This window comes from Azotobacter chroococcum, assembly GCF_004339665.1.
Classification (GTDB): domain Bacteria; phylum Pseudomonadota; class Gammaproteobacteria; order Pseudomonadales; family Pseudomonadaceae; genus Azotobacter; species Azotobacter chroococcum.
The window spans coordinates 1-42,896 of the sequence record NZ_SMMU01000028.1; the positions used below are offsets into that span (position 1 = coordinate 1).

Sequence of the window (42,896 nt, forward strand, 5' to 3'; positions counted from 1 at the left end):
ACCCGGGAGTGGGTCGATAGCGCCGCAGCCCGCGCTCATGTCTCTACGGCCCGTGTAATCGAGGCCTCGAAAGGTAAGAGACCTTGAAAGGGCTGGCTTTCATAACAACTCCTTGTTACCCAATGAGAATTGCTCGCAATTTGATCCGTTCGACTTCTCGCGGTCAAGTGCCTTGCACGATGCCTGAGAACTGTTCTGCGCCTGTCGAGGGCCGGTTTTCCCCGCCGTGGCGAGGCGGGAGGGTGGCGACGATCGCCATGCTTTCGCTGACTCGGGCATTCGCTCGGGAGGGCGGTCGAGCACAATGGTCTGGCCAGTGGCCTTCCAAACATAGTCGAAGCGATGCCGGTCTGGATGGCCGGATGCGTGGCAGGCAGGCGCTGGTGCCGGATGGCGTGCGGCAGGTGGCGGGCTTCGCCGCGCCTCTCGCAGGCGCGCGGCGAGCCCCGGCGGAGGCCGGTCAGAGGAAGGTGAAGATGTCTTCGGCAGGCAGGCGCGACTTCGGCAGTTTGGCGTTGAAGTCGTCGTCGCTGCGATAGCCAAGGCTGACGATCACCACGCTGGTGAAGCCGCGTTCGCGCAGGCCCAGTTCTTCGTCGAGCCTGGCGAAGTCGAAGCCCTCCATGGGCGTGGCGTCCACGCCGAGGGCAGCGGCGCCGAGCAGCAGGGTGCCGAGGGCCAGGTAGACCTGCTTCTCCATCCAGTGCTGCAGGTCCTTGCGGTCGTAGCGGTGCAGGTTGACGTAGGAGCTGCGCACGTTGCCCTGGCCGGTCTTGCCCTCCGGATTGGCGAAGCGGCCGTCGAGATCCTCCCGGTTGAGCACGGCCTTGAGGTGGGCCGCGTCCAGGTCGGTGCGGGCGCAGAGCACCACGACGTGGGAAGCATTGAGGATCTTCGCCTCGTTGTAGGCGTAGCCGTCTTGGGTCGCCCTGGCGATGCGGGCCTTGCCTTCCTCGCTGGCGGCGATGACGTGGTGCCAGGGCTGCGAGTTCACCGAGGACGGGCTGTAGCGCAGCAGGGTCTGCAACTCCTCCATGGTGCTTTCGGGCACCTTGTGGCTGGGGTCGTAGGCCTTGGTGGTGTAGCGGGTCCTGGCGGCGATGGTGATGGTCAAGGTTCGTTCTCCTGTCGAGATTTTCCAAAGGTGCTCGGCGGTCTCCGCTCCCGCCTCGGGCGCGGTGAGCGTCTGGCTGGATGTTCGACCGTGCAGCTTTCCATGAAAAGCCGCAAAATCAGCCAACACTTTCTCTCAAGGAGTGAAAATGATCCGCCTGGAGGATCTGGCCCTGTTCGTCCGTTCCGCCGCCCTCGGCAGCTTTTCCGCCGCCGCACGGGAGGTCGACCTGCTGCCCGGGCAGGTCAGCGCGGCGATCAAGCGCCTGGAACGGGATCTGGACATCCGCCTGTTCGCCCGCTCGACACGCAGCCTGCGGCTGACCGCCGAGGGCGAGCAGTACCTGCCCTATGCCGAGCGGGTGCTGGAAACCCTGCGCGAAGGCCACGAGCGCCTGCACCGGGAACGGGCCGGGCTGCAGGGGCTGCTGCAGGTCAGCGCGCCCTCCGACCTGGGGCGCAACCTGCTGCTACCCTGGCTCTCGGAGTTCTGCCGCGATCATCCGCGGCTAACCCTGCGCCTGCTGCTGTCTGACCAGGTCGCCGACATCTTCCGCGATCCCATCGACGTGGCGATCCGCTACGGACCCATGGAGAACGCCAGCTTCGTCGCCCTGCCGCTGGCGCCGGACAATCGCCGGGTGCTGGTGGCCGCGCCGGATTACCTGGCGCGCAGCGGGCGGCCGCACACGCTCGACGAACTGTCCGGGCACGCCTGCCTGGTCTATCTGCTGGGCGGGCGGGCCCACGACAAGTGGGGATTCGAGGAGGAGGGGCGCCGGCGGGTGATCGCGGTGCGCGGGGTGCTGCTCAGCGACGACGCCGACGTGGTGCGCCGCTGGGCCATCGCCGGGCACGGCATCGCCTACAAGTCCTGGCTGGATGTGGGCGAGGACGTGGCTGCCGGGCGTTTGCAGGTGCTGCTCGGCGATTGCCCGGGCGAGCTGGCGCCGCTGCATCTGGTCTGTCCGCACCGCAAGCAGTTCTCGCCGGCGGTCCAGCAGTTCCACGCTCTGCTCAAGAGTCGTTTCGCGGAATTGGGCGAGCGCCTGCGGCGGCTGGCCGAGGCGCCCTGAGCGTTCAGCGGTTCACATCCACCACGAGCCGTCCGCGCACCTTCCCGGCGAGCAGCTCGCCGGCCATGGGGATGGCCTCGTCCAGACCGATCTCGCGGGTGATCTCGTCCAGCAGCGCCAGGTCGAGGTCGCGGGCCAGGCGTTCCCAGGCGGCGATGCGCTCCGCGCGGGGACACATCACGCTGTCGATGCCGGCCAGGGTGACGCCGCGCAGGATGAAGGGCGCCACCGTGGCCGGAAAGTCCATGCCCTGGGCCAGGCCGCAGGTGGCGACGGTGCCGCCGTAGCGGGTCGCGGCGCAGGCGTTGGCCAGGGTATGGCTGCCCAGCGAGTCGATCACCCCGGCCCAGCGCTCCCTGGCCAGCGGCCGGCCGGGCTCGGAGAGCGTGGCGCGGTCGATGATCTCGCCGGCGCCGAGTTTCTTCAGGTAGTCGGCCTGTTCCGGCCGGCCGGTGGAGGCCACCACCTGGTAGCCGAGGCGGGCGAGCAGGGCGACGGCGAAGCTGCCGACTCCGCCGTTGGCGCCAGTGACCAGGATCTCGCCCTGTTCGGGCGTCACGCCGTGGCGCTCCAGGGCCAGCACCGAGAGCATCGCGGTGTAGCCGGCGGTGCCGACGGCCATCGCCTGGCGAGCCGTGAAGCCCCGGGGCAGAGGGATCAGCCAGCGGCCGTCCAGCCGCGCCTTCTGCGCCAGCCCGCCCCAGTGCTGCTCGCCGACGCCCCAGCCGTTGAGCAGCACCTGATCGCCGGCCTTGAAGTCCGGGCTGGCACTGGCTTCGACCGTTCCTGCAAGGTCAATCCCCGGCACCATCGGGAATTTGCGCACCACCGGCCCCTTGCCGGTGATCGCCAGCGCGTCCTTGTAGTTGAGCGTGCTGCAGTCCACCCGCAGGGTCACATCGCCCTCGGGCAACTGCGCCTCGTCCAGCGTAGTGCTCCGCGCCCGGTAACCCACCACGTCGTCCTTCTCGATCAGGATCGCCTTGAACATGCCGCCCTCCAATTGGACCGTCTGTCTATAAATGGGTGAAAAAACCGGCCGGAGCGCCATTGCGCACTTTCCGGCCGCCTAAGAGTCCCGGCGTGACGCAGGACACCCGGCGGCAGAATATAGACTGATCGTCTTTTATTGCAATCGGCAATGGCTGCGTGGCTGGCGAATGCGGATTCATCCTTTCCCATGACGAGGATGCATGGTGCCGTCTTGCAGGTCTTTTTTCCATAAATCGGAAATCATGGAAGGGGAACGGCTTCACCCAGGAAATGTCCCGCGTCCAGAAGAAATCAATCGCCAATCAGACAAAAGGGGCAGGCCGGCGCGGGCCGCTGTCGCCGGCTCCGGCGGCGAACTAGGCTTTGCCCTGTCACCCAGGCCGCTGCCGGAGGCGCTGGCAGGCGGCGAAATTTCGCACCCGGAGTGGAGAACATGCAGCAGGAAACCTACGAAATCGCCACCATGCTCCGCAGCGAGCTCGAGCTCGCCATCGACTGGGCGGCGCGGGAGGGCTGGAATCCGGGCCTTCATGATGCGGAGTGCTTTCATGCGGCCGACCCGCACGGCTTCCTGATCGGACTGTTGAACGACGAGCCGGTCGCGACGATTTCGGCGGTCAGGTATGGCGACTCGTTCAGCTTCATCGGTCTCTACATCGTCAGGCCGGAATACCGTGGCAAGGGCTACGGCAAGCAGGTCTGGCTGGCGGCGATGAAGTATCTCGAAGGGCGCAACATCGGCCTCGACGGCGTCGTCGAGCAGCAGGACAACTACAGGAGGTCCGGCTTCCGGCTGGCCTATCGCAACGTGCGCTACGAGGGGCAGGGCGCCACCGCCGCGGCCGGGTACTCCGGCGAGTTCGTGGGGCTGGCCGAGCTGCCGTTCGAGGTGGTCGAGGCCTACGATAAGGGCTTCTTTCCCGAGCCCAGGCCGGAATTTCTGCGCAGCTGGATCAACCAGCCCGGCTGCACGGCACTGGGCATCCTGCGCGATGGCCGCCTGGCCGGCTGTGGCGTGCTGCGCCGCTGCCGCTCCGGATACAAGATCGGCCCCCTGTACGCCGACAGCCCGGCGCTGGCGGAGTCGCTGTTGCAGAGGTTGCGCGCCGCCGTCGGCAGCGGGGAGTCCTTCTATCTGGATGTGCCAGAGGTCAACCGGGCGGCGGTCGCGCTGGCCGAGCGGCACGGCATGAAGGTCGTGTTCGAGACGGCGCGGATGTATACGGGAGCCGATCCGGCGCTGTCGCTGGACCGGCTGTACGGGGTGACGACCTTCGAGCTTGGCTGAGGGCGCTGGCGCCTCGCGCTACGCCGGCTTGCCGGCCTCCTTCTGGCGCATCCGTTTCGCCCGCGCCTCGAGGCCGAGATAGACCAGGCTGGCGATCAGCAGCGGCAGCAGGTAGTAGATCGCCCGGTAGCCGAGCAGCGCGGCCAGCAGGCTGTCACGCCCGACCTGCTGGTGGAGCAGGGCGACGAATACCGTCTCCAGCACGCCGAGGCCGGCGGGGATGTGGGTGAGCACGCCGGCGATGCTGGCGATCAGCAGGGTGCCGAGCACGCTGCCATAGCCGACCTGCTGCAACAGCAGAGTGTAGATGACCAGCGCCATCAGCAGCCAGTTGCCGGCGCCCAGGGCGAGCTGGCACAGCGCCAGACGCAGGCTCGGCAGGCCGAGCGAATGGCCGCGCACGGTCAGCACGCGGCGCCGGGAGATGGCGCAGAGCAGCAGGTAGAGCCCGGCCAGGAGCAGCAGCACCAGGCCCAGGACCTGCAGGCTGCCCTGGCCGATCGCCCAGTGCGCGGGCGGGCGCACGCTGCCGCTGGCGAAGACCAGGCCGGCGAGCAGCAGGTAGGCGATCCAGTTGGTCGTCAGGCTCAGGCTGTAGATCCGGGTGATCTGCAGGGAGGACAGGCCGAGGCGCGAGTAGAGCCGGTAGCGCAGGGCCAGGCCGCCGATCCAGGCGCCGAGGTTGAGGTTGAAGGCATAGCAGACGAAGGTCACCGCCAGCACCTGGCGCCGGGGCAGGTGATGGCGGGCGTAGCGGCGTCCGAGCAGGTCGAAGCAGCTGTAGAGCAGGTGGCTGGCGGTGGCGAAGGCCAGGGCCGTCAGCAGGGTGCCCGGGCGATAGCCGGCCAGCGTGGCGAGGACGTTGCTCCATTCGATGGTGCGCGCCAGGCTGAACAGCAGCCAGGCCATCAGCAGGAAGAAGGCCCAGAGCAGCAGGCGCCGGGCGAACGGCCAGTGGCGGCGCAGCCGCGCGGCGAGGGCCTTCATGGGCTGGGCCGGCGCAGGTCGTTGCCGCCATTCGGCGGAGGGTAGCCCTGCAGGACTTCCACCTTCGGGCTGTGCGCCGGCAGCCAGCCGACCCAGGCAGGAAAGTGGCTGAGCGCGTGGTAGGCGAGGAAGGCCAGCGGCATGCGCCACCAGGTGTCGCGGGCGATCTTCTCCCTGGTCATGAGGCGGCAATGATTGAGCCGCAGCCGCTCGAGCCGCTCGCTCAGCTCCTGGTTGAAGGCCCGGTCGCGAATGATCACGTTGGCCTCCAGGTTGAGCGACAGGCTCAGCGGATCGAGGTTGCTCGAGCCGACCGTGGCCCACTCGTCGTCGGCCAGCGCGACCTTGCCGTGCAGTGGGCGCTCGCAGTATTCGTGGATGTCCACGCCGTCCTTGAGCAGGTACTCGTAGAACAGGCGCGCCCCGAATTTGGCGATCGGCATGTCCGGCTGGCCCTGCAGGATCAGCTCCACCCTGACGCCGCGCCGCGCCGCCCGGCGGATCTCCCGCAGCAGGCGGTAGCCGGGAAAGAAATAGGCGTTGGCGATCACCAGCCGGTGCCGCGCCTGGCGGATGGCCTCCAGGTACTGCTCCTCGATGTCGTTGGTGTGGCGGCGGTTGTCGCGGGTGACGAACAGGACCCGGGCCGTTCCCTCGGCCGCCATCGTCTGCTGCTCGTCGGCGCCGTTCCGGGCGCGGTGGCGGCGCCACCAGAGCCGCGACGGCTCGGTGGCCGCGATGCTGGCGAGGGCGAAGCGGTGGATGTCGCGGGTCACCGGGCCGATCACCTCGACGGAGTAGTCCTGCTTGGCGGTCGGGCCGAAGTCGCCCAGGTGGTCGGCGGAGAAGTTGATGCCGCCGATGAAGGCGCGGGCGCCGTCGATCACCACGATCTTGCGGTGCAGGCGGCGAAACAGGTTGAGGCGCATGCCGAACCGTCTCGGCCGCGGGTCGAACATGCGGATGCGGATGCCCACCTCGGTCATCGCCGCGACGAATTCCGCGGTCAGGTCCGCCGAGCCGAAGCCGTCCACGGTGATCTCGATGCGCACGCCGCGCCGCGCCGCGGCGATCAGTTCGCGGTGCAGCTCGTTGCCGACCTTGTCCTCGAAGAGGATGAAGGTCTCGATGAGGATTTCCTGGCGGGCCTGGCGAATGGCCTCGAACACCCGGGGAAAGAATTCCTCGCCGTTTTCCAGCAGCCACAGGCGGTTGCCGCTTCGCCAGGGATGGCTCATAGGCGCACCTCCGCCGCGAGGGGCAGGTGGTCGGAGAGGTGGGGCCAGGGGGTGTGGGACAGAACCCTGGCAACTTGGGGAGTGGCGTTGCGCAGGTAGATGCGGTCCAGGCGCAGCAGCGGCAGGCGCGCCGGGAAGCTGCGCGCGCAGCGGCCATGGCTGTGCTCGAAGACCTCGACCAGGCCGCAGCGGCGCAGGCAGGCGCTGGCGCGCAGGCGCCAGTCGTTGAAGTCCCCGGCGACCAGGATGCGCGCCTCGGCCGGCAGCGAGTCGATCAGTTCGCAGAGCAGGCCGAGCTGTTTCTGCCGGTGGCTTTCGAGCAGCCCCAGGTGTACGCAGATGGCGTGCACCTGGGGCTGGCCCGGCACCTCCAGTTCGCAGTGCAGCAGGCCGCGGCGCTCCGGCCCGGGGAGGGAGATGTCGAGGTTGTCGTAGCGCTGGATGGGATACTTGGAGAGCACGGCGTTGCCATGGTCGCCGTCCGGGTAGACGGCGTTGCGGCCGTAGGCGAAGTCGCCCCACATGCTGTCGGCGAGGAACTCGTACTGCGGGGTTTCCGGCCAGTTGCGATGGCGCCGGGCATGGCGCTCGTGGGTGCCGAGCACCTCCTGGAGGAATACCAGGTCGGCCGAGACGTCGCGCACCGCCTCGCGCAGCTCGTGCAGGATGAAGCGCCGGTTGAGCGCGGTGAAGCCCTTGTGGGTGTTCACCGTGAGGAGGTGCAGCGACTCGACGCGCTGCCCTCCGTTCAGGGGTTGGCTCATGGGCCTGGCGCCCCGCTCAGCGCCGTTCCGGCCGTGGGCTGATGGAGACCGGATCGCTGGCGGGGAAGGTTTCCTCGATACCTTCGTCGAGCAGGTCGTCCATGCCCATCACTTCCTCCTCGCTGCCCGTGCCGCTGGGCTGCATCTGCTGCGGATGCAGCTCGACCTTGATCCAGCCGGGCTCGCGCCGGTCGAAGGCCTTGATGGCGGCGATGGCATCGCTCATCGGCTTGATCTGGGTGAGGATCTTCGCCGGGTCGATGCGCTTGGCCAGGATCAGCTCGATCAGCTTGGGAATATATTTGCGGTGATGGCAGTTGCCCATGTTGATGGTCAGGTTCTTCTCCATCGCCAGGCCGATCGGGAAGCTGTGCGCCTGCGGCGGATAGACCCCGATGATCGACAGGGTGCCGGCCTTGGCCAGGGCCTCGACCGCCCATTCGAGCGCCTGGCTGGGCGCATCGCCCGGATGCCAGTTGCGCCCCTCGGGGTGCGTTCGCGGCGCCACGGCCTCGACTTCCCGGGCGAAGCGTTCTTCCTGTTCGGGGTCCTGGGCCGGGTGGGCGTGCTGGTGTTCGGCATCCACGCCAACCGCATCGATGGCCCGGTCGACGCCGATGCCGTCGGTCAGCCGGCGCAGGGTCTCGACCGGGTCCTCGCGGTTGAAGTCGATGGTTTCCGCGCCCTGCTGGCGCGCCATCTGCAGGCGGTCCGGGCACTGGTCGATGGCGAATACCCGGGCGGCGCCGAGCAGCCTGGCGCTGGCGATGGCGAACTGGCCGACCGGGCCGCAGCCGAACACGGCGACGGTGTCGCCGTCGCCGATCTCGGCCATTTCCGCGCCGAAGTAGCCGGTGGGAAAGATGTCCGAGAGCAGGATGGCCTGATCGTCGCTGATCTCGCTGGGCAGCTTGACCAAGCCGATGTTGGCGAAGGGAATCCGCGCCTTCTCCGCCTGCAGTCCCTGGAAGGGCCCGCTCTGCGCCGGGCCGCCATAGAAGGCGGTGCCGGCTTCCTTGCCGTTGGGGTTGGCCATGTCGCACTGGGCGTAGTAGCCGGCGCGGCAGTAGGAGCAGTTGCCGCAGGCGATGGTGGAGGGGATCACCACGCGATCGCCGATCTGCAGGTTGCGCACCTCCGCGCCCAGTTGCTCGACGATGCCGACGCCCTCGTGGCCGAGGATGGTGCCCGGGCGCATGCCGCCGACGGTGCCGCGAATGAAGTGCAGGTCGGTCCCGCAGATGGCCGAGGCGGTCAGGCGGACGATCGCATCGGTCGGTACTTCGATGTGGGGTTCCGGTACATCATCCAGGCGAATGTCGCCGATGTCGTGGAAAACTACTGCTTTCATGGGCACCTCCCCGGAGGGTAGTCGGTTGGCTGCGCCGTCAGTGCGCCTGTGTCACGCCCTGCAGCACGGTATCGCTGACCGAGGGGTTGTGGCATTCGGCGATATTGCCCAGCGAGACCACGCCGACCAGGCGCTTCTCGCGGCTCATCACCGGCAGGCGGCGCATATGGATGTCGGCCATGTTCTCGGCGACATGCTGCACGTCCTCGTCCTCGAAGCAGTAACAGACGTTGGGGGTCATCACCTCGCGTACCAGGGTGTCGCACTCCTTGCCCTTGGCCACGGCACGGATGGCGATGTCGCGGTCGGTCAGCATACCCACCAGACGATCGCCTTCGTTGACCAGCAGGGCGCCGCAATCGATCTTCTCCATCAGCGCGGCCGCCTCGCGCATGCTCTGGTCGGCGCGAATGGTCCGTACGTCGCGGGTCATGATGTCTTGAATTTTCATGGTAATGCCTTCCTCTCTGGTTGATGAAAGCAGGCCAGGTCACCACTCGGCCAGGCCAGTCGAGGTACTGTGGTACCTATGAAGTCAAGACTGAATCCAGGGGTGGGGGTTCCCGTTTTTTCGCGAGCGGTGCGGGGAACACCTGGCTTCAGGAGGGCCGGTGGCTGTTGCGGATCAGCTCGAACAGCAGGAGCGAGCGGCCGGTGACGCCGTACTGGCTGCCGAAGGCGAAGCGCTCTTCGTCCGCGGTCGGCTGGTGGGTGTCCACTAGGCGTTTCCAGCGGCTGCCCTGGGGCACTGCGGGGAGGTGGAAGTTGACCAGGTCGTAGTGGGCATTCACCACCAGCAGCAGGGTGGCGTCGGCGCCGGCGCGGCGGATACCGGTCGGCTGGGCGCGGCCGTCGAGCAGCATGCCGAGGCAGCGGTTGTGCTCTTCCTCCCACTGTACGATGGTCATTTCCGTTCCGGCGGGATTCAGCCAGGTGACGTCCTTGACCCCCAGTGCCTCGTTGAAGGCGCCGACCAGGAAGCGCCCGCGGCGCAGGATGGGAAAGCGCAGGCGCAGGCGGATCAGGCGGCGCACGAAGTCCTGCAGGGACTTGGCCTCCTCGCCGAGTTCCCAGTCGATCCAGCCGATCTCGCTGTCCTGGCAGTAGGCGTTGTTGTTGCCGTGCTGGGTGCGGGCGAACTCATCGCCGGCGACGATCATCGGCGTGCCCTGGGAGAACAGCAGGGTGGCGAAGAAGTTACGCATCTGGCGGAAGCGCAGGGCGCGGATCTCCGGGTCGTCGCTGCGGCCTTCGACGCCATGGTTCCAGGACAGGTTGTAGTCGGTGCCGTCCTGGTTGTCCTCGTCGTTGGCCTCGTTGTGCTTGTCGTTGTAGGAAACCAGGTCGTTGAGGGTGAAGCCGTCGTGGGCGGTGACGAAGTTGACCGAGGCGAACGGCCGACGGCCGCGCTGGTTGTAGAGGTTGCCGGAGGCGGTGAGGCGTCCGGCCATGTCGGCCAACTGGTTCTCGTCGCCCTTCCAGAAGGCCCGCACGGTGTCGCGGAACTGGTCGTTCCATTCCGCCCAGCCGGGCGGGAAGCCGCCGACCCGGTAGCCGCCCGGACCGCAGTCCCAGGGTTCGGCGATCAGCTTGGTCTGGCGCAGCACCGGGTCCTGGCGGCAGGCGACCAGGAAGCTGTGGCGCTCGTCGAAGCCTTCCGGCCGGCGGCCGAGGATGGTCGCCAGGTCGAAGCGGAAGCCGTCCACGTGCATCTCCGTGGCCCAGTAGCGCAGCGAGTCGGTGACCATCTGCAGCACGCAGGGGTGGGAGAGGTCGAGGGTGTTGCCGGTGCCCGAGTCGTTGATGTAGTAGCGCCTGTCGTCGGGTATCAGGCGGTAGTAGGTGGCGTTGTCGATGCCGCGCATGGAGAGGGTCGGGCCCTGCTCGTTGCCCTCGGCGGTGTGGTTGTAGACCACGTCGAGGATCACCTCCAGGCCGGCATGGTGCAGGTGGGCGACCATTTCCTTGAACTCCTGGATCTTGCCGCTGGCCAGGTAGCGCGGGTGCGGGGCGAAGAAGCCGATGGTGTTGTAGCCCCAGTAGTTCTTCATGCCCTTTTCCAGCAGGTGCTGGTCCTGGACGAAGGCATGCATCGGCAGCAGCTCGATCGCCGAGACGCCAAGCTGGCACAGGTAGTCCAGCACTGCGGGCTCCATCAGCCCGGCGCAGGTGCCGCGCAGCCCTTCGGACACGCCGGGGTGGCGCATGGTGAAGCCGCGCAGGTGGGTTTCATAGAGGATGGTGCGGTCCCAGGGGGTCTGCACCGGGCAGTCGCGGCCCCAGGTGAAGGCCGGGTCGATGACCTTGCTCTTGGGCACGTAGAGGGCGCTGTCGCGCTGGTCGAAACTGAGGTCGGCGTCCGGGTGGCCGATGGTGTAGCCGAACAGGGATTCCGACCAGCGCAGCTCGCCGACCAGCTGCTTGGCGTAGGGATCGATCAGCAGCTTGTTGGGGTTGAAGCGGTGCCCGGCATCCGGTGCGTAGGGGCCGTACACCCGGTAGCCGTAGACCTGGCCCGGATGGGCGTCCGGCAGGTAGCCGTGCCAGATCTCGTCGGTGTATTCGGGCAGCTCGATGCGCTCCAGTTCGGTCTGCCCGGACTCGTCGAACAGGCAGAGCTCCACCTTGGTGGCGTGGGCGGAGAACAGGGCGAAGTTGACGCCCAGGCCGTCCCAGGTCGCGCCCAGGGGAAAGGGCAGGCCCTCGTGGATGCGCGAGGGGATTTTCACCTGAGGGGCGGCGCTCTTCTGAGGGGCAGGGGTCTTCCTGTGCCGATCCATGCTTTATTCTCCGACGGCTGAGAGGGAGTTCTGCGCTCCGTTTCAACGCTACGCTGCCGTGCGAGCCGCGGACGATCCGCCGCTTGAAGCCTGCCGTTCAGGGGCTGGTCGGTCGCGGGCGGGTGGCGCGCGGCTTTTTCACCGCCGGCTTGGCCGGGATCTCGCCGTTGGCCGCGGAGGCGACCGGCACCGGCTTGGCGACCGGGCCGGCCTTGCGCGTGGCCGCCGGCTTGCGGGACCGGGACTGCGGAGCGCTGGCCTGCAATTCGGACTCGGCCAGTTTGCAGGCCATGTGCCAGTGGCGTTCCTCCTGGCCCTCGGGACAGCCTTCGGATTGCCAGATCTGATAGGCCAGTTCGCGGATACGGTGTTCGTTGCTCGTCATTCCATCTCACCCCTTTGGGTTCGTCTTCATGCGCCATGGAAGAGGCCGACGGGGAAGGTCGCCAGGGCCTCGCTCACCAACAGCTCCCCCTGCCCGGACGGGACGGCAGCGCCCGGGAAAAGCCCTCGCAGCGCAGGCGTTTCGGCGGGGAGCGACACGCGGGTGTCCGCCCAGTGCGCCGGTTCGATCAGCGGCAGCGCCGCCTCGCCGAGCAGGCCGCTGGCCAGGCGCGGCACCAGCACCATCGCCCATTGCCCGGCATGCCGGCGGGCGAAGGCCAGCAGCCGTCCGGCGTGCTCGCCGACGACCTCCAGCGGCAGGTAGTCGCCGGCGGCGAACAGCGCTGGACAGCGCTCGCGCAGGGCCAGGGTGCGGGCGATCAGCGCCTGCTTGATGCGCCCGTCGCTCCAGTGTTCGAGCAGCGCGGCGGGTTCGCCGCCCCGGGCCAGGGCCTGGCGGCGGACGGCGAAGTCGACTGGCCGGCGGTTGTCCGGATCGACCAGGCTGAAATCCCAGAATTCGTTGCCCTGGTAGAGGTCGGGCACGCCGGGAACGGTCAGCCGCAGCAGGGTCTGCGCCAGGCTGTTGAGCGCACCGGCCGGGGCGATGCGGGCGACGGCGGCGGCGATCTCCTCGCGCAGGCGGGCGCCCTCGGGCTGTTCCAGCAGGTCGTCGAGAAAGCTGCGGCAGGCCTCCTCGTAGGGGCCGTTGGGTGCGCTCCAGCTGCTGTGCAGCTTGGCTTCGCGCAGGGCCTTCTCCTGCCACTGGCGCAGGCGTCCGGCATAGGCATGCAGGCCTTCGGCATCGTCCGCGGCCAGCTCCAGGGGCCAGCTGCCGAGCAGGCTCTGGTAGAGCATCAGCTCGTCGACGGGAGCCGGTGCCAGGCTGTCGCCGAGGTTTCGGCGCAGCGGCTGGGCCAGCAGCAGCCAGTGCTGCACCCGCTCCGCGTACCAGCCGGCGCGCTCGCTGAGCACGGCCAGCCGCGCGCGGCTGTCCTCGCCGCGCTTGTGGTCGTGGGTGGCGCTGGCCAGCAGGTTGCCGGGAAGGCGCTCGCGCCGCCGCAGGCAGGCGGCGTGGAAGTCTTCCGGCGGAGCGCTGAAGCGCTGGCTGTCGAAGCCGACGTCGTTGCGCGAGAGCAGCACGCCTGAACGGTAGAAGGCGGTGTCCTCCACCGCCTTGGCGGCCGCTGGCGCAGTGACCTGCTGGAGGCGCACACAGGCATGGCGGCGTGCCTTGCGCAGCGGTCCCGGCGGCAGGCTGCGCCAGGGCTCGCCGCCGAGCCAGCGCTCCAGATGGGCGAGCAGCGGCCAGTCGGCTTCGTTGAGGGTGCTGCGCGCGCCTTCCAGGGCCTGGCGGAAGAAGGGGTCGTCCTGGGCCGGACGGCCGCAGGGACCGATGTAGGTGCGGTACACGGGGAAGTGGACGATCAGCTCGAGCAGCGCCCGGCGGATCTGGCCGAAGGTGAGGTCGCGGGTCATCAGGTCGCCGCGCGCCACCTGCAGCAGGGCCTGGGCGGCGCTCTCGAAGTCGCCGGCCAGGGTTCCGGTGAGCACCAGCTGACGGGCCTGGCGCACTTCCTCGAGGAATTCGGCGGGGCGCCCGCTGAGACTGTGCCAGAGCGCGCGCAGCGGCCCTTCGCCGGCCGGGTCGTGCTGCAGCAGGGACAGCTGGTTCATGAATTCGTAGCCGGTGGTGCCATCCACCTGCCAGTCGTCATGCAGTTCCTCGCCCTGGCCGAGGATCTTCTCCACGTAGACCGGCCGCTGCTTCTGCCGGCTGTCGTCGAGGCGGTCCAGGCGCCGGCGCAGGCGCCGGCAGTAGCCGCGCGGATCGGCCAGGCCGTCGATGTGGTCGATGCGCAGGCCGTCGATCAGGTCTTCCTCGAGCAGTTGGAAGATCTTCGCGTGGGTGGCTTCGAAAACCCGCGGGCGCTCCACGCGCAGGCCGCCCAGCTCGTTGATGTCGAAGAAGCGCCGCCAGTTGATGTCGTCCGCCGCGGTGCGCCAGCTGGCCAGCCGGTAGAACTGGCGCTCGAGCAGGGCGTGCAGGCGCTCGAAACCCTCCGGCTGGCGCGCGTCGTAGGCGCCGAGCATGGTCTCGATGGCGGCCCGCACCTCGGGCTGGCCGGCCAACTGCGCCAGCCCGGCCTTCAGGCCGGCGGCACGGACGTAGCCCGCGTCGCCGGCGAGTCCGCCGAACTGCACGGCCAGCTCCTGCAGGGCCGGATGGCCGGTGGCGCGCAGCAGTTCGCCATAACTCGGCGGGCTGATGGGAAAGCGGTGTTCGTGGTGGCTGGCATGGAAGGCGCCGGCTGGCGCGTCGAACTGCAGGGGGATTTCACCGGCCTGCAGCACCTCGCCGTAGTCGCTGCGCAGGAAGGGCACCAGCAGCTGGCCTTCCAGCAGCGGGTCGGGGGAGTTCCACTGGATGTCGAAGAAGCCGGCATAGGGGCTGCGCCGGCCCCATTCCAGCACGTCCAGCCACCAGGGATTGCCGGCGCCGCCGACCGCCATGTGGTTGGAGACGATGTCCAGGATCAGCCCCATGCCGCGGTCGCGCAGGGCGTCGACCAGGCGCCGCAGGGCCGGCTCGCCGCCCAGTTCGGGATTGATCCGGGTCGGGTCGATGACGTCGTAGCCGTGCATCGAGCCGGGGCGCGCGGTGAGCAGGGGCGAGGCGTACAGGTGGCTGATGCCGAGGTCGGCGAAGTAGCCGACCAGCGGCACGGCGTCGTCGAGGGTGAAGCCCCGGTGGAATTGCAGGCGCAGGGTGGCGCGCAGCTCGCTCATTCAGCCGCTCCTGCGCGATGCCTCGCGGGCTTCGGCCAGCAGGCGCAGGCGCCGCGCCGGGGCCGCGTCGTCGAGCAGTGTGTCGCTGTCGCCGGGCAGGCGGCGCCGCCAGTTGGGATGGCCGTCGACGGTGCCGGGCAGGTTGGCCTGCTCGTCGAGGCCCAGGGCGTCCTCCATGGGCAGCAGGACCAGGGGCGCCGGCGTCTCGCCGAGAAAGCGCACGCAGGCGTCGATCAGGCCGTCGCTGTCCAGGGGCGCGTCGAGGGCCGGCCCGCCGGCGCCGGCGAGGGCCTCGCGCAGGGCATGGCGTTCGCGCCGGCGGATTTCCCGGGCGGCCGCGGTGGCTTCGGCGTCGGTCAGTCGCAGGCGTTCGCGCCAGTCGATGTCGCGTCCCTGCCACCAGCCGGCCAGCGGCGGCAGGTCGTGGGTGGTGCTGGTCGCCAGGGCGTTGTCCGGCCAGTCCTGCGGCGGCAGAAAACGTCCGCCGGTGTCCTGTTCGAAGAGCAGCACGCGCATGCCGAGGATGCCGCGCTCGGCCAGCAGCGGGCGGAAGCCTTCCGGAACGGTGCCGAGGTCCTCGCCGAGGACTATTGCCCGGTGCCGCCAGGATTCCAGCGCCAGCAGGCGCATCAGGTCTTCCTGCGGGTAGTTCAGGTAGGCGCCGTCGCGCTGCTCGCCGCCCGGCGGGATCACCCACAGGCGGCGGAGTCCCATCACGTGGTCGATGCGGATGCCGCCGGCGTGGGCCAGGTTGGCGCGGAGCATCTCGATGTAGGCGTGGAAGCCGTGCTGGCGCAGGCCCCAGGGCGAGAAGGCCGACACGCCCCAGCTCTGGCCGGAGCGGTTGAGAGCGTCCGGTGGCGCGCCGACGGTCAGCGTCGACAGCAGTTCGGCCTGGCGGCTCCAGGCCTGGCTGCCGCCGCCGTCGGCGCCCACCGCCAGGTCGGCGATCAGGCCGATCGGCATGCCGGCGCTGCGCGCGGCGTTCTGGGTGCGCTCCAGGCCGCGGGCGATCAGCCACTGGGCGAAGGCGTGGAAGGCGATCTCGTCGGCGTATTCGCGGGCGAAGCCGGCCACCGCGGCGCTGCCCGGGCAGCGCAGGGCAGCGTCCCAGTGCCGCCAGTCATAGAGGCCATGGTGGCGGACGTGGTAGGCATGCAGCGCCTCGAAGCGGCAGTGGTTCTCCAGGGCCTCGCCGCCGTTGCGCCGGAAGCTGGCGAAGTCCTGCTCCAGCGGGTTGCCGCCGCGGCGGAATTCGGCATGCAGCGCCCGCAGCAGGCGCAGCTTGGCCTCGGCCGCCGCCGGCCAGTCGATCAGGTCGAGCCGCTCCAGGCGCTGCCATTCGTCGTCCAGCCCGGCGGCCTTGATCGCGGTGCGCACTTCGCGTTCGCCGAGGATGCTGCCGGGCGCGCTGTGCAGCACGTTGTGGAACAGCCGGCTGGACGGCGAGTAGGGGCTGAAGCGCTGGGTGTCGGCGCTGAACATGGCATGCAGCGGACTGATGGCGATGCCTGCGGCGCCCTGCCGGGCGGCCTGGTGCACCAGGCTTTCCAGGGCCTGGGTGTCGCCGATGCCGCCGTCGCCCTGGCGGCGCAGGGCGTAGAGCTGCACCGCGAGCCCCCACAGGCGTGGCGGCAGGCGGGTATCCAGTTCGTCCACGCCGGTACAGCGCGGTGGGGCGACGGCCAGGGTGATCGTCCGCTCGCCGATCGACAGCCGATGGTAGCCGGGCTGCGCGAGCGGCGGCAGGCGGCCTCGCTCGTCGAGCCGTCCGGCTTGGCGCTGACCATCCTCCAGGGTCAGCTCGAAGACGTTGCCAGGGACGAAATGGCTGGACAGGTCGAGAGACTGGTGGCGCTCCAGGGTAAGCAACGGCGGCAGTTCCTTGCCCGCCTGTCGCAGGTGGACAAGGCTGTCCTCGATCTGGCTGTCGTTGTCGGCCGGCAGGTCCAGCCCGGCCAGTAACTGCCGCAGGACCTCCGGCGGAACTTTCCGTGGCTGCCCGTCGGCGTCGACCCAGTCGGTCGCCACCCCGGCGGCAGCGGCCAGGGTGTTGAGTCGTTCATCGTTGCTCATCCGGAGCTACCAGGTAGACACGGGCCATCCGGGGGGGAAGCTTGCCCTGATGCTCGTGGAACTCTTCCATGTCCTGGCTGGCGAACAGCAGCCGGCCGTGCTTGTGGTGTTCCTGCAGCGCTACGGCCTGGTCGCCGAGGTTCAGCTCGATGCGCAGGAGACTGCTGTCGCCCAGCCGCCAGTACGCCACCACGGCCGCCTTGCCCAGCACGTCGGCGCCCAGCGCCCGGGTGCCGGGCAGGCGCGGGATGATCTCGCGGCGGCGCAGGCCCAGCAGATGGTGATAGAGGGCGCGCCACTCGCCGTGCTTGGGGTCGAGGCAGCACTGGAAGTCCGGCTGCGAGGCGGTGAAGGTCTTCTCGTCGTTGGGGTCGGGAATCCGCTCGCAGAGGGACATGTCGTGGAACGGCTCGAACCTGCAGAACTCCCGGCGCCGGCCTTCCCGCACCGCCTCGGCCAGTTCGGGGCTCTGGTGGCAGGTAAAGTACAGGAAGGGGCGGTGCGTGCCCCATTCCTCGCCCATGAACAGCAGGGGCACCATCGGCGAGAGCAGCAGCAGGCTGGTGGCCGCGCGCAGGGCGTCGGCGTCGGCGAGGCTGACCAGGCGCTCGCCGAAGGCGCGGTTGCCGACCTGGTCGTGGTTCTGCAGAAAGAGGATGAAGGCGCTGGGCGGCAGGTGCGCACTGGGCTCGCCGCAGGGCTCGCTCTGCCCCTGGCGGGCGATCTGCCCCTGGAAGACCAAGCCTTCGCTCAGGCAGAGGGCGAGCTTTTCCGCGGCGCCCTGGTGGAAGTCGGCGTAGTAGCCCTGCTGCTCGCCGGTGAGCAGGGTGTGCAGGACGTTGTGGCCGTCGTCGTTCCACTGCGCCACGTAGCCTTCCTCGAGCAGGCTGGTCTGGTTCTTCTCGTTCTCCAGCATCAGGTGCACGTGGCGGCCGGGTTCGACCGCAGCATGCACCCGCTGCGCCAGTTCGGTGAGGAAGCCGCGCTCGCCGATGGCGTGCACGGCATCCAGGCGCAGGCCGTCGAAGCGGTATTCCTGCAGCCACATCAGCGCGTTCTCGATGAAGAAGTCACGGACTTCCTGGTGGCGAAAATCGATGGCGTCGCCCCAGAGCGTCTGTTCGTCGTGGCGGAAGAAGGCCTTGGCGTAACGGCCGAGATGGTTGCCGTCCGGCCCGAAGTGGTTGTAGACGACGTCCAGAAAGACCATCAGGCCATGGCCATGGGCGGTGTCGATCAGGTGCTTGAGGTCGTCGGGCGAGCCGTAGACGGATTCCGGAGCGAAGGGCAGCGCGCCGTCGTAGCCCCAGTTGCGGGTGCCGGGGAACTCGCCGATGGGCATCAGTTCGATCGCGGTGACGCCCAGTTCGGCCAGTTCGGCCAGTTGCGCCTCGATCCCGTGGAAGCCGCCGAGCAGGCCGGCATGCAGTTCGTAGATCACCGTCTCGTGCCAGGGCCGGCCGCGCCAGTGGGGGTGCTGCCACTGGTAGGTCTTGGGGTCGACCACCATGCTGGGGCCGTGCAGTCCGACGACCTGGGAGCGTGATGCCGGGTCCGCTACGCTGATTTCATCGTCGATCCGGTAGCGGTACTGGGTTCCGGCGCCGCAGGGGGCTTCGAGTACGAACCAGCCGCCCTGTTCCTTGTTCATGGGCAGCCGGCCGTCGGAGAGGATTTCCAGATCGACGCGTTCGGCGTCGGGAGCCCAGAGGGTGAAGCGGGTGTTTTTCCCACCGAGCAGATGGGCACCGAAACGTTTGTTGTAGCTTGGAATTGACATGGGTAGGTCTCCGTTCATGCCTCGCCATGCCGGCTTTCCAGTACTTGCCGGTAGAGATGCAGGTAAGGGTCTATGGTTTGCCGCCAGAAGCAGGGCACGGCCATGGCGCGGCAACGCATGGCATGGAAGAGGGACGGTGTGGCGAACACCCGGAAGGCGCGCAACAGTGCTTCGCGGTAGCTGTCCAGGCTGGGCTCCTCGAAGAGGAAGCCGGTCACGCCGTCCTCGATGGTGTCGGCGAGTCCGCCGGTCTTGCGGGCGACGGGCAGCGAGCCGAAGCGCTGGGCATACAGTTGGCTGAGGCCGCAGGGCTCGTAGCGCGAGGGCATCAGCAGGAAATCGGCCCCGGCGAACATGCGCCGCGCGACAGTTTCCTCGAAGCCGATGTTCACCCCCACCCGGCCGGGAAAGCGCTCGGCCAGCTGCCGCATGCTGTCCTCCACTGCCGGCTCGCCGCGTCCCAGCACGGCCAGTTGCCCGCCGTGTGCGACCAGGGTTTCGGCGAGCGCATGGGTCAGGTCCAGGCCCTTCTGCTGGACCAGCCGGGAAACCACCACGAACAGCGGGCCGCTGGAGCTGGAGGGTTCGAGGGCGAACTGGCGACGCACGTGCTCGGCGTGCACGGCCTTGCCTTCCCAGTCGTTGACGCCGAAGTTGCGCAGCAGGTGCGCATCGGTTTCCGGCTCCCAGCTTTCGTCGATGCCATTGGGAATGCCGCAGAGGAGACCGTGCTCGGCCTTTTCGCGGAGGAAGCCTTCCAGCCCGCAGCCGAAGTCCGGAGTGGTGATTTCCCGGGCATAGGTGGCGCTCACCGTGGTGATGCGGTCGGCGTAGGCGATGCCGGCCTTGAGGAAGGACAGCTGGCCGTGGAATTCCATGCGCTCCATCCGGCAGGCTTCCGCCGGGATGGCCAGTTCCGCGCGGCATTCCGACCGCCACAGGCCCTGGTAGGCGAGGTTGTGGATGGTGAACACGCTGGGAGTGCGCTGTCCGCGCCAGCGCAGGTAGGCTGGCGCGAGTCCCGCTGGCCAGTCGTGGGCGTGGATCAGGTCGGGGCGCCAGCTGATCCCGGCCTCGCCGGCGGCGAAGTCGGCCGCGGCGAGGCCCAGGCGGGCGAAGCGGATGTGGTTGTCCGGCCAGTCCTGGTTGCGGTTGTCGCCGTAGGGGCCGCCGTCGCGCTCGTAGAGTTCGGGGCTGATGAGGACATAGACGATCAGGCCGTCGTCCAGGTCGATCCGGCCGATCCGGCCGCCCGGCAGGGCGGCATGGCCGGCGAGTCTGCCGACCAGACGGATGGGGTGGCCGCTCTGCATGACCTGACGATAGCCGGGCAGCAGCACGCGGACATCGTGGTGAGGGCGCAGCGCCCGGGGCAGGGCGGCGGAGACGTCGCCCAGCCCGCCGGTCTTGATCAGCTCGGAGAGTTCGGAGGTGACGAAGAGGATTTTCTTCTTGCTTTCGTTTTCCTGGACGGTGCGGATCTGCGGGGCGGGCCGGCTCGCTCCGACCCGCATGGTCTGATCCTGACGTTCGATACGCTGAGCCTGCACAGCGGCGTTACTCATGGTCATCCTCCAATCAAATCTTCCTTGCCGGATCTTCCGGTCCTCCGTCGGGTAAAGAGGTGTCCGCAAGGCCCGTTGAGGTCCGCAGTCATCGATGAGTTATTAGAACCGTGCGGCCGGTGCAGCCCTCCTGGCGCAATGGCGTTCCTTCAGTGGTTTCCGAGAGGAGGCATGGAGGCGTTCGCCAAAGCCATCCCGGAGCCATGACTGCCGGCGAGCATCGGCGAACTCGCCATTCATGAAGTGTGGACGCCAATCGGCGAATAGACCTTGACCGTTGATCGAATGATTTCGCCCCCCGGAGCCTCCATGGCCGCGAGGATAGGACGATGTTGTACTGCAACGAGAAAAGTGTGGTTCAGAAATGGATTTCCGCCAGCTTGATGCCGAGCCTCTGCAAGACTTCGATGAGCCTGTCCAACTGGCGGAAGGATTCGACTTCGTCATGCTCGTCGATCAGGAAGAAGCTGCGCCCGGTGTTCAGCTGGAAAAACGCGATCCATTCCCCGCTGCGGGCCGGATTGCGGATCAGGTGGGTGACGAAGGCGGTGCCTTCGGTCTGCAGGGTTTCGACATCCTGGCGTTTCATGGTTTCTCCGGGCGAACCGAGGGAGGGCGGCGGAGGACTTTATCATTATCATGAAATGTTAATATCACACACATGTTCCGGTTCCGGGAGGACCACTGATGATCGCGATTCGTGAGGCGTGGCAGGCCGGTCTGCTGCGGCGGGAACACTGGCTGCGCAACCTGGTGGCCGGCATCATCGTCGGCGTCGTGGCACTGCCCTTGGCCATGGCCTTCAGCATCGCCTCCGGGGTGAAACCGGAGCAGGGGATCTACACCGCCATCGTCGGCGGCCTGCTGGTTTCCCTGTTCGGCGGCAGCCGGCTGCAGATCGCCGGTCCGACCGGCGCCTTCATCGTCATTCTCGCCGGGGTGACCGCCGAACACGGGATCGATGGCCTGCAGATCGCGACCCTGATGGCCGGCGGCATTCTCCTGCTGCTTGGCATCAGCCGTCTGGGGACGGTCATCAAGTACATTCCCGATCCGGTCATCGTCGGTTTCACCGCCGGTATCGGGGTGATCATCTGGGTCAGCCAGTGGAAGGACTTCTTCGGCCTGCCGGCAGCGACGGGCACGCATTTCCACGAGAAGCTCTGGCATCTGCTGCAGTCGCTGCCGCAGTTGCACCTGCCGACCACGCTACTGGCCCTGCTCAGTCTGGCGCTGGTCATCTTCGCGCCGCGTCTGCGGGCGCTGCGGCGCATTCCCGGTCCGCTGATCGCGATGGTCGTCGCCACTCTCATCCAGTCGGTCTTCCACTTCGAGGGCGTGGCCACCATCGGCAGCGCCTTCGGCGGCATTCCCCGGGGGCTGCCGCAGCTGGGGCTGCCGGAGATCACCGTGGCGCGGCTCATCGAGCTGATCGGGCCGGCCTTCGCCATCGCCATGCTCGGCGCCATCGAGTCGCTGCTTTCCGCGGTGGTCGCCGACGGTATGGGCGGAACCAAGCACGACTCCAACCAGGAGCTGATCGGCCAGGGCATCGCCAACCTGGCCGCACCGCTGTTCGGCGGCTTCGCCGCGACCGGGGCAATCGCCCGCACTGCGACCAATATCCGCAACGGTGGCAACAGCCCGCTGGCCGGCATCGTCCATGCGCTCACCCTGGTGCTGATCCTGCTGTTCCTGGCGCCGCTGGCGGCGAACATTCCGCTGGCCGCGCTGGCCGCGATCCTCTTCGTGGTGGCCTGGAACATGAGCGAGCTGAAGCACTTCAGGCGCATGCTGCAGCGGGCGCCGAAGGCGGATGTGGGCATTCTGCTGATCACCTTCGGGCTCACGGTGTTCAGCGACCTGGTGATCGCGGTGAACATCGGCATGATCCTGGCCATGCTGCATTTCATGCGCCGCATGGCGTCCTCGGTGGCGGTGCAGCAACAGCTCGAGCAGGAGCTGGAGCCGGAGCTGCTCAGCAACGGCCAGACCCGGCTGCCCGACGGGGTACTGGTCTACACCGTGGAGGGGCCGCTGTTCTTTGGCGCGGCGGAAACCTTCGAACGGGCCCTGGCCAGCACCCACACCGATCCGCGCCTGCTGATCATTCGTCTGAAGCGGGTGCCCTTCATGGATATCACCGGTCTGCAGACGCTGGAGGAGGTCATCCAGCAGCTGGGCAGGCGCAGGATCCGGGTCAAGCTCTGCGAGGCGAGCGCGCGGGTGCAGGGCAAGCTGGAGCGGGCGGGAATACTGGAGCTGATCGGCGCCCCGAACTACCACGCGAGCTTTGCCGAGGCCCTGTCCGCCAGTGCGGAGAAAACGGAAGTCACGGCTTCCTGACGGTGGGAATGCGGCTCTGCGTGGCGTAGCTGACGCCATGGGCTTCCAGGTAGTCGCGGATCAACTGGCGGACGACCTGGGAGGGCGTCTGGTCCTGGGCGGCACAGAGTTCTTCAAAGGCTTTCTTCTTGACCGGGTCGATGAGTACGGTGAGACGTGCTGTCTTGCTTTCCATGGGGGAAACCCGTCGTGATCGTTGCAAAATGTCGGCATATTTTAATCAAATCCTGCATGCACCAGCTACCGGCCCTGCCGGGCCTGCGAACCCCTGCCGGTTCGTATGGTCTTGATTCATATGGTGTCTGTCATGCGCATGTGGGCACCACTCCGTTAGGATAGTGGCGTGGCGCCGGGCTACTCCGGACGCCCGATCAGATTTGCCGCCATTTGGTTTTTTAAGGATTCCCATGATCAAGAAATGCCTGTTTCCTGCTGCCGGTTACGGCACCCGCTTCCTGCCGGCCACCAAGGCCATGCCCAAGGAAATGCTGCCGATCGTGAACAAGCCGCTGATCCAGTACGGCGTCGAGGAGGCGCTGGACGCCGGTCTGACGCAGATTGCGATGGTTACCGGCCGCGGCAAACGTGCACTGGAAGACCACTTCGACATCAGCTATGAGCTCGAACACCAGATCCGCGATACCGACAAGGAAAAATACCTGATCGGCATCCGCCGGCTGATCGACGAGTGCACCTTCTCCTATACCCGCCAGGTCGAGATGAAGGGCCTCGGCCATGCGATTCTCTGCGGCCGTCCGCTGATCGGCGACGAGCCCTTCGCCGTGGTGCTGGCCGACGACCTCTGCATCAACCTTGACGGCGACGGCGTGCTGACCCAGATGGTCAAGCTGTACAACCAGTTCCGCTGCTCGATCGTGGCGATCCAGGAAGTGCCGCCGGAGGAAACCTCCAAGTACGGCGTCATCGCCGGCGAGATGATTCGCGACGACATCTACCGGGTCAGCGCCATGGTGGAAAAGCCCAAGCCGGAAGATGCCCCCTCGAACCTGGCGATCATCGGCCGCTATATCCTGACGCCGGACATCTTCGAGCTGATCGAGCAGACCGAGCCGGGCAAGGGCGGCGAGATCCAGATCACCGATGCGCTGATGAAGCAGGCCAAGGACGGCTGTGTGATGGCCTACAAGTTCAAGGGCAAGCGTTTCGACTGCGGCGGCGCCGAGGGTTACATCGACGCCACCAACTTCTGCTTCGAGAACCTCTACAAGCTCGGCAAGGCCTACTGAGTCCCGGCCGCTGCGACGGGGAAGCCACCTGCGGGTGGCTTCCCCGTTCAAGGCAGCGGCATATGTTCCGATCCTGGCCCCAGCGGCTGGCCGTGGCTGAATTCGACATAATTGCCGGCGGGGTCGCGTAGGCCACAGTAGTAGCCGACCGGATAGGGCTCGTCGCGCGGCGGCCAGATCAGGCAGCCGGCAGCCTGGGCGTCGGCCGCGATGGCATCGACCTGCTCTCGGCTCTCCAGGGCGAAGCCGAAATGGCTGTAGTCGTCGTCCGCCAAGTTGCGCAGGCGGCCGCCCGGCATCAGCACGAAGACGAATTCGCGTTCTCGGCCGGGTTCGGCCATCCAGACGATGCGTGCACCCTTGCCGAGGCGCTCGTGAAATACCTGCATGCCGCAGAAGCGCCGGTAGAATTCCACGCAGGCGTCGAGATCCGGGACGTGCAGGGCGAGATGGGTGAGCGTGGGGCGCATGCCGGTTTCCTCATGATCCGGGGCGATGGGGTCAGCCGTCCGGCCGCATGGGTTATTCTGGCAGTTCGTTGAAGGGAGAACGATGCATGGCCTACGACTTCGATCTGTTTGTCATCGGTGCCGGTTCCGGCGGGGTGCGGGCGGCGCGTTTCGCCGCCGGTTTCGGCGCCCGCGTGGCGGTGGCCGAGAGCCGCTATCTGGGCGGCACCTGCGTGAACGTCGGTTGCGTGCCGAAGAAGCTCCTGGTCTATGGTGCGCACTATGCCGAGGATTTCGAGCAGGCGCGCGGCTATGGCTGGACGCCGGGCGAGGCGCAATTCGACTGGGCCGCCCTGGTCGCCAACAAGGACCGCGAGATTCAGCGCCTGAACGGCATCTATCGCAAGTTGCTGGTGGACAGCGGCGTCACTCTGCTGGAGGGGCATGCGCGGCTGACCGATGCGCACGGCGTGGAGGTGGACGGGCAGCGCTACAGCGCCGAGCATATCCTCGTCGCCACCGGTGGCTGGCCCGTGGTGCCGGACATTCCGGGGCGAGAGTATGCCATCACCTCCAATGAGGCCTTCCATCTGCCGGCCCTGCCGGAGCGGGTGCTGGTGGTGGGGGGGGGCTATATCGCGGTGGAGTTCGCCTCGATCTTCCACGGGGTGGGGGCGAAAACCACCCTGCTGTACCGCCGCGAGCTGTTCCTGCGCGGTTTCGACGGGGCGGTCCGCGAGCACCTGCGCGACGAGATGACCAAGAGGGGTATCGATCTGCAGTTCAATGCCGATATCACCCGCATCGACCGCCAGGCCGATGGCAGCCTGCTCGCCACTTTGAAGGACGGGCGCAGCCTGGAGGCCGACTGCGTCTTCTATGCCACCGGCCGTCGGCCGATGCTGGACGATCTGGGGTTGGAAGATGTCTGGATCGAGCTGGACGAGCGGGGCAGCATCCGGGTCGACGAGTTGTACCGCAGCAGCGTGCCTTCCATCCTCGCCATCGGCGATGTCACCGGCAAGGTTCAGCTCACGCCGGTGGCCCTGGCCGAAGGCATGGCGGTTGCCCGCCGGCTGTTCAAGCCGGAGCAGTATCGCCCGGTGGACTATCGCCTGATCCCCACGGCGGTGTTCAGTCTGCCGAACATCGGCATCGTGGGCATGACCGAGGAGCAGGCGCGCGAGGCCGGACATCAGGTGAGCATCTTCGAGAGCCGCTTCCGCCCGATGAAGCTGACCATGACCGACAGCCAGGAGCGCAGCCTGATGAAGCTGGTGGTGGATGCCGACTCCGACCGGGTGCTCGGCTGCCACATGGTCGGTCCGGAGGCCGGCGAAATCCTTCAGGGGCTGGCCGTGGCGCTCAAGGCGGGAGCCACCAAGCAGATGTTCGACGAGACGCTGGGCATTCACCCGACGGCAGCGGAGGAGTTCGTCACCATGCGCACTCCCGTGCAACGCTGACGGCGAAGTGCCGGATATCGACGGCTGGAGTCAGTGATGCGCTTGTCCCTCGCTGGCAGGGGCATCGCTGCGGACCTCGACTTCGACCTCCACCTTGCCGGCCTTCTCGAACTCCAGGGTCAGTGGGAAGCGGCTACCGACCGGCAGTGGACTCTTCAGGCCGAAGTACATGACGTGATGTCCGCCTGGTGCAAGTTTCACTTCCGTGCCGGCAGAAATGGCGAGCGAGTCGATGCGCTGCATGCGCATGACTTCACCCACCTTGGCGTGGGTGTGCAACTCGGTTTTGGCCGCGCTCGGAGTGGCGGCGCCGATCAGGCGATCCTCCGTCCGGCTGTTGTTCTTTACGTTGAAATAGACGGCGCCGGCCGGTGCGTTGGGCGGCAATGCCCGGGACCAGGGGGTGCCAATCTGCAGTTCGCCAACCTGGTAGTCGGTGGCGAAGACAGGGCTGCAGGAGAGGGCGAGAAGGGAGGAAAACAGGATGCGAGCGAACATTCAGGCGACTCTCCGGCAGGATGAGGTTCGGAAACTTAGCATGAGCACTCAGCGAAATTCATCCCTCACGTGGGTTTTCCATCGCCATGCTTCTTGGCCGAGGATAGCCTTGGCTCATGAGGGGACGTTTGCCGGCCACAAAATCAAAATCCCTGCTATTTCATATTCATTGTCCAGTTATCTCGGAGTCGTTTCAAAACAACCGTTTGACACTAGGGGGCGATCCGGTAAAAATTGCCGTCCGCATTCATGCGGAGGTGTGGCCGAGTGGTTTAAGGCAGCGGTCTTGAAAACCGCCGAAGGGGAGACTCTTCCGTGAGTTCGAATCTCACCGCCTCCGCCACCTTCTGGCCGAATCGATTGGCCTGTCCTACTGGCAAGTGGCTGGCTGATCCTTCTGAGAGTTTGGTTCAGGCCAGATTTTCTCCAGGCAGGTCGCTCGCAGTCTGCGCTGACGCGAAACGAGGTGTCCGTTGATTAGGGTGCTTGTGGTCGATGATCACGATCTGGTTCGAGCTGGCATCACCCGGATGTTGGCCGATATCGACGGCCTGCAGGTGGTCGGACAAGGAAGTTCTGGCGAAGAGGCCCTGAAGAAGGCCCGCGATATCAAGCCCGATGTGATCCTGATGGACGTCAAGATGCCAGGCATCGGTGGCCTCGAGGCGACCCGCAAGCTGCAGCGCAGCAATCCTGACATCAAGGTGATCGCGGTAACCGTCTGTGAGGAAGATCCCTTTCCCACGCGTCTCATGCAGGCCGGAGCGGCCGGCTATCTGACCAAGGGGGCGGCCCTCGACGAAATGGTTCAGGCCATTCGCCAGGTCTTTGCTGGACAGCGCTACATCAGCCCGCAGATTGCCCAGCAGTTGGCCTTGAAGTCCTTCCAGCCGCAGCAGGGCGGCTCTCCCTTCGATCTGCTCTCCGAGCGGGAGATCCAGATCGCCCTGATGATCGCCAATTGCGAAAAGGTGCAGAGCATTTCGGACAAGCTCTGCCTCTCGCCGAAGACCGTGAACACCTATCGCTATCGCATCTTCGAGAAGCTCTCCATCACCAGTGACGTGGAGCTGGCGCTGTTGGCCGTGCGCCACGGTATGGTCGACGCATCCAGTTGATGGGGCAGCAAGCCTTCGATAGCGCAGCCTTTCTGGCCCACTGCAGCAGTCATCCTGGCGTCTATCGGATGCTGGATGCGGAGGGGAAGCTGCTCTATGTCGGCAAGGCCAGGAATCTCAAGAAGCGGCTGTCCAGCTATTTCCGCACGACTGGGCTGGCGCCGAAGACGGCCGCTCTGGTCGCGCGGATAGTTCAGATCGAAACCACCATCACCGCCAACGAAACCGAGGCGCTGTTGCTGGAGCAGACCCTGATCAAGGAGTGGCGGCCACCGTACAACATCCTGCTGCGTGACGATAAGTCCTATCCCTATGTATTCCTGTCCGATGGGGTATTTCCACGGCTCGGCATTCACCGGGGAGCGAAGCAGCAGAAGGGGCGTTATTTCGGCCCTTATCCCAGCGCCGGCGCCATACGCGAAAGCCTGGGGCTCCTGCAAAAGGCCTTTCTGGTTCGCCAGTGCGAGGATAGTTATTTCAAGAACCGGACTCGCCCCTGTCTGCAGTATCAGATCAAGCGCTGCAAGGGCCCCTGTGTCGGTCTGGTCGATCCGGCCGAGTATGCCGAGGATGTTCGTCATTCGATAATGTTTCTCGAGGGGCGCAGCAATGCTCTGGCCGAGGAGCTTTCGGCGGCGATGGAGCAGGCGGCTGCTCGTCTGGATTTCGAGCGTGCTGCCGAGTTGCGCGACCAGATCGCCCTGCTGCGTCGGGTGCAGGATCAGCAGAGCATGGAGGGTGGCAGTGGCGATGTGGACGTGCTGGCCGCAGTGGTCAAGCCCGGCGGCGCCTGCGTGCACCTGATCAGCGTGCGTGGGGGGCGTGTGCTGGGCAGCAAGAACTTCTTCCCGCAAGTGGGCATCGAGGAGGAGGTGGGAGAGGTTCTGGCTGCCTTTCTCGGCCAGTATTACCTGGCCAGTCCGGAGCGCGATCTGCCTGGCGAGATCATCGTCAATGCCGTGCACGAAGATTTCTCCGCGCTCGCCTCAGCCTTGGGCGAGCAGCATGGCCGCGAACTGCACATCAGGCACCGGGTGCGCGCCACCCGGGCACGCTGGCAGCAGTTGGCGCTTGCCAACGCGGAGCAGGCGCTGTCTGCGCGTCTGGTTCATCGCCAGCATCTGGCGGCCCGCTTCGAAGCCTTGGCTGAGGCGCTCGACCTGGACGCGCCACCCCAGCGCATGGAGTGCTTCGACATCAGTCACTCGAGCGGTGAGGCGACTGTCGCGTCCTGCGTGGTATTCGGGCCTGAGGGGGCCCTGAAAGGAGAATATCGTCGTTACAACATCGAGGGCATCACTGCCGGTGACGATTACGCTGCCATGCAGCAGGCGCTGACCCGGCGCTTCGGCAAGTTGCGGGAGGGTGAAGGAAAGCTCCCCGACATCCTCCTGGTGGATGGCGGCAAGGGCCAACTGGCAATAGCGCAAGAGGTTCTGCAGGAATTGGCTGTGCCGGATCTGATCCTGCTCGGGGTGGCCAAGGGCGTCACCCGCAAGCCAGGGTTGGAAACCCTTTATTTGAACGATGCTGCCCATGAGTTCACATTGCCGGCCGATTCGCCGGCTCTGCATCTGATTCAGCAGATCCGCGACGAGGCCCACCGCTTCGCTATTACCGGACACCGGGCACGGCGCGGCAAGGCGCGGCGCACCTCCAGTCTGGAGGAGGTCGTCGGGGTTGGGCCGAAGCGTCGGCGCGAGCTACTCAGGTATTTCGGCGGGCTTCAGGAGCTTTCCCGAGCCAGCATCGACGAAATCGCCAAGGCGCCGGGAATCAGCAAAAAGCTCGCCGAGTCGATTTATGCAGCCTTGCACAGCGAGTAGAATGCCGGCTTACTCCGTAGCCCAGTCGTGCCGATGAACATCCCCAACATTCTCACAATTCTGCGCGTTCTGCTGATCCCGGTTTTCATCCTCTTGTTCTATCTGCCGTTCACCTGGAGCTACCTGGCAGCCAGTGCCGTATTCACCTTTGCGGCCATTACTGACTGGTTCGATGGTTATCTTGCCCGGCGTTTGCAACAGAGTACCCCGTTTGGCGCCTTTCTCGATCCGGTAGCAGACAAGCTGATAGTCGCCGTGGCGCTGGTGCTGTTGGTGGGGGAGCATGCCAATCTTTGGCTGACCCTTCCGGCCATCATTATCATTGGCCGCGAAATTATGGTGTCGGCCTTGCGCGAATGGATGGCTGAGCTGGGGGCGCGAGCGCAAGTTGCGGTTTCGAGTCTGGGCAAATGGAAAACTACGGCGCAAATGGTGGCTTTGGTTTTGCTTCTCGCCAATCCGCCGCTGCCGACCTTCTGGGTCATGCTTGGCTACGCGTTGCTAATCGTCGCAGCTGCACTCACGCTATGGTCCATGACACAGTATTTATTGGCAGCCTGGCCTCACCTCATGAGTACAGTTGAAAAAAAATAAGTTTTTGAATCAAAGGCTTGACTGGGCGCTGCGAATCTATAGAATGGCGCCCGTCACCAAGACGCGGGAATAGCTCAGTTGGTAGAGCACGACCTTGCCAAGGTCGGGGTCGCGAGTTCGAGTCTCGTTTCCCGCTCCAGTTTTCTCTGTGTGAAGATTCCGCTTGGGCGGTTTCTTGATTTAAGGCCGGGTGGCAGAGTGGTCATGCAGCGGATTGCAAATCCGTGTACGCCGGTTCGATTCCGACCTCGGCCTCCATTTTTGAAAAGCCCCTGCAAGTTTTTCTTTGCAGGGGCTTTTGCTTATGTGCTCAGTTAAGTGCTGTCAAGGCGCTGTATATTACCTTGTCTTATGAGGTAGGGTTGTATATATTCCTGCGCGCTTTGCGCAGGGGTATTTTCTGCAGGCGTTCTGCCCGGATGGCGAAATTGGTAGACGCAAGGGACTTAAAATCCCTCGCTGGCAACAGCGTGCCGGTTCGATCCCGGCTCCGGGCACCAGTAAGATCAAGGGCTTCAGCGATTCGAGTTGATCCTCATCTGATCTGAAATTTCTAGCTTGGCCCTCAATTCTCCCTATTGGTCCGTATACAAAGCCTGCTGAATGCCACGAAAGGCATTCGACGATCAGCTCCCAACTGTCGTTGGTTCGTCGAGGCGGTGCTCTGGATGCTGCGCAGCGGCGCCCGATAGCGGATGTTTCCCCGCCGCCTTGGTTCATGGAACAGTGTCTTCAAGCGCTTTGCACCGTTGGTGCCGGCTCGGCGTTTGGGATGGCTCCGCTCGGTATTAACCTAGGGCGCCGATCTCCAGCATGTCTGTATCGATAGTTTCATCGTTCGTGCCATTACCGTGCGGCCGTGGGGATTGATTCGCTCCAGGGTTCGTAACATGCGAATTTCGTGATTGCTCAATGAGTTCCGTATCTTGGCTGGTGGCAGAATGCTTTTGCTGAGATCGAACTTGACTGATGAGTAGGAGCGGGAAGAAACGAGATGGGCGAGCTTGCCGAGAAGGTTCAGCGGGAATTGATCGAGGCCATCGATAACGATGAGCTGATATTGCCTACATTGCCCGAGGCGGCGCTGGAGGTGCGTGAGGCCGCGCGTGATCCGGAGATCAGCATCGGCGCCCTGGCGAGAGTGATCGGACACGATGCGGCGTTGAGCGCACGGCTCATCAAGGTGGCGAACAGTCCGCTGATGCGTGCCAACAGGGAAATCACCGACCTGCAGACAGCCATCAGTCGCCTGGGCATCAACTATACCTGTACCCTGGCCACGGGCCTGGCCATGGAGCAGATGTTCCAGGCGACTTCACCTGTGGTAGACCGCAAGATGCGTGAGGTCTGGCGGAAAAGCAGCGAAGTTGCCGGCATCTGTTACATGCTCTGCCGTCATTACACCCGCCTGGTGCCCGACCAGGCGACCCTGGCCGGCCTGGTGAGCCGGATCGGCGTTCTGCCCATTCTCACCTATGCGGAAACCCACGACGAACTGCTGGCCGATCCAGCCGTCCTCGACCAGATCATCGAGCAGACCCACCCGAGCCTTGGCGACAGGATTCTGCGCAGCTGGGAATTTCCCGTCCCTATCGCCGGCGTTCCCGGCGAATACCTGAACTTTGCCCGGGATTCTGCCCAGGTGGATTACGTGGATATCGTCCAGGTAGCGGAGCTGTTGAGCCATGTCGGTACCGAGCATCCCTTCACGCGGCTCGACTGGAGGGGAATTGCGGCGTTCGCCAAGCTTGGCCTCGATCCCGATCTGGACGTGCAGGCCGATGAAGACCTGAGCGATTCGATGGAAGCAGCGATGGGCATGCTGCAGTAAAGGTCGGGAGTCCGCCAGTCAGCCGGCTCGGCACAAGGCCCCGCCGGCTGCCGAGGGCAATCAGAACTGATCGTCGGCCAGTTCCAGGAGCGGGGCGCTGCCGGCGCGGATGACGGCATCCAGGGAGTGGATGCGTGGCAGCAGCTTGCTGAAGTAGAACTGGGCAGTAGACAGCTTGGCGCCGTAGAAGGCCTCATTGCTGGCGCGGCTGGCCTGGGCCACGGCGGCCATGTGTGCCCACATGTAGGCATAGGCGACGTAGCCGAACAGGTTCAGGTACTCCACTGCCACGGCACTGACCAGTGCCGGATCCTTGCCGGCCTGCTCGAGCAGCCAGGTGCTGATGCTCTCCAGGCGTTCCAGGGCGCTCAGCAGCTCGCTGGCGAACGGCCGGGGCGCGGCCGGCGTGTCGACGAAGGCGCGAATCTCCTCGGCGAAGAGGCGCAGTGCCGCGCCGTCGTTGGCCATCACCTTGCGGCCCAGCAGGTCGAGCGCCTGGATGCCGTTGGTGCCCTCGTAGATCTGCGCGATGCGCACGTCGCGCACTAACTGCTCCTGCCCCCATTCGCGGATGTAGCCATGCCCGCCGAACACCTGCTGGCCATGGATGCAGCTTTCCAGTCCGGTATCGGTGAAGAAGGCCTTGGCGATGGGGGTAAGCAGCGCCACCAGCGCTTCGGCGCGGCGGCGTTCGTCGGCATCCTCGGCATGCTTGGCCAGGTCCAGCTGCTGGGCGACGTAGGTGGAGAAGGCCCGTCCACCCTCGGTCAGCGCCTTCATGGTCAGCAGCATGCGCCGCACATCGGGGTGGACGATAAGAGGATCGGCGCTCTTCTGCGGTGCCTGGGTACCACCCGGGGCGCGGCCCTGCAGGCGTCCGCGGGCATAGGCCACGGCATTCTGATAGGAAGCCTCGGCGCAGCCGATGCCCTGGATGCCGATGGACAGGCGCTCGTAGTTCATCATGGTGAACATGGCGGCCAGACCCTTGTGGAGCTCGCCGACCAGGTAGCCGGTGGCGCCGTCGAAGTTCATCACGCAGGTGGCCGAGGCCTTGATGCCCATCTTGTGTTCCAGCGAGCCGCAGGACAGGCTGTTGCGCGCGCCGAGGGCACCATCGGATCCGACCAGGAACTTGGGTACCAGGAACAGCGAGATGCCCTTCGAGCCGGCCGGTGCGTCGGGCAGGCGGGCCAGCACCAGATGGACGATGTTCGCCGTCAGATCCTGTTCGCCGCCGGTGATGAAGATCTTGCTGCCGCTGATCGCATAGCTGCCGTCGGCCTGCGGTTCGGCACGGGTGCGCAGCAGTCCGAGGTCGGAGCCGGCATGGGCTTCGGTCAGGCACATGGTGCCGGCCCATTCGCCGCTGTACAGGCGTGGCAGGTAGAGCTGCTTGAGCTCCTCGCTGGCGTGGGCGTCCAGCGCCAGGCAGCAGCCGGAGGTCAGCGCCGAATACAGGGTGAAGCTGGTGTTGGCGGAGTAGAGCATTTCCTCGAACTGCACGGCGAGCATCTTCGGCATCCCCAAGCCACCGTAGGCGGGATTGCCGGCCAGGCCGACCCAGCCGCCCTCGATGTAGGTGGCGTAGGCTTCCCGGAAGCCGGCCGGGGTGCTGACGACGCCGTTATCCCAGTGCGCGCCTTCCTCGTCGCCGCTGCGGTTGAGCGGGGCGAGCAGTTCGCCGGTGACCTTGGCGGCTTCCTCGAGAATGGCGTCGGCGGTCTCGGCATCCACCGTCCCGGCCAGCGCGGGCAGGCGTGCCCAGAGCTGGCCGGCGGCAAACACCTCATGCAGGACAAAGCGCATGTCGCGCAGGGGGGCGTGGTATTCGGGCATGACGGACCTCGTTTTCTTGTCATGAAACGGTCGCCCGGTGCGGTCCGGGCGGCCGGTGTCGAGCGCGCGGCTCAGGCGTGGACGTGAAAGCCGCGGCCGCTCTTGCGGCCCAGATAGCCGGCCGCGACCATTTCCTTGAGCAGGCTGGCCGGGCGGTACTTGGGATCGCCGAAATCGCGGTAGAAGGTTTCGAGAATCGCCAGCAGCGTATCCAGGCCGATCAGGTCGGCCAGCGCCAAGGGGCCGATGGGGTGGTTGCAGCCGAGCTGCATGCCGGTATCTATATCCTGGGCGCTGGCCAGGCCTTCCTGGAGGACGAAGATCGCCTCGTTGATCATCGGACAGAGGATGCGGTTGACCACGAAGCCCGGGCTGTTGCGCACCGAGATGGCGGTCTTGCCGACATGCTCGGCGAATTCCAGGGCCCTGACATGGGTGGATTCGGAAGTCTGCAGGCCGCGAATGACCTCCACCAGGGTCATGATCGGCACCGGATTGAAGAAGTGCAGGCCGATGAAGCGCTCGGGGTTGCCCAGTGCACTCGCCAGTTGGCTGATCGACAGTGAGGAGGTGTTGCTGGCAATCAGGGCGTCGGGCTCCGTCACTTCCTCGATCAGGGCGAGAATCTGCCGCTTGAGGTCGAGATTCTCGGTAGCCGCCTCGATGACCAGGCTGCTCCCGGCAAGGGCGCCGTAGCTGGTCTGCGGATGGATGCGGGACAGGGCGGCCTGCTTGTCCGCTTCACTGATCAGGCCCTTCTTCAGCTGCCGCTCCAGGTTGTTGGAGAGGGTGGCGAGACCGCGCTCGAGGGCCGTGTCGGAGATGTCCACCAGGGTGACTGGAAGGCCCGCCAGCGCGCAGACCTGGGCGATGCCGTTGCCCATGGTGCCGGCACCGATGATCGCGATGCGCAGATCGCTCGTGTTCTTCAGATGATCGTTCATGCTTGGTTTCCGTGTTAACGGGGTTGGCTGATTTCCTGGTAGTTTCGACCCGTGCGCCCGGGCCGTACCGCACACAGTAGGTGCTGGCGGCACTAACCGCCAGAGGAGCGGTGGTCGGCGAACCGCACCCTGTCCCCGGCAGGGCGCGGTTCGCGCAAGCCCTCAGTGCGCGCTGGCCGCGGCGGCCCCCAGGCCGGTCTGGGCACGGACGAACTGGTCGTCGAAGGCTGCCCGCTCTTGCTCGGCACGAGCGCTGCGGTCGAGTTTGGAGACCACGACGATGACCAGGAAGGCCAGCGGCATGGAGAACAGCGCCGGATGGTCGTAGGGGAAGATCGCTTTGGCGTTGCCCAGCACCGTGACCCATACTGCCGGCGACAGGATCACCAGCAGGAGCGCACTGACCAGGCCGGCACAGCCGCCCCAGAGAGCACCGCGGGTGGTCAGGCCCTTCCAGTACATGGCCATGATCAGCACCGGGAAGTTGGTCGAGGCGGCGACGCCGAAGGTCAGGCCGACCAGGAAGGCGACGTTCTGTTTCTCGAACAGGATGCCGAGACCAATGGCGACCAGGCCGAGGCCGATGGTGGCGATGCGGGTCACGCGCATCTCGTCCTTCTCGCTGGCCTGGCCTTTCTTGAACACGGTGGCGTACAGGTCGTGGGAGATCGCCGAGGCGCCGGCCAGGGCCAGGCCGGAAACCACCGCGAGGATGGTGGCGAAGGCCGTAGCGGAGAGGAAGCCGAGGAACAGGTTGCCGCCCACTGCCTTGGCCAGGTGCATGGCGACCATGTTGCCGCCGCCGATCAGCGCGCCCCTGAGGTCGCCGCCGACGAAGTACTGCGGGTCGGTGCCGACGATGACGATGGCGGAGAAGCCGAGCGTGATGACTACCAGGAAGAAGAAGCCGATGAAGCCGGTGGCGTAGAACACCGACTTGCGGGCTTCCTTGGCGTTCGGCACGGTGAAGAAGCGCATCAGGATGTGTGGCAGGCCGGCGATGCCGAAGGCTAGGCCGAGCGACATGGAGGCGGCGTTGAGCGGGTCTGCGAGCATCGAGCCGGGGCCCATGATCGCCTTGCCGATGGCGTGGCTGTCGATGGCGCGGGCGGCGAGGGCTTCGTAGCTGAAGCCGAACTGGGCCATTGCCAGCAGCGCCAGGGTAGTACCGCCGGCGAGCAGCAGCACCGCCTTGATGATCTGTACCCAGGTGGTGGCAAGCATCCCGCCGAAGATCACGTAGACCAGCATCAGCGCGCCGACCACCACCACCGCCACCGGGTAGTCGAGACCGAACAGCAGCTTGATCAGTTGGCCGGCGCCGACCATCTGCACCACCAGATAGCAGCACACCACGGTCAGCGAGCCGAAGGCGGCGAAGGTGCGGATGCGGGTCTGGTCGAGGCGATAGGAGACGATGTCGGCGAAGGTGAAGCGGCCTAGATTGCGCAGTCGTTCGGCCATCAGGAAGGTGATCAGCGGCCAGCCGACGAAGAACGCCACGGTATAGATGAAGCCGTCGTAGCCCTTGGCGAAGATCAGGCTGGACAGGCCGAGCAGGGTGGCGGCGGACATGTAGTCGCCGGCGATCGCCAGGCCGTTCTGGAAACCGCTGATGCCGCCGCCGGCGGTGTAGAAGTCGGCCGTGGAGCGGGTCTGGCGGGAGGCCCACAAGGTGATTGCCAGGGTGCCGAGGACGAAGACGAAGAACATGCCGATGGCATGCAGGTTGAGAGGCTGCTTTTCCGCAACGATCACTGGGGCTGCGAAGGCGCTGGTGGAGAGCAGGCAGAGGCCGGCAAGGCCAAGGGCGCGAAGCGGACTCATTGCTGGCTCTCCTTGAGGATCTGGGCGCTGAGGGCGTCGAAACGGGTATTGGCGCTGCGCACGTACCAGCCAGTGAGCAGCCAGGAGAAGACGATGATCGCCGCACCAACCGGCAGACCGACGGTCAGCAGGGTGTCTTCGCCGAGTGGTTGATGCAGCCATTGCGGGGCGAAGGCCACCGTCAGCATGAACAGGGAATAGGCGCCGAATACCGTAGCGCTCAGCGACCATGCCAGGCGCGAGCGGCTTTGCACCAGCTGGTGGAATTTCGGATTGTTGCGGATCTGGTCGTAACTCTGGGTATGTAGTGATATTGGTTGGTTCATCGTTGGGCACCGGATTGTTGTTGTTGTCTCTGTACCATTCGCGACCGCCCCTTCGGGCGCGCCGCTACCTCTGGCGCTCGGCCGGAGCCAGGCGCCATGTCTTCTCGATCTGTTTTGCGGAATAGATCAGGGCTGGCGCTACAGCGCCCTGGCCCTTTCGCGCAGGACGTATTTCTGGATCTTACCGGTGGAGGTCTTCGGCAGTTCGCTGAAGACCACGCGCTTGGGGATCTTGAAGCCGGCCAGGTGCTCGCGGCAGAAGGCGATGATCTCCGCCTCGCTGGTCCGCTCGTGGCCGGCCTTGAGGGTGACGAAGGCGCAGGGGGTCTCGCCCCATTTTTCGTCGGGGCGGGCCACCACGGCCGCCTCGAGGACGCCGTGATGGCGATAGAGCACGCCTTCCACCTCGATGGTCGAGATGTTCTCGCCACCGGAGATCACGATGTCCTTCAGGCGGTCCTTGATCTCCACGTAGCCGTCCGGATGCCAGACGCCCAGGTCGCCGGTGTGGAACCAGCCGCCCTCGAAGGCCTCGGCAGTGGCGGTGGGGTTCTTCAGGTAGCCCTTCATCACCGTGTTGCCGCGCATGAAGATCTCGCCGATGGTTTCGCCGTCGCGCGGCAGTGGCTTGAGGGTCTGCGGATCGGCCACCATCACCCCTTCCAGGGTCGGGTAGCGCACGCCCTGGCGCGCCTTGATCCGTGCCCGGTCGTCCAGCGGCAACTCGTCCCATTCCTCGTGCCAGGCGCACACGGTGACCGGGCCGTAGACTTCGGTGAGGCCGTAGACATGGGTGACCTTGATGCCCATTTCCTCCACCGCGCCGATCACCTTGGCCGGCGGTGCGGCGCCGGCGACCATGGCGTTGACCGGATGGTCGATGGCGGCCTTGGCCGAATCGGGCATGTTGACCAGCGCGTTGAGCACGATGGGCGCGCCGCACAGATGGGTGACGCGGTGCTCGTGGATCAGGGTGAGGATCTTCTGCGGGTCGACCCGGCGCAGGAAAACGTGTGCGCCGGCCAGGGCGGTGACGGTCCAGGGGTAGCACCAGCCGTTGCAGTGGAACATCGGCAGGGTCCAGAGATACACGGGATGGTTGCCCATCGCCCAGACCATTTGGTTGCCCAGCGAGTTCAGGTAGGCGCCGCGGTGGTGGTAGACCACGCCCTTGGGGTTGCCGGTGGTGCCCGAGGTGTAGTTGAGGCTGATGGCCTGCCACTCGTCCTCCGGCCACTGCCAGGCGAACTCGGGATCGCCCTCGGCGAGCAGCGCCTCGTAGTCCAGATCGCTGACCGGCTGGCCCTCGCCGTATTCCGGATCGTCGACGTCGATCACCAGCGGCGGGTGGGCGAGCATGCCGACCGCGGCATGAATCACCTCCTGGTATTCGCGGTCGGCGATCAGCACCTTGGCTTCGCCGTGCTGCAGCATGAAGGCGATGGCCTCGGCGTCCAGGCGCACATTGAGGGTATTGAGCACGGCGCCGATCATCGGCACGCCGAAGTGCGCCTCGAGCATCTGCGGAATGTTCGGCAGCATCACCGCGACGGTGTCGCCCTTGCCGATGCCGCGGCCGGCGAGGGCCGAGGCCAGGCGGCGGCAGCGCACATAGGTTTCGGCCCAGTTGCGGCGGATCGAGCCGTGGATCACGGCGGGGCGGTGCGGATAGACGGCGGCGCTGCGCTCGATGAAGCTCAGCGGGGAAAGCGGGACGTGGTTGACTTCAGAGCGTGACAGCCCCTGTTCGAAGATCGACATGTTTTTATCCTTTCAGGCTAATTGTTAGCTCTTATTGCCTCCCAGCGTCCCCGTTCCGGCGGGTGGCTGGTACATCCTTCGCGGACCTATATAGCAATCTCTATTTAATCTGTAAATACTACTGAATTGATATGGTGTTTTTACTATATTCATCCCCGCGATCTCAGGTCATCAGCCGGAAGACACCCCATGCCCACGCATTCCGTTCCTTCCAGTGTCTCGCCGCTGCTGGCGCTCGACCCGCAACCGAGTCTGCTGCTGGATATCCAGGCCCGGCCCCTCGAGCTGAACGCGGCCCTGCTGGCGCTGCTCGGTGAGTCTGGCCCGCAGGCGCTGGCCGGTTGCCTGCCGGCGAATCACGCGCAGCTGGTGCGCGCCTGCCTGGAGCAGCGGCGTGCCATCGAGGAGGTCGAGGCACAGTTCGGCGAGCGGATCCTGCTCTGGAACTTCGTTCCCGATCCGCAGGAGGGAAGGGTGCTGGCGCGCTGCCGGGACGCCAGCGCACAGATCCTTGGCGAGCGCGAGGCGGCCAGGGCGCGCCGCTTGTACCGCCTGATCACCGAGAACACCACCGACCTGATTTCCCGTCATGATCCCGACGGCCGCTTCCTCGACGCCTCGCCGGCTTCCTGGACCCTGCTCGGCTACTGGCCGGAGGAGCTGCGCGGCAAGCCGGTACGCACACTCGTGCATGTCCGCGAGTGGACGCAGCTGCGCTGTGCCCGCGAAGCGCTCGAGCAGCACGGCTACCACACCATGAGCTACCGGGTTCGTCACCGTGCCGGGCACTACCTGTGGTTCGAGACGGCCAGCCGGGCGATCCGCGACACTTACACCGGCGCGGTGGTGGAGGTGATCAGCGTGTCGCGGGACATCACCGCCCGGGTGCGGGCCGAGGAGAACAACCGGCGGCTGGCCGGCGTGGTGGAAGCCAACACCGATCTGGTGCTGTTCATCGACCCGGCCGGGCAGATCACCTATCTCAATCCGGCTGCCCGGCGCACCCTGGGGATCGGCGAACGGCAGCCGATGCCGTCACTGGCCGGACTCTTTGCCCGTGACGACCTGGCGCGCCTGCAGGCCGAGGGCTGGAACACCGCCGAGCGACAGGGCGCCTGGAGCGCCGACGCGCGACTGCAGCCGACCGGCGGCGGCGCTTCGGTGCCGGTCTCGCTGGTGCTGCTGGCGCACTCCGCGATCGGCGGTGAACGCTACTACTCGCTGGTGGCGCGCGACATGACCGAGCGCGAGCTGCGCGAGGCGCAGCAGCACCGTCACCAGGACGAGCTGGCGCATACCGCGCGGCTGGTCAGCCTCGGCGAGCTGGCCTCGGGGCTGGCCCACGAAATCAACCAGCCGCTGGCAGCGGTGGTCAACTACGCCAGCGCCAGCCAGCGCTACCTGCAATCCTTGGAGCACAATCCCCAGGCAGCGCTGCGCGTGGCCCAGGGGCTGGAGCGCATCACCGAGCACGCCCAGCATGCCTCGGAAGTGATCAAGCGGCTGCGTGCTTTCCTGCGCAAGGGCCAGCGGCGCATGCAGGCGCTCGACGTGGCTGAGGTGGCGCGGGGCGCGGTGCGCCTCTGTGGCTGGGAGGCGAGTGCCGGCCAGGTGACGATCGAGGCGCAATTGCCGGACGGCCTGCCACCGGTCTATGCCGACCGGGTGCTGCTCGAGCAGGTCCTGCTCAACCTGCTGCGCAATGCCATCGACGCCAACCATGAGGCCCATCCCGGCCAGCCCACCCGCATCGTGCTGACGGCCCGTGCCGAGGCCGGCCGGGTGACGATCGAGGTGCGCGACTGCGGGCCGGGGCTGAGCGACGCCGAGCTGGAGCGGGTGTTCACGCCGTTCTACACCAGCAAGCCGGAAGGGCTGGGGTTGGGCCTGTCGATGAGTCGCAGCATCGTCGAGGGCTTCGGCGGTTCTCTGGAAGCGCAGCGCGCCGAGGGCGTCGGGCTGTCGATGCGCTGCCGGCTGCCGGTCCAGCAGGGCGATACGCGGCCGGACTCCAGATAGCTTGAAAGCTCCCGGAGAGGGCCGGCGCGCTCAGGGGCAGGGTACCAGTGGCAGATCGCGCTTGTGTCGGGTCGCCTCGTATGCCCTTGGCGCCCCCAGGTGGGCGCCAAGGGCGCGCACCTGCCCCTTGACCAGGCCGGCGAGAGGGGCGAGATCGCCGGCGCCGGCGCCGGCGCCGAATTTGGTGAAGAAGCCCATCACCGCCTCGGCGGCATGGTCGATACCGATCACCAGCCCGCCGCGGGCATTGGCGATCGCGTACTGGGCGACCATCCGCAGCCGGGCCTTGACGTTGCCGAGGACGAAATCCTGCCGTGCGGCATCCAGGCGCTTGTGGTGTTTCAGTTGCTCGTCCAGACCCCGCACGCCGGCGGCGATGTCGATGGTCTCCTGCTCGTCGGCCGCGATGAAGGCCAGCCCGTCGGAGAACACCAGGATCTTGCTCCGCGGATCGATCCCCAGCTTCTCGTAGGTAAAAGGAATAATATGAAACGCCTGCTCACACTTACAGTTCTTCTATAGCACCATCCAAGCTCACGCTAGTGAGTGGATAAAAAGTTCAGAAATAGAAGAGTTATTCAAAGCCGCACACGCTCAGGGCACATTTGTCCTTTATGACGTCGAGGCCGACCAATTTGTTGGCTATGACCGAGTTCGTGCTGAAACAAGATTTGTTCCAGCCTCAACTTACAAAATTCCAAATACACTTATCGGGCTTTCAGTTGGTGCTGTTGACAATGTTGATGAGGTCCTTCCCTACGGCGGGCATCACCAGCCTTTCAAAGCATGGGAAAAAGATATGGGGCTGCGAGATGCCATTGCCATATCAAACATTCCAATCTATCAGGAGCTTGCTCGACGGATTGGGCCCGAGCGCATGAGGGAGGGAATCTCGAAAATTGGCTATGGAAATCAAGATATTGGCCCAAATACGAGTATTGGCACTTTTTGGTTGGTCGGGCCGCTCAAAATCAGCGCTCTTGAACAAACCAAATTCCTTGCCAAGTTGGCTAAGGAAACATTGCCGTTTTCCCAGGATCAGCAGAAAAAAGTCCGTGAAATTATCACTTTAGAACAAGGTGATAACTGGAAGCTGTATGGAAAAACGGGCTGGGAAAATGTTCCAGGCGCTGGCATTGGCTGGTGGGTCGGATGGGTTGAGAAAGGCAATCGTATTTATCCTTTTGCATTGAATATGGATATTCGAGAAGCATCCGATGCAGCCAAACGTTTAGAGCTTGGCAAAGCAAGTCTCAAGGCGTTGAAGATACTTTGAAATTGAGCGCCTAATAACCTCATCAAGGTTGAATCTGTCGGCTTGGGATTTATCGCAGCCATGAGAGCGTGGGGACATACCCAGGAGGTTTGCCCCATGCAACTTTTCGAGCAAGACCGCAACAATTCCCCGCCTTCGCCATGAAGGAGGGTCAGTCTTGAGAAGGGCATTCATCCCGAACGGATCGGATATGGGCGGCGCCGTCCCAGATTCCGCAACAGGCAGAAGGCGGCCAAAAGCGGACGTCTGGCTTTTAAGCATGTCTTCTTTATCTATGCCGGGATGCCGAGCAGACCGCCGCCCCTGCCGTTTCTTTGGAAGCGGCTTCCTGCCTGGCATGAGCGGTGAGGCACTTGGCAGCGATGAGCCTTGCAGCGGCCTCGCCAATCCCGCTGCTTGCACCTGTGATCAGTACGACCTTGCCTTGAATGTTCGAAAGCGATCCATAAAGCCCGTCTGTTAACGGCCGAGCCGGTCTTTTACAGTGGCGCCGTCGGAGTGCAGTTCCACGGCAGCAGCGCCTCGTAGTCTTCGACGCTTTGCGCTGCCGGCAACCGCTCGAGGACGTGGCGCAGCCAGGCATAGGGCTCCTGCCCATTGGCCTTGGCGGTTTCCACCAGGCTGTAGAGCTGCGCGCTGGCCGTCGCGCCTTTGGGCGTGTCGCTGAACAGCCAGGCCTTGCGCCCGATGACGAACGGGCGAATGGCCCGTTCGGCACGGTTGTTGTCGATCGGCAGGTAGCCCGCCTCGGTATAGCGTATGAGCCGGCTCCAGTTGCTGGCCAGGTAGTTCACCGCCTTGCCCAGCGCATTCTGCGCGGTGACCTGCGGCTGGGTCTTGTCCAACCAGGCCTTGAGCTGGGCGAGGACCGGCAGGCTGTGTTGCCGGCGTGCCTCCAGGCGTTCGGCATCGCTGGCCTGCTTGAGGTCGCGCTCGATGGCGTAGAGCCGGTTGATCCAGGCCAAGGCCTGGTCGGCGCGCCCGGTCTTGCCTTTGGGCTGCACCTGCTGCGCCTCGACGAACTTGCGCCGGGCATGGGCCCAGCACCCCAGGCGCTCGATGCCCGGTTGCGCGGCCAGGGCGTTGTAGCCGGCGTAGTCGTCGGTCATCAGGTAGCCGCGGTAGCCTTCGAGCAGGCGCAAGGGCACCGCCTGCGCCCGGCTGGGGCTGTAGTCGAAGAGGACGACCGGCTGCTCCGGCGGGCCCCCTGTCTGCACCCACATCCAGGACTGGCTGGAGGGATCCCGGTCCGGCTCCTTGAGCACCTGCACCCGCGTCTCGTCGCAGTGGATCACCGGGCTTTCCAGCAGCCGGTCGCGCATCAGGTTGAGCAAGGGTTGCAGC

Annotated in this window: 34 protein-coding genes, 4 tRNA genes and 2 pseudogenes; 15 read left to right on the plus strand and 25 right to left on the minus strand. The window is 65.8% G+C overall.

Annotated elements, in window-relative coordinates; genetic code table 11:
• Nucleotides 1–460 precede the first annotated feature (460 nt).
• On the minus strand, nt 461–1,114 hold the full coding sequence (gene nfsB, locus EV691_RS17855) for an oxygen-insensitive NAD(P)H nitroreductase (protein ID WP_131298773.1): 654 nt from the start codon (nt 1,112–1,114) through the stop codon (nt 461–463).
• Between the two features lie 148 nt (nt 1,115–1,262).
• Between nfsB and EV691_RS17860 the strand changes: the two genes are divergently transcribed.
• Nucleotides 1,263–2,189 carry a LysR family transcriptional regulator gene (locus tag EV691_RS17860; protein ID WP_131298772.1) on the plus strand — a complete coding sequence of 309 codons (927 nt, stop codon included), beginning with the start codon at nt 1,263–1,265 and terminating at the stop codon, nt 2,187–2,189.
• Between the two features lie 4 nt (nt 2,190–2,193).
• Here the strand turns inward: EV691_RS17860 and acuI are convergent, their stop codons facing one another.
• On the minus strand, nt 2,194–3,180 hold the full coding sequence (gene acuI, locus EV691_RS17865; RefSeq protein ID WP_131298771.1) for an acrylyl-CoA reductase (NADPH): 987 nt from the start codon (nt 3,178–3,180) through the stop codon (nt 2,194–2,196).
• Nucleotides 3,181–3,615: 435 nt separating this feature from the next.
• On the opposite strand from acuI, the gene EV691_RS17870 reads away from it, so the two are divergent.
• Nucleotides 3,616–4,470 carry a GNAT family N-acetyltransferase gene (locus tag EV691_RS17870; protein WP_131298770.1) on the plus strand — a complete coding sequence of 285 codons (855 nt, stop codon included), beginning with the start codon at nt 3,616–3,618 and terminating at the stop codon, nt 4,468–4,470.
• An 18-nt stretch (nt 4,471–4,488) separates the two neighbouring features.
• Here EV691_RS17870 and EV691_RS17875 read toward each other — a convergent pair whose 3' ends face one another.
• The 12 genes from EV691_RS17875 to EV691_RS17930 all read right to left on the minus strand — a co-directional run bounded on the left by EV691_RS17875 (nt 4,489) and on the right by EV691_RS17930 (nt 20,774).
• Nucleotides 4,489–5,457, minus strand: coding sequence for a lysylphosphatidylglycerol synthase domain-containing protein (locus EV691_RS17875; RefSeq protein ID WP_131298769.1), 969 nt, complete (start codon nt 5,455–5,457; stop codon nt 4,489–4,491).
• Nucleotides 5,454–6,695 (minus strand): cardiolipin synthase ClsB, encoded by a 1,242-nt coding sequence (gene clsB, locus EV691_RS17880; RefSeq protein ID WP_131298768.1) that lies wholly within the window; start codon nt 6,693–6,695, stop codon nt 5,454–5,456. Before clsB ends, EV691_RS17875 begins: the two co-directional genes overlap by 4 nt.
• Nucleotides 6,692–7,459 (minus strand): endonuclease/exonuclease/phosphatase family protein, encoded by a 768-nt coding sequence (locus EV691_RS17885; RefSeq protein WP_131298767.1) that lies wholly within the window; start codon nt 7,457–7,459, stop codon nt 6,692–6,694. Before EV691_RS17885 ends, clsB begins: the two co-directional genes overlap by 4 nt.
• Nucleotides 7,460–7,475: 16 nt before the next feature.
• Nucleotides 7,476–8,810: a zinc-dependent alcohol dehydrogenase gene (locus EV691_RS17890; protein ID WP_131298766.1), complete on the minus strand. Its 1,335-nt coding sequence runs from the start codon at nt 8,808–8,810 to the stop codon at nt 7,476–7,478.
• A 37-nt stretch (nt 8,811–8,847) separates the two neighbouring features.
• Nucleotides 8,848–9,261: a CBS domain-containing protein gene (locus EV691_RS17895; protein WP_131298765.1), complete on the minus strand. Its 414-nt coding sequence runs from the start codon at nt 9,259–9,261 to the stop codon at nt 8,848–8,850.
• 148 nt (nt 9,262–9,409) lie between these two features.
• Nucleotides 9,410–11,590, minus strand: coding sequence for a glycogen debranching protein GlgX (gene glgX / locus EV691_RS17900; protein ID WP_131298764.1), 2,181 nt, complete (start codon nt 11,588–11,590; stop codon nt 9,410–9,412).
• 97 nt (nt 11,591–11,687) lie between these two features.
• On the minus strand, nt 11,688–11,975 hold the full coding sequence (locus EV691_RS17905) for a DUF2934 domain-containing protein (RefSeq protein WP_131298763.1): 288 nt from the start codon (nt 11,973–11,975) through the stop codon (nt 11,688–11,690).
• A gap of 26 nt (nt 11,976–12,001) precedes the next feature.
• Nucleotides 12,002–14,764, minus strand: coding sequence for a malto-oligosyltrehalose synthase (locus tag EV691_RS17910; protein WP_131298762.1), 2,763 nt, complete (start codon nt 14,762–14,764; stop codon nt 12,002–12,004).
• On the minus strand, nt 14,765–16,840 hold the full coding sequence (malQ, locus tag EV691_RS17915; protein ID WP_131298761.1) for a 4-alpha-glucanotransferase: 2,076 nt from the start codon (nt 16,838–16,840) through the stop codon (nt 14,765–14,767).
• A complete protein-coding gene (treZ, locus tag EV691_RS17920; RefSeq protein ID WP_207390208.1) occupies nt 16,827–18,620 on the minus strand; it encodes a malto-oligosyltrehalose trehalohydrolase in 1,794 nt (597 codons plus the stop codon). The genes malQ and treZ overlap by 14 nt, the downstream gene beginning before the upstream one ends.
• A gap of 14 nt (nt 18,621–18,634) precedes the next feature.
• On the minus strand, nt 18,635–20,185 hold the full coding sequence (glgA, locus tag EV691_RS17925) for a glycogen synthase GlgA (RefSeq protein ID WP_207390207.1): 1,551 nt from the start codon (nt 20,183–20,185) through the stop codon (nt 18,635–18,637).
• Nucleotides 20,186–20,543: 358 nt separating this feature from the next.
• Nucleotides 20,544–20,774: a hypothetical protein gene (locus tag EV691_RS17930; RefSeq protein ID WP_039803999.1), complete on the minus strand. Its 231-nt coding sequence runs from the start codon at nt 20,772–20,774 to the stop codon at nt 20,544–20,546.
• Between the two features lie 98 nt (nt 20,775–20,872).
• Between EV691_RS17930 and EV691_RS17935 the strand changes: the two genes are divergently transcribed.
• Nucleotides 20,873–22,531: a SulP family inorganic anion transporter gene (locus EV691_RS17935; RefSeq protein WP_198866078.1), complete on the plus strand. Its 1,659-nt coding sequence runs from the start codon at nt 20,873–20,875 to the stop codon at nt 22,529–22,531.
• On the opposite strand, the gene EV691_RS17940 is transcribed toward EV691_RS17935, so the two are convergent.
• Nucleotides 22,518–22,706, minus strand: coding sequence for a ribbon-helix-helix protein, CopG family (locus EV691_RS17940; RefSeq protein WP_039804002.1), 189 nt, complete (start codon nt 22,704–22,706; stop codon nt 22,518–22,520). The genes EV691_RS17935 and EV691_RS17940 overlap by 14 nt on opposite strands.
• A 232-nt stretch (nt 22,707–22,938) precedes the next feature.
• On the opposite strand from EV691_RS17940, the gene galU reads away from it, so the two are divergent.
• On the plus strand, nt 22,939–23,778 hold the full coding sequence (galU, locus tag EV691_RS17945) for a UTP--glucose-1-phosphate uridylyltransferase GalU (RefSeq protein WP_089168206.1): 840 nt from the start codon (nt 22,939–22,941) through the stop codon (nt 23,776–23,778).
• A gap of 47 nt (nt 23,779–23,825) precedes the next feature.
• Here the strand turns inward: galU and EV691_RS17950 are convergent, their stop codons facing one another.
• Nucleotides 23,826–24,248, minus strand: a complete 423-nt coding sequence (locus tag EV691_RS17950) for a VOC family protein (RefSeq protein ID WP_131298759.1) — start codon at nt 24,246–24,248, stop codon at nt 23,826–23,828.
• 86 nt (nt 24,249–24,334) lie between these two features.
• On the opposite strand from EV691_RS17950, the gene gorA reads away from it, so the two are divergent.
• Nucleotides 24,335–25,693 (plus strand): glutathione-disulfide reductase, encoded by a 1,359-nt coding sequence (gene gorA, locus EV691_RS17955; protein ID WP_131298758.1) that lies wholly within the window; start codon nt 24,335–24,337, stop codon nt 25,691–25,693.
• Nucleotides 25,694–25,723: 30 nt separating this feature from the next.
• Here the strand turns inward: gorA and EV691_RS17960 are convergent, their stop codons facing one another.
• The gene (locus EV691_RS17960) at nt 25,724–26,191 is read right to left on the minus strand and encodes a copper chaperone PCu(A)C (protein WP_131298757.1); all 468 of its coding nucleotides are present in this window, start codon (nt 26,189–26,191) and stop codon (nt 25,724–25,726) included.
• Nucleotides 26,192–26,444: 253 nt separating this feature from the next.
• Here EV691_RS17960 and EV691_RS17965 point away from each other — a divergent pair.
• The 8 genes from EV691_RS17965 to EV691_RS18000 all read left to right on the plus strand — a co-directional run bounded on the left by EV691_RS17965 (nt 26,445) and on the right by EV691_RS18000 (nt 31,560).
• Nucleotides 26,445–26,534 (plus strand) — tRNA-Ser (locus EV691_RS17965).
• Between the two features lie 130 nt (nt 26,535–26,664).
• The gene (gene gacA / locus EV691_RS17970; RefSeq protein WP_131298756.1) at nt 26,665–27,309 is read left to right on the plus strand and encodes a response regulator transcription factor GacA; all 645 of its coding nucleotides are present in this window, start codon (nt 26,665–26,667) and stop codon (nt 27,307–27,309) included.
• Nucleotides 27,309–29,135, plus strand: a complete 1,827-nt coding sequence (gene uvrC, locus EV691_RS17975; protein ID WP_131298755.1) for an excinuclease ABC subunit UvrC — start codon at nt 27,309–27,311, stop codon at nt 29,133–29,135. The genes gacA and uvrC overlap by 1 nt, the downstream gene beginning before the upstream one ends.
• A gap of 33 nt (nt 29,136–29,168) precedes the next feature.
• Nucleotides 29,169–29,729 (plus strand): CDP-diacylglycerol--glycerol-3-phosphate 3-phosphatidyltransferase, encoded by a 561-nt coding sequence (pgsA, locus tag EV691_RS17980; RefSeq protein WP_131298754.1) that lies wholly within the window; start codon nt 29,169–29,171, stop codon nt 29,727–29,729.
• A 63-nt stretch (nt 29,730–29,792) separates the two neighbouring features.
• Nucleotides 29,793–29,868: transfer RNA gene (locus EV691_RS17985), tRNA-Gly, on the plus strand.
• Between the two features lie 45 nt (nt 29,869–29,913).
• A tRNA-Cys gene (locus EV691_RS17990) sits at nt 29,914–29,987 on the plus strand.
• A 155-nt stretch (nt 29,988–30,142) separates the two neighbouring features.
• Nucleotides 30,143–30,229 (plus strand) — tRNA-Leu (locus tag EV691_RS17995).
• A 494-nt stretch (nt 30,230–30,723) separates the two neighbouring features.
• Nucleotides 30,724–31,560: an HDOD domain-containing protein gene (locus EV691_RS18000; protein WP_131298753.1), complete on the plus strand. Its 837-nt coding sequence runs from the start codon at nt 30,724–30,726 to the stop codon at nt 31,558–31,560.
• Between the two features lie 60 nt (nt 31,561–31,620).
• Here EV691_RS18000 and EV691_RS18005 read toward each other — a convergent pair whose 3' ends face one another.
• The 5 genes from EV691_RS18005 to EV691_RS18025 all read right to left on the minus strand — a co-directional run bounded on the left by EV691_RS18005 (nt 31,621) and on the right by EV691_RS18025 (nt 38,257).
• Nucleotides 31,621–33,399, minus strand: a complete 1,779-nt coding sequence (locus tag EV691_RS18005; RefSeq protein ID WP_131298752.1) for an acyl-CoA dehydrogenase C-terminal domain-containing protein — start codon at nt 33,397–33,399, stop codon at nt 31,621–31,623.
• A gap of 71 nt (nt 33,400–33,470) precedes the next feature.
• On the minus strand, nt 33,471–34,343 hold the full coding sequence (locus EV691_RS18010; RefSeq protein WP_131298751.1) for a 3-hydroxybutyryl-CoA dehydrogenase: 873 nt from the start codon (nt 34,341–34,343) through the stop codon (nt 33,471–33,473).
• 162 nt (nt 34,344–34,505) lie between these two features.
• Nucleotides 34,506–36,170: a cation acetate symporter gene (locus EV691_RS18015; RefSeq protein WP_131298750.1), complete on the minus strand. Its 1,665-nt coding sequence runs from the start codon at nt 36,168–36,170 to the stop codon at nt 34,506–34,508.
• Nucleotides 36,167–36,496: a DUF485 domain-containing protein gene (locus EV691_RS18020; RefSeq protein WP_131298749.1), complete on the minus strand. Its 330-nt coding sequence runs from the start codon at nt 36,494–36,496 to the stop codon at nt 36,167–36,169. The genes EV691_RS18015 and EV691_RS18020 overlap by 4 nt, the downstream gene beginning before the upstream one ends.
• A 138-nt stretch (nt 36,497–36,634) precedes the next feature.
• Nucleotides 36,635–38,257, minus strand: a complete 1,623-nt coding sequence (locus tag EV691_RS18025; protein WP_131298748.1) for an acyl-CoA synthetase — start codon at nt 38,255–38,257, stop codon at nt 36,635–36,637.
• Nucleotides 38,258–38,446: 189 nt separating this feature from the next.
• On the opposite strand from EV691_RS18025, the gene EV691_RS18030 reads away from it, so the two are divergent.
• Nucleotides 38,447–40,276, plus strand: coding sequence for a PAS domain-containing sensor histidine kinase (locus EV691_RS18030; RefSeq protein WP_131298747.1), 1,830 nt, complete (start codon nt 38,447–38,449; stop codon nt 40,274–40,276).
• Between the two features lie 30 nt (nt 40,277–40,306).
• On the opposite strand, the pseudogene nadE reads toward EV691_RS18030, so the two are convergent.
• Nucleotides 40,307–40,693 (minus strand): annotated as a pseudogene (nadE, locus tag EV691_RS18035) (NAD(+) synthase); the annotation flags it as partial.
• Between the two features lie 109 nt (nt 40,694–40,802).
• On the opposite strand from nadE, the gene blaOXA reads away from it, so the two are divergent.
• A complete protein-coding gene (gene blaOXA, locus EV691_RS18040; protein WP_131298745.1) occupies nt 40,803–41,552 on the plus strand; it encodes a class D beta-lactamase in 750 nt (249 codons plus the stop codon).
• 352 nt (nt 41,553–41,904) lie between these two features.
• Here blaOXA and EV691_RS18045 read toward each other — a convergent pair.
• Nucleotides 41,905–41,982 (minus strand): annotated as a pseudogene (locus EV691_RS18045) (oxidoreductase); the annotation flags it as partial.
• A 49-nt stretch (nt 41,983–42,031) separates the two neighbouring features.
• On the minus strand, nt 42,032–42,896 hold an 865-nt coding region (tnpC, locus tag EV691_RS18050; protein ID WP_131837558.1), incomplete at its 5' end, for an IS66 family transposase.

Coding starts and splice junctions, on each gene's coding strand:
- galU (WP_089168206.1), top strand. CDS start 22,939: ATGATCAAGAAATGCCTGTTTCCTGCTGCCGGTTACGGCACCCGCTTC.
- EV691_RS18030 (WP_131298747.1), top strand. CDS start 38,447: ATGCCCACGCATTCCGTTCCTTCCAGTGTCTCGCCGCTGCTGGCGCTC.
- EV691_RS17940 (WP_039804002.1), bottom strand. CDS start 22,706: ATGGAAAGCAAGACAGCACGTCTCACCGTACTCATCGACCCGGTCAAG.
- malQ (WP_131298761.1), bottom strand. CDS start 16,840: ATGAGCAACGATGAACGACTCAACACCCTGGCCGCTGCCGCCGGGGTG.
- glgX (WP_131298764.1), bottom strand. CDS start 11,590: ATGGATCGGCACAGGAAGACCCCTGCCCCTCAGAAGAGCGCCGCCCCT.
- EV691_RS17875 (WP_131298769.1), bottom strand. CDS start 5,457: ATGAAGGCCCTCGCCGCGCGGCTGCGCCGCCACTGGCCGTTCGCCCGG.
- acuI (WP_131298771.1), bottom strand. CDS start 3,180: ATGTTCAAGGCGATCCTGATCGAGAAGGACGACGTGGTGGGTTACCGG.
- EV691_RS18020 (WP_131298749.1), bottom strand. CDS start 36,496: ATGAACCAACCAATATCACTACATACCCAGAGTTACGACCAGATCCGC.
- EV691_RS17905 (WP_131298763.1), bottom strand. CDS start 11,975: ATGACGAGCAACGAACACCGTATCCGCGAACTGGCCTATCAGATCTGG.
- EV691_RS17860 (WP_131298772.1), top strand. CDS start 1,263: ATGATCCGCCTGGAGGATCTGGCCCTGTTCGTCCGTTCCGCCGCCCTC.
- EV691_RS17960 (WP_131298757.1), bottom strand. CDS start 26,191: ATGTTCGCTCGCATCCTGTTTTCCTCCCTTCTCGCCCTCTCCTGCAGC.
- pgsA (WP_131298754.1), top strand. CDS start 29,169: ATGAACATCCCCAACATTCTCACAATTCTGCGCGTTCTGCTGATCCCG.
- EV691_RS17910 (WP_131298762.1), bottom strand. CDS start 14,764: ATGAGCGAGCTGCGCGCCACCCTGCGCCTGCAATTCCACCGGGGCTTC.
- EV691_RS17895 (WP_131298765.1), bottom strand. CDS start 9,261: ATGAAAATTCAAGACATCATGACCCGCGACGTACGGACCATTCGCGCC.
- EV691_RS17870 (WP_131298770.1), top strand. CDS start 3,616: ATGCAGCAGGAAACCTACGAAATCGCCACCATGCTCCGCAGCGAGCTC.
- EV691_RS18010 (WP_131298751.1), bottom strand. CDS start 34,343: ATGAACGATCATCTGAAGAACACGAGCGATCTGCGCATCGCGATCATC.
- uvrC (WP_131298755.1), top strand. CDS start 27,309: ATGGGGCAGCAAGCCTTCGATAGCGCAGCCTTTCTGGCCCACTGCAGC.
- EV691_RS17935 (WP_198866078.1), top strand. CDS start 20,873: ATGATCGCGATTCGTGAGGCGTGGCAGGCCGGTCTGCTGCGGCGGGAA.
- treZ (WP_207390208.1), bottom strand. CDS start 18,620: ATGTCAATTCCAAGCTACAACAAACGTTTCGGTGCCCATCTGCTCGGT.
- EV691_RS17890 (WP_131298766.1), bottom strand. CDS start 8,810: ATGAAAGCAGTAGTTTTCCACGACATCGGCGACATTCGCCTGGATGAT.
- glgA (WP_207390207.1), bottom strand. CDS start 20,185: ATGAGTAACGCCGCTGTGCAGGCTCAGCGTATCGAACGTCAGGATCAG.
- EV691_RS17885 (WP_131298767.1), bottom strand. CDS start 7,459: ATGAGCCAACCCCTGAACGGAGGGCAGCGCGTCGAGTCGCTGCACCTC.
- EV691_RS17950 (WP_131298759.1), bottom strand. CDS start 24,248: ATGCGCCCCACGCTCACCCATCTCGCCCTGCACGTCCCGGATCTCGAC.
- clsB (WP_131298768.1), bottom strand. CDS start 6,695: ATGAGCCATCCCTGGCGAAGCGGCAACCGCCTGTGGCTGCTGGAAAAC.
- EV691_RS18015 (WP_131298750.1), bottom strand. CDS start 36,170: ATGAGTCCGCTTCGCGCCCTTGGCCTTGCCGGCCTCTGCCTGCTCTCC.
- EV691_RS18000 (WP_131298753.1), top strand. CDS start 30,724: ATGGGCGAGCTTGCCGAGAAGGTTCAGCGGGAATTGATCGAGGCCATC.
- EV691_RS18005 (WP_131298752.1), bottom strand. CDS start 33,399: ATGCCCGAATACCACGCCCCCCTGCGCGACATGCGCTTTGTCCTGCAT.
- EV691_RS17930 (WP_039803999.1), bottom strand. CDS start 20,774: ATGAAACGCCAGGATGTCGAAACCCTGCAGACCGAAGGCACCGCCTTC.
- EV691_RS18025 (WP_131298748.1), bottom strand. CDS start 38,257: ATGTCGATCTTCGAACAGGGGCTGTCACGCTCTGAAGTCAACCACGTC.
- gorA (WP_131298758.1), top strand. CDS start 24,335: ATGGCCTACGACTTCGATCTGTTTGTCATCGGTGCCGGTTCCGGCGGG.